General features: G+C 44.6%; 57 protein-coding genes, 1 pseudogene and 1 riboswitch. Of the genes and pseudogenes, 31 read left to right on the plus strand and 27 right to left on the minus strand.

Annotated features, from left to right (window positions below):
- Positions 1-120: 120 nt before the first annotated feature.
- From F6J94_RS04745 to aroB, 7 genes are all read left to right on the plus strand, one after another.
- Positions 121-657: a hypothetical protein gene (locus F6J94_RS04745; protein WP_293037434.1), complete on the plus strand. Its 537-nt coding sequence runs from the start codon at positions 121-123 to the stop codon at positions 655-657.
- Positions 658-848: 191 nt separating this feature from the next.
- Positions 849-1,763 carry a PEP-CTERM sorting domain-containing protein gene (locus F6J94_RS04750; RefSeq protein WP_293037436.1) on the plus strand — a complete coding sequence of 305 codons (915 nt, stop codon included), beginning with the start codon at positions 849-851 and terminating at the stop codon, positions 1,761-1,763.
- A gap of 733 nt (positions 1,764-2,496) precedes the next feature.
- Positions 2,497-3,228 carry a peptidylprolyl isomerase gene (locus F6J94_RS04755; protein WP_009149356.1) on the plus strand — a complete coding sequence of 244 codons (732 nt, stop codon included), beginning with the start codon at positions 2,497-2,499 and terminating at the stop codon, positions 3,226-3,228.
- Positions 3,229-3,689: 461 nt separating this feature from the next.
- On the plus strand, positions 3,690-6,665 hold the full coding sequence (locus F6J94_RS04760; RefSeq protein WP_293025650.1) for a peptidase domain-containing ABC transporter: 2,976 nt from the start codon (positions 3,690-3,692) through the stop codon (positions 6,663-6,665).
- A gap of 446 nt (positions 6,666-7,111) precedes the next feature.
- Positions 7,112-8,746: an HlyD family efflux transporter periplasmic adaptor subunit gene (locus F6J94_RS04765; RefSeq protein ID WP_293037442.1), complete on the plus strand. Its 1,635-nt coding sequence runs from the start codon at positions 7,112-7,114 to the stop codon at positions 8,744-8,746.
- 143 nt (positions 8,747-8,889) lie between these two features.
- Positions 8,890-11,277 carry an ATP-dependent Clp protease ATP-binding subunit gene (locus tag F6J94_RS04770; protein ID WP_293037445.1) on the plus strand — a complete coding sequence of 796 codons (2,388 nt, stop codon included), beginning with the start codon at positions 8,890-8,892 and terminating at the stop codon, positions 11,275-11,277.
- Positions 11,278-11,436: 159 nt separating this feature from the next.
- A complete protein-coding gene (aroB, locus tag F6J94_RS04775) occupies positions 11,437-12,561 on the plus strand; it encodes a 3-dehydroquinate synthase (RefSeq protein WP_293037448.1) in 1,125 nt (374 codons plus the stop codon).
- Here the strand turns inward: aroB and F6J94_RS04780 are convergent.
- On the minus strand, positions 12,510-12,653 hold the full coding sequence (locus F6J94_RS04780; protein WP_293037451.1) for a hypothetical protein: 144 nt from the start codon (positions 12,651-12,653) through the stop codon (positions 12,510-12,512). The two genes, aroB and F6J94_RS04780, sit on opposite strands and share 52 nt — an antisense overlap.
- 135 nt (positions 12,654-12,788) lie before the next feature.
- On the opposite strand from F6J94_RS04780, the gene F6J94_RS04785 reads away from it, so the two are divergent.
- Both F6J94_RS04785 and F6J94_RS04790 read left to right on the plus strand, forming a co-directional pair.
- Positions 12,789-13,004 carry a hypothetical protein gene (locus tag F6J94_RS04785; protein ID WP_293037454.1) on the plus strand — a complete coding sequence of 72 codons (216 nt, stop codon included), beginning with the start codon at positions 12,789-12,791 and terminating at the stop codon, positions 13,002-13,004.
- Positions 13,005-14,100: 1,096 nt separating this feature from the next.
- On the plus strand, positions 14,101-14,766 hold the full coding sequence (locus F6J94_RS04790) for a hypothetical protein (protein WP_293025637.1): 666 nt from the start codon (positions 14,101-14,103) through the stop codon (positions 14,764-14,766).
- Between the two features lie 11 nt (positions 14,767-14,777).
- Here F6J94_RS04790 and F6J94_RS04795 read toward each other — a convergent pair whose 3' ends face one another.
- A complete protein-coding gene (locus tag F6J94_RS04795; RefSeq protein ID WP_293025635.1) occupies positions 14,778-15,056 on the minus strand; it encodes a LapA family protein in 279 nt (92 codons plus the stop codon).
- Between the two features lie 286 nt (positions 15,057-15,342).
- Here F6J94_RS04795 and F6J94_RS04800 point away from each other — a divergent pair, with 286 nt between their 5' ends.
- On the plus strand, positions 15,343-15,921 hold the full coding sequence (locus tag F6J94_RS04800; protein WP_293037457.1) for a Uma2 family endonuclease: 579 nt from the start codon (positions 15,343-15,345) through the stop codon (positions 15,919-15,921).
- Between the two features lie 126 nt (positions 15,922-16,047).
- Here F6J94_RS04800 and F6J94_RS04805 read toward each other — a convergent pair whose 3' ends face one another.
- Positions 16,048-16,329 (minus strand): type II toxin-antitoxin system mRNA interferase toxin, RelE/StbE family, encoded by a 282-nt coding sequence (locus tag F6J94_RS04805; RefSeq protein WP_293025631.1) that lies wholly within the window; start codon positions 16,327-16,329, stop codon positions 16,048-16,050.
- Complete coding sequence (locus F6J94_RS04810; protein ID WP_293037460.1) at positions 16,326-16,544, minus strand: hypothetical protein; 219 nt, start codon at positions 16,542-16,544, stop codon at positions 16,326-16,328. Before F6J94_RS04810 ends, F6J94_RS04805 begins: the two co-directional genes overlap by 4 nt.
- Before the next feature lie 227 nt (positions 16,545-16,771).
- Between F6J94_RS04810 and F6J94_RS04815 the strand changes: the two genes are divergently transcribed.
- Positions 16,772-17,044, plus strand: a complete 273-nt coding sequence (locus F6J94_RS04815) for a hypothetical protein (protein ID WP_293025627.1) — start codon at positions 16,772-16,774, stop codon at positions 17,042-17,044.
- 768 nt (positions 17,045-17,812) lie between these two features.
- Positions 17,813-17,980: a hypothetical protein gene (locus tag F6J94_RS04820; RefSeq protein ID WP_293037463.1), complete on the plus strand. Its 168-nt coding sequence runs from the start codon at positions 17,813-17,815 to the stop codon at positions 17,978-17,980.
- Here the strand turns inward: F6J94_RS04820 and F6J94_RS04825 are convergent.
- A complete protein-coding gene (locus F6J94_RS04825) occupies positions 17,977-18,120 on the minus strand; it encodes a hypothetical protein (protein WP_293037466.1) in 144 nt (47 codons plus the stop codon). The two genes, F6J94_RS04820 and F6J94_RS04825, sit on opposite strands and share 4 nt — an antisense overlap.
- A 401-nt stretch (positions 18,121-18,521) precedes the next feature.
- Here F6J94_RS04825 and F6J94_RS04830 point away from each other — a divergent pair, with 401 nt between their 5' ends.
- On the plus strand, positions 18,522-19,073 hold the full coding sequence (locus F6J94_RS04830) for an Npun_F5560 family protein (protein WP_293025617.1): 552 nt from the start codon (positions 18,522-18,524) through the stop codon (positions 19,071-19,073).
- A gap of 370 nt (positions 19,074-19,443) precedes the next feature.
- The gene (locus F6J94_RS04835; RefSeq protein ID WP_293037469.1) at positions 19,444-21,378 is read left to right on the plus strand and encodes a WD40 repeat domain-containing serine/threonine-protein kinase; all 1,935 of its coding nucleotides are present in this window, start codon (positions 19,444-19,446) and stop codon (positions 21,376-21,378) included.
- Here F6J94_RS04835 and F6J94_RS04840 read toward each other — a convergent pair.
- Entirely contained in the window at positions 21,356-21,502 is a 147-nt protein-coding gene (locus F6J94_RS04840) for a hypothetical protein (protein ID WP_293037473.1), read from the minus strand. The genes F6J94_RS04835 and F6J94_RS04840 overlap by 23 nt on opposite strands.
- Before the next feature lie 52 nt (positions 21,503-21,554).
- Positions 21,555-22,853 (minus strand): transposase, encoded by a 1,299-nt coding sequence (locus F6J94_RS04845; protein ID WP_293037476.1) that lies wholly within the window; start codon positions 22,851-22,853, stop codon positions 21,555-21,557.
- Positions 22,854-22,969: 116 nt separating this feature from the next.
- Here F6J94_RS04845 and F6J94_RS04850 point away from each other — a divergent pair, with 116 nt between their 5' ends.
- The 3 genes from F6J94_RS04850 to F6J94_RS04860 all read left to right on the plus strand — a co-directional run bounded on the left by F6J94_RS04850 (position 22,970) and on the right by F6J94_RS04860 (position 24,943).
- Complete coding sequence (locus F6J94_RS04850; protein WP_293026347.1) at positions 22,970-23,152, plus strand: hypothetical protein; 183 nt, start codon at positions 22,970-22,972, stop codon at positions 23,150-23,152.
- Positions 23,153-23,513: 361 nt separating this feature from the next.
- Positions 23,514-23,783, plus strand: coding sequence for a UPF0175 family protein (locus F6J94_RS04855; protein ID WP_293037479.1), 270 nt, complete (start codon positions 23,514-23,516; stop codon positions 23,781-23,783).
- Positions 23,784-23,788: 5 nt separating this feature from the next.
- Entirely contained in the window at positions 23,789-24,943 is a 1,155-nt protein-coding gene (locus F6J94_RS04860) for a DUF819 family protein (protein ID WP_293037482.1), read from the plus strand.
- Here F6J94_RS04860 and F6J94_RS04865 read toward each other — a convergent pair.
- Positions 24,883-25,296 (minus strand): hypothetical protein, encoded by a 414-nt coding sequence (locus F6J94_RS04865; protein ID WP_293037485.1) that lies wholly within the window; start codon positions 25,294-25,296, stop codon positions 24,883-24,885. The two genes, F6J94_RS04860 and F6J94_RS04865, sit on opposite strands and share 61 nt — an antisense overlap.
- A gap of 549 nt (positions 25,297-25,845) precedes the next feature.
- On the opposite strand from F6J94_RS04865, the gene F6J94_RS04870 reads away from it, so the two are divergent.
- Positions 25,846-26,187 (plus strand): hypothetical protein, encoded by a 342-nt coding sequence (locus tag F6J94_RS04870; protein ID WP_293026355.1) that lies wholly within the window; start codon positions 25,846-25,848, stop codon positions 26,185-26,187.
- 125 nt (positions 26,188-26,312) lie between these two features.
- On the opposite strand, the gene F6J94_RS04875 is transcribed toward F6J94_RS04870, so the two are convergent.
- Positions 26,313-27,410: a tocopherol cyclase family protein gene (locus F6J94_RS04875; RefSeq protein ID WP_293037488.1), complete on the minus strand. Its 1,098-nt coding sequence runs from the start codon at positions 27,408-27,410 to the stop codon at positions 26,313-26,315.
- A 295-nt stretch (positions 27,411-27,705) separates the two neighbouring features.
- Here F6J94_RS04875 and F6J94_RS04880 point away from each other — a divergent pair, with 295 nt between their 5' ends.
- A complete protein-coding gene (locus F6J94_RS04880) occupies positions 27,706-28,584 on the plus strand; it encodes an MnmC family methyltransferase (protein WP_293037490.1) in 879 nt (292 codons plus the stop codon).
- Between the two features lie 111 nt (positions 28,585-28,695).
- Here F6J94_RS04880 and F6J94_RS04885 read toward each other — a convergent pair whose 3' ends face one another.
- Complete coding sequence (locus F6J94_RS04885; protein WP_293037493.1) at positions 28,696-28,998, minus strand: hypothetical protein; 303 nt, start codon at positions 28,996-28,998, stop codon at positions 28,696-28,698.
- A gap of 1 nt (position 28,999) precedes the next feature.
- Here F6J94_RS04885 and F6J94_RS04890 point away from each other — a divergent pair, with 1 nt between their 5' ends.
- The 3 genes from F6J94_RS04890 to F6J94_RS04900 all read left to right on the plus strand — a co-directional run bounded on the left by F6J94_RS04890 (position 29,000) and on the right by F6J94_RS04900 (position 33,888).
- Positions 29,000-29,185: a hypothetical protein gene (locus F6J94_RS04890; RefSeq protein ID WP_293037495.1), complete on the plus strand. Its 186-nt coding sequence runs from the start codon at positions 29,000-29,002 to the stop codon at positions 29,183-29,185.
- A gap of 195 nt (positions 29,186-29,380) precedes the next feature.
- Positions 29,381-30,748 carry a bifunctional UDP-N-acetylglucosamine diphosphorylase/glucosamine-1-phosphate N-acetyltransferase GlmU gene (glmU, locus tag F6J94_RS04895; RefSeq protein WP_293037497.1) on the plus strand — a complete coding sequence of 456 codons (1,368 nt, stop codon included), beginning with the start codon at positions 29,381-29,383 and terminating at the stop codon, positions 30,746-30,748.
- Positions 30,749-30,903: 155 nt separating this feature from the next.
- Entirely contained in the window at positions 30,904-33,888 is a 2,985-nt protein-coding gene (locus F6J94_RS04900; RefSeq protein WP_293037501.1) for an NACHT domain-containing NTPase, read from the plus strand.
- Here the strand turns inward: F6J94_RS04900 and F6J94_RS04905 are convergent.
- Positions 33,821-35,032 (minus strand): RNA-guided endonuclease TnpB family protein, encoded by a 1,212-nt coding sequence (locus tag F6J94_RS04905; protein ID WP_075904071.1) that lies wholly within the window; start codon positions 35,030-35,032, stop codon positions 33,821-33,823. The genes F6J94_RS04900 and F6J94_RS04905 overlap by 68 nt on opposite strands.
- Positions 35,033-35,143: 111 nt before the next feature.
- Here F6J94_RS04905 and F6J94_RS04910 point away from each other — a divergent pair, with 111 nt between their 5' ends.
- Entirely contained in the window at positions 35,144-35,491 is a 348-nt protein-coding gene (locus tag F6J94_RS04910; protein ID WP_293037566.1) for a HEAT repeat domain-containing protein, read from the plus strand.
- Positions 35,492-35,778: 287 nt separating this feature from the next.
- On the opposite strand, the gene F6J94_RS04915 is transcribed toward F6J94_RS04910, so the two are convergent.
- The 3 genes from F6J94_RS04915 to F6J94_RS04925 form a co-directional block, all read right to left on the minus strand.
- Entirely contained in the window at positions 35,779-36,735 is a 957-nt protein-coding gene (locus tag F6J94_RS04915; RefSeq protein WP_293037504.1) for an isoaspartyl peptidase/L-asparaginase, read from the minus strand.
- Positions 36,736-36,876: 141 nt separating this feature from the next.
- Positions 36,877-37,035 (minus strand): DUF2256 domain-containing protein, encoded by a 159-nt coding sequence (locus tag F6J94_RS04920; RefSeq protein WP_075904077.1) that lies wholly within the window; start codon positions 37,033-37,035, stop codon positions 36,877-36,879.
- A 180-nt stretch (positions 37,036-37,215) separates the two neighbouring features.
- On the minus strand, positions 37,216-37,383 hold the full coding sequence (locus F6J94_RS04925; protein WP_293037507.1) for a hypothetical protein: 168 nt from the start codon (positions 37,381-37,383) through the stop codon (positions 37,216-37,218).
- 95 nt (positions 37,384-37,478) lie between these two features.
- On the opposite strand from F6J94_RS04925, the gene F6J94_RS04930 reads away from it, so the two are divergent.
- Both F6J94_RS04930 and F6J94_RS04935 read left to right on the plus strand, forming a co-directional pair.
- Positions 37,479-37,616, plus strand: a complete 138-nt coding sequence (locus tag F6J94_RS04930) for a hypothetical protein (protein WP_293037510.1) — start codon at positions 37,479-37,481, stop codon at positions 37,614-37,616.
- Positions 37,617-37,686: 70 nt separating this feature from the next.
- A complete protein-coding gene (locus tag F6J94_RS04935) occupies positions 37,687-37,980 on the plus strand; it encodes a hypothetical protein (RefSeq protein WP_293037513.1) in 294 nt (97 codons plus the stop codon).
- On the opposite strand, the gene F6J94_RS04940 is transcribed toward F6J94_RS04935, so the two are convergent.
- The 3 genes from F6J94_RS04940 to F6J94_RS04950 all read right to left on the minus strand — a co-directional run bounded on the left by F6J94_RS04940 (position 37,977) and on the right by F6J94_RS04950 (position 40,698).
- Positions 37,977-38,111: a hypothetical protein gene (locus F6J94_RS04940; protein ID WP_293037517.1), complete on the minus strand. Its 135-nt coding sequence runs from the start codon at positions 38,109-38,111 to the stop codon at positions 37,977-37,979. The two genes, F6J94_RS04935 and F6J94_RS04940, sit on opposite strands and share 4 nt — an antisense overlap.
- Positions 38,112-38,260: 149 nt before the next feature.
- Positions 38,261-40,507: an FdhF/YdeP family oxidoreductase gene (locus F6J94_RS04945; RefSeq protein WP_293037520.1), complete on the minus strand. Its 2,247-nt coding sequence runs from the start codon at positions 40,505-40,507 to the stop codon at positions 38,261-38,263.
- A gap of 68 nt (positions 40,508-40,575) precedes the next feature.
- Complete coding sequence (locus tag F6J94_RS04950; RefSeq protein WP_293037523.1) at positions 40,576-40,698, minus strand: hypothetical protein; 123 nt, start codon at positions 40,696-40,698, stop codon at positions 40,576-40,578.
- A 406-nt stretch (positions 40,699-41,104) separates the two neighbouring features.
- On the opposite strand from F6J94_RS04950, the gene fdhD reads away from it, so the two are divergent.
- On the plus strand, positions 41,105-41,953 hold the full coding sequence (gene fdhD, locus F6J94_RS04955; RefSeq protein ID WP_293037526.1) for a formate dehydrogenase accessory sulfurtransferase FdhD: 849 nt from the start codon (positions 41,105-41,107) through the stop codon (positions 41,951-41,953).
- Between the two features lie 196 nt (positions 41,954-42,149).
- Here fdhD and F6J94_RS04960 read toward each other — a convergent pair whose 3' ends face one another.
- From F6J94_RS04960 to F6J94_RS04980, 6 genes and pseudogenes are all read right to left on the minus strand, one after another.
- Positions 42,150-42,533 (minus strand): DUF1636 domain-containing protein, encoded by a 384-nt coding sequence (locus tag F6J94_RS04960; protein ID WP_293037529.1) that lies wholly within the window; start codon positions 42,531-42,533, stop codon positions 42,150-42,152.
- A 105-nt stretch (positions 42,534-42,638) separates the two neighbouring features.
- The gene (locus tag F6J94_RS04965) at positions 42,639-43,643 is read right to left on the minus strand and encodes a methyltransferase domain-containing protein (protein ID WP_293037532.1); all 1,005 of its coding nucleotides are present in this window, start codon (positions 43,641-43,643) and stop codon (positions 42,639-42,641) included.
- 12 nt (positions 43,644-43,655) lie between these two features.
- Entirely contained in the window at positions 43,656-44,840 is a 1,185-nt protein-coding gene (locus tag F6J94_RS04970; RefSeq protein ID WP_293037535.1) for a fatty acid desaturase, read from the minus strand.
- Between the two features lie 193 nt (positions 44,841-45,033).
- Positions 45,034-45,999: a hypothetical protein gene (locus F6J94_RS04975; RefSeq protein WP_293037538.1), complete on the minus strand. Its 966-nt coding sequence runs from the start codon at positions 45,997-45,999 to the stop codon at positions 45,034-45,036.
- Between the two features lie 70 nt (positions 46,000-46,069).
- Positions 46,070-46,204: pseudogene (locus F6J94_RS34145) on the minus strand (hypothetical protein); the annotation flags it as partial.
- Between the two features lie 475 nt (positions 46,205-46,679).
- Positions 46,680-46,825, minus strand: a riboswitch (cobalamin riboswitch).
- Positions 46,826-47,081: 256 nt separating this feature from the next.
- Positions 47,082-47,660 (minus strand): hypothetical protein, encoded by a 579-nt coding sequence (locus tag F6J94_RS04980; RefSeq protein WP_293037541.1) that lies wholly within the window; start codon positions 47,658-47,660, stop codon positions 47,082-47,084.
- Positions 47,661-48,074: 414 nt separating this feature from the next.
- On the opposite strand from F6J94_RS04980, the gene F6J94_RS04985 reads away from it, so the two are divergent.
- On the plus strand, positions 48,075-48,200 hold the full coding sequence (locus F6J94_RS04985; RefSeq protein ID WP_293037544.1) for a hypothetical protein: 126 nt from the start codon (positions 48,075-48,077) through the stop codon (positions 48,198-48,200).
- 167 nt (positions 48,201-48,367) lie between these two features.
- Complete coding sequence (locus F6J94_RS04990; protein WP_293017984.1) at positions 48,368-48,574, plus strand: cyanobactin biosynthesis system PatB/AcyB/McaB family protein; 207 nt, start codon at positions 48,368-48,370, stop codon at positions 48,572-48,574.
- A gap of 60 nt (positions 48,575-48,634) precedes the next feature.
- Here the strand turns inward: F6J94_RS04990 and F6J94_RS04995 are convergent, their stop codons facing one another.
- Positions 48,635-48,847 (minus strand): hypothetical protein, encoded by a 213-nt coding sequence (locus tag F6J94_RS04995; protein ID WP_293037547.1) that lies wholly within the window; start codon positions 48,845-48,847, stop codon positions 48,635-48,637.
- A gap of 21 nt (positions 48,848-48,868) precedes the next feature.
- Between F6J94_RS04995 and F6J94_RS05000 the strand changes: the two genes are divergently transcribed.
- Both F6J94_RS05000 and F6J94_RS05005 read left to right on the plus strand, forming a co-directional pair.
- On the plus strand, positions 48,869-49,102 hold the full coding sequence (locus F6J94_RS05000) for a cyanobactin biosynthesis PatC/TenC/TruC family protein (protein ID WP_293017980.1): 234 nt from the start codon (positions 48,869-48,871) through the stop codon (positions 49,100-49,102).
- A 241-nt stretch (positions 49,103-49,343) separates the two neighbouring features.
- Positions 49,344-50,105 (plus strand): phytochelatin synthase family protein, encoded by a 762-nt coding sequence (locus tag F6J94_RS05005; protein WP_293037550.1) that lies wholly within the window; start codon positions 49,344-49,346, stop codon positions 50,103-50,105.
- Between the two features lie 61 nt (positions 50,106-50,166).
- Here the strand turns inward: F6J94_RS05005 and F6J94_RS05010 are convergent, their stop codons facing one another.
- Complete coding sequence (locus tag F6J94_RS05010) at positions 50,167-50,298, minus strand: hypothetical protein (RefSeq protein ID WP_293037553.1); 132 nt, start codon at positions 50,296-50,298, stop codon at positions 50,167-50,169.
- Between the two features lie 118 nt (positions 50,299-50,416).
- On the minus strand, positions 50,417-51,895 hold the full coding sequence (locus tag F6J94_RS05015) for a sodium-dependent transporter (protein WP_293037556.1): 1,479 nt from the start codon (positions 51,893-51,895) through the stop codon (positions 50,417-50,419).
- Between the two features lie 315 nt (positions 51,896-52,210).
- Between F6J94_RS05015 and F6J94_RS05020 the strand changes: the two genes are divergently transcribed.
- Positions 52,211-52,378 (plus strand): hypothetical protein, encoded by a 168-nt coding sequence (locus tag F6J94_RS05020; protein ID WP_293037561.1) that lies wholly within the window; start codon positions 52,211-52,213, stop codon positions 52,376-52,378.
- Here the strand turns inward: F6J94_RS05020 and F6J94_RS05025 are convergent.
- Positions 52,358-53,038 (minus strand): MATE family efflux transporter (locus F6J94_RS05025; RefSeq protein WP_293037563.1); only part of this gene is annotated, 681 nt, incomplete at its 5' end. The genes F6J94_RS05020 and F6J94_RS05025 overlap by 21 nt on opposite strands.

The following is a 53,038-nucleotide window of genomic DNA, read 5'->3' on the forward strand; positions in this document are numbered from 1 at the left end:
TAGTCATTAGCAGAGGCATAATTTTCTCGTTAATAGAGAAAATTATATTTACTGCTAATGACTTAAAATTAAATGATTAAAACAATCACAACCCACAGAGTTAGCACATACTAAACACTTATGAGCGGACGACTTATTAATCAAAAAAATGGCATAAACAGTAATCAAAGAAATGACACAGAGATTAATCAAATAAATGGCACAGAGCACGATGACGACCTCCGAGGTAGCGATGAACAAGTTGTACGAGATGAGATCTACGGCCAAGGGGGTGCTGACAGTCTATTCGGAGGTCCCGGAGGTGACTATATCAACCCTGGTATTGATAATTATGCTGATGTGATCTGGTATAAGAACTTTTCCGAGAGGACGGACATCATCGAAAACTTCGATCCCAACGATGAAGATATTGTGGTTCTAACCTCTGGTTTCTTTTGGGATCTTGTTCACAACCAAGGTTTGAATTCAGATGCAAATCTTGGAGATTGGTTGAAAATTGAGTTGGAAATTGATCAGTTTGGTTCACATGCTCTTATTAAAGTAGATCGAGATGGTCTTCAAGGCAACACCCCCTTCAGAACATTAGCTACCCTGAAAAATGTTGATACAAACGATCTAACTATAGATATAGTTGATGGCGATTTTATCATCGGATGATTAACCACAGGTGATTTAGGATTGTCAAGATCAGCTTCGAGGTTACGTTTGGAACCAATCAGGAATCCGGTCAGTCTTTAACCCAAGACTGTCAGATTGGTTTCCAGCGTCTACTCGGAAAAAATATCCAGTTTGGAACTGGGAAGCATCTACCCATGACTAATCTCTAGTTCTCAACAAAGATAATAAATATGTTTCACCTTAAAAACCACAAGTGCTTCTCTTTGAGAACAGGTATTGTCAGCCTGATCGGTGTGGCCAGTCTATTTGATACTAATCCTGCCTCAGCCATCATCATCACTAATGGTAGTTTTGAAAACAATTTTACGGGCTGGGAAACATTGGGTAGTGCTTCTGTGCGCACCGCAGGTTTTGGTAGTAAACCTACTGACGGCAGTTCCTATGCCCAGCTAGATACATTCCTTCCCCAGGAACAAGAGAACTTCATGGAGCTAGCCGATTTTCTAGAGCTGGACATTACAGCGCTGGATCAGATCGGCAATGGAAAGGGGGAGGTGTTTGAAGGATCAGCAATCAGAACTAGCTTTACAGCAGAAGCAGGAGATGTTATTAATTTTGATTACAACTTCCTCACAGATGATTTCGGTTCTGAGTATTTTAATGACTTCGCTTTTGTGGGAATTTCCGGTCAGGTGAATGGTTTGGCTGATACGTTCTCAGTATTAGCTGATTCCAAGACACCCTTTGTGAATGAAACTGGTTTTAGCACCTACTCTCAGACAATTGCTGGCTCTGGAACCTACACCCTGACCATAGGTGTGACAGATGTGGGAGATGGTGCCTTTGATTCAGGAGTACTAATCGATAATGTCAATGTAGTCAGACTCGAAGCACCTGATCCCCCCCCAGTTCCACAACCAGATCCTCCCTCAGTTCCACAACCAGATCCTCCCTCAATTCCACAACCAGATCCTCCCTCAATTCCACAACCAGATCCTCCCTCAATTCCACAACCAGATCCTCCTACCTCAGTTCCAGAACCAACCTCTGTATTGGGGTTACTAGCCCTTGGGGCAATAGGTGTGAGAAGTAAGTTGAACAAACACAAAAAAAAGTTTGAGGGAACTAGTAAAACACAGAGCTAGCTAATGGGGAAACCCGCGAACAATGGACTACAGACAACGGACCAATGAACTAGAGCGACAAGGAGCGAGTTTTGGTTGCTCAGTAATTCTAATCATGACAGAACGCCAGGTCAGATTTATATTCTGCAATAGTTTCGCTTCACGCCTATCCCAACGGCATGACAATCTCTTAACTTAGACTAATTACCAAAGACCGTCATACAAAGTTACACATGCTCTATAATCAGAGTTATGTTATTAGGAAATAATACTTATTATGCTAATCAGTGACCAACGTAAAATCAATCTCCGCAACTTGTAATAGCCTTGTAATAGCTCCGTGCTCTAGGGCTTGTGCTCCTCGTGTTATTATTAATGGTCCAATGAGCAGAACTTTCTCGCTTTCCCAAATCTTTTTAAAACTTAATATATAGTGATACCAAGTGGCGAGTAGTCAGCTATCAGCTATTAGCCGTCAGCCCAGAAGCTTAGATCTGACCCTCAACCAATAACCAAAAGCTGCTTGGGGCTTGGCACAATCAATGGCCTTACTGAACTAAGCAATGATATCAAGTAGTGTGGTATCAGTAGTCAGTTACCCAGTAACCATTACCAATTAGCTATTACCAATACCCTATTTTCGTGAATGTGGAAAAACTGTACTGTTGAAGCTTGAAAATTAGGAATTATAATATACTGTGGGTAAGATCTCCATCCTATCCACCTAGCGCTACCACATAGCACAACATTTCTTATGGGGACAACTACAGTTTTACGAATAGGCGATCGCGTTATTAGTGCAGAAGAAATTGTTCCCCTGCTAGCTGGTTACCAATTGCTGCCACCGTTAATCCGTGAGATTATCATTGACGAGGCAGTGGCTACCGCAAGCTGCACACCAGAGGAGAAGGCTCAAGCCTATCAGCAGTTCTTGGAAAAAAATCAGCTCATTGACGAGACGGCTAAACAGGCTTGGCTAAAGCAGCGTGGTATGAATCCAGCTCAATTAGAAGCCCTAGCGGTACGAAGTATTCTGATTGAGAAATACAAACAACAAACCTGGAGTCACAAACTGGAATCTTATTTTCTGGAACGGAAGGGACAATTAGACCGGGTGATTTATTCCCTGATTCGGACTAAAGACCCAGGGGTAGCCCAAGAAATCTATTTCCGGATTCAAGAAGGAGAAGAGTCTTTTGCTGACCTAGCCAGGGAATATTCCCAAGGACCAGAAGCTCAGACTGGGGGATTAATCGGTCCGGTGGAACTGAGCGTACCTCACCCCGCCTTAGCCCAAATGCTTCGCCTGAGCCAACCCGGACAACTGTTCCCACCGACACGCTTGGGAGAATGGCTGTTAATCGTGCGTTTGGAGAAGTTTATGCCAGCGCAGTTAGATGATTCGATGCGCCAGCGACTGCTGAATGAATGTTTCAGTACCTGGCTAAGTGAGCAACTGAATCAGCAATTAGCGGCGCTAGATTAACGACTTTACTTTCTTCTGAAACTAAACTCAAGAAACTAAAGAGAGGGCATTGATTCCGGATTTGGGGGAAGATAGGCGGGAATTGGCTAATAGTTTTGGCTGATCCAGGGTCAGATGGGCAAGATTCCAAAAAACTCCTCTAGCTTGGGGATATGGTAATCCTCAAGCTGTGCCGTGGCTAAATTATGAGTAGTCTATGGTGATCGGGAAAATTTTTGTTCTTTAAGGCTAGTCTCAATAGACTTTGCCTGTTCCCATCATAGCATAGCCAACTAGTTACATTTCTTGATGAAAGAAGCGCTAAGCAAGTCAATGGGTGCGTTACAGAGTCTTTACATAAAAGACATACCTACTATGCCTAGCATATCCTAATAAATACCCCATGAGAAGCTGTTATCAAATTTAATTAAGCTAACTAATCTCACCCTAAAGCTAACTAATCTCAAATCCTAAGAGGCTCAATGACCTATACAACAACAATTCAAGAGTTTCTAGCTGGTATTTCTCCGTTCAATAAATTGTCAAGGGCGGCACTGCAAAAACTGTCCACTAGTTGCCAACTGTTGCGCTACCGCATGGGTCAGACAATTGTGGTCAGGGATAAAATGCCAGGCCAAGTCTCGATTCTATTCCAAGGTAAAGCCCGTCTGATTGGCTATGACCAACGCCGTCAAACCCCCACAACCCTCAAATTACTACAACCAGGAGCGATTATTGGCTGGGTAAGTTTGGTCAGGGGAGTACCGTGTGAAACTGCGATCGCATCGGTGGAAGCCGTTTGTGTCACCATCAATGCGGCTGACTTCTTAGGGCTGCTAGATACAGAAAAATCTTTCTCAGATGCCTTCAAAGCCCGTTGTGGTCTAGTGGAAATCTTTGATCTTTTGGGAACAGAGTTGGGGCGTCGGGCTGAGGCAGAGACTGACCTCAAAGCACTTGCCATGTATGCCTGGTCAGACGCTTTAGTTTATAACCTACCTCGGGGCAAGCAAATGTCGAGCCAACTCGACCCCAATCGAGTATGGTTTGTGAGTGGGGGAGCAGCCGCCAATTTACCAGTAGGGTCTTGTCTGAGTTCAGAAGCATTGTCTAGCTTACAGGTCAATGGTCATGGCGCAACGCGCTTGGTGGGAATTCCAGAAGCTATTTTCTCTGAGCAAACCGCCACTGACTCGGAAACCCTGGCTGAGCCTACCGATACAATTCCCAGTATACAAGACGATATTCCCCAGGCTCCAGACCGACCGGATCAGGCTCCCGAGACGATTTACCCTGAGCAAACAACTCCTACAAAATTCCCCTTTATACGGGGTAAAGGAGCGGTGCAGGAATCCTTGGCTTGTTTCCAAATGCTGAGTAAGTACTTTAAAATGCCTTTCCGCAAAGATAGTATACGGAAGGTGCTAAAAAACCAGCATGCTCGCACCGGTCAAATCTCCCTTCAGCACTGTGGTGCAGTGGCAGAACTGATGGGATTAACTGCCCAACTCGCAACAATACCAGCTCACGCTATCAAACGTTTACCGACCCCAGCGATGCTGTTGTGGCACGATAGCTTAGCTATTCTCTATGAAGCCAGTGAACGGCAAATAGTGCTGGCGGTGCCACAGCTGGGAATTCAAAAGCTTAAACCCAAGGATTTTGAAGAAAACTGGGGAGAAGGCGGGCAGGTACTTCTGTTAAAACCTACCAAAGACACCCCTACCCAGCGGTTTGGTCTGAGTTGGTTTTGGCCTTCTATCGTTCGTTACCGCAAGGTATTGACGGAAGTTTTAATTGCTTCTTTCTTTGTCCAACTGTTGGGTCTAGCCTATCCCTTGATTATCCGGGTACTGATTGACAAAGTGATTTCCCAAAACAGTACCGATACCTTGCAAGTACTGGGAATTTTACTGTTGGTGGTGTCGGTTTTTGAGGGGGTTTTAATCACCCTCCGTACCTACCTGTTTGTAGATACGACCAACCGTATCGATATGGCTCTCGGTTCCGAGATTATTGATCACCTGTTGCGCTTACCCTTAAACTATTTCGAGAAACGACCCGTTGGGGAGTTGTCCACTCGCATCAATGAGCTAGAAAATATCCGCCAGTTTTTGACCGGGACAGCCCTAACCGTGGTGTTAGATTCAGTCTTTTCTGTAATCTACATCGTGGTCATGTTCATGTTTAGTTGGGTGCTGACCCTGGTGACTTTGTCAGTGATTCCTTTGTTCATGCTCCTGACCCTGATCGTTTCCCCAATTGTCCGGCAACAGCTACGCACTAAAGCAGAACGGAATGCTCAAACCCAATCCTATCTAGTGGAGGTGTTATCTGGCATTTCCACCGTTAAAGCCCAGAATATTGAATTGCGATCGCGTTGGAAATGGCAAGAGAAATATGGGCGCTATGTTAGTGAAGGCTTCAAGAATGTGCTAACCTCTACCGCTGCTAGTTCTATGAGCACCTTCTTGAACAAACTCTCTGGTTTACTTGTGCTGTGGGTAGGGGTCTATCTAGTACTAAATGGAGAATTAAGCTTAGGGGGCTTGATTGCTTTTCGGATTATTGGGGGCTACGTTACCAGTCCCTTGCTGCGTTTAGCCCAACTTTGGCAAAACTTCCAGTCTACAGCCCTATCCCTCGAACGCCTTAGTGACATTGTCGATACACCCCAAGAAGTGACTGAAGCAGACCAGGGTAATATCCCCTTGCCCTCTGTCAGGGGAGACATTCGCTATGAAAATCTCTCCTTTCGCTTTGCCAAGAGTGGACCAATGCAACTAAATAACATTAATGTGGAGATTCCAGCCGGTTCATTTGTAGGGATTGTGGGTCAAAGTGGTTCCGGTAAGAGTACCATGACCAAACTTTTGGCTAGACTCTATGCTCCAGAGTCCGGTCGCATCATTGTGGATGGTTACGATATCTCGAAAGTCGAACTCTATTCCCTGCGGCGTCAGATTGGGATTGTGCCTCAGGAAACCCTCTTGTTTGAGGGAAGCGTTCAAGAGAATATTGCTCTGACCAATCCTGATGCAGACAGTGATGAAATTATTCAGGCAGCAAAGATAGCAGTGGCCCACGATTTTATCATGGAATTGCCTTTGGGTTACAATAGCAGCGTTGGCGAAAGGGGTTCAGGTCTTTCCGGGGGACAACGACAGCGTATTGCGATCGCCAGAACGATTTTGCAATCACCCCAGTTAATGATATTAGATGAAGCCACCAGCGCCCTCGATTATGACACCGAGCGGCAAGTGTGTTTAAATCTAGCGGAAGCTTTTCAACAAAGCACGGTATTGTTCATTACCCACCGCCTAGGAACCATTCGCAACGCTGATATCATTTTGATGATGGATCGGGGTTCAATAGTAGAGCAAGGTACTCATGATGAACTGATGGCTCAGAAAGGTCGTTACTATTGCCTCTACATGCAACAAGATGCTCAAATGTAGCTATGAAGGGTGAAGCATGAAGCAATATTGGGTGAAGGATTAAGTATGAAGAATTATGAAGTGTGTATTGTCTTGGCAGTTGCTATTTGGTTTAACCCTTGGTGTCGGATAGACTAGGCTCAAGGATAAAAAAATACTAGTGGTCGGGGAGTTGGTTGTACAGAGGCTATCAATTGAAAGAAAGAAGTTTTGGCTAACTCCCCCTAAAGTAAGTGATAAAAATGAGCAATGAGTGAGGTGATTATTAGTTACTAAATATTTAATTAGTCAACCAGATAATTAGTACATTATTCGTTATTTAGATTTTATCCTTCGTTCTTTATCTTTTATCCTTCATACTTCATTCTTTAGACTTCATTCTTTAGACTTCATTCTTTAGACTTCATACTTCATACTTCATACTTCATACTTTCCCAAGTATTAACGAATAGCAGGAGCTAATAACGATGAGCCAATATAATGGCAATGGTAATGGCAATGGTAATGGCAATGGTAATGGCAATCGTTCCAAACCAAATCCAAAAATCAACATAGGTGCTGTCGGTACTATTAGCAAAACCACAGTTCCTCAAGACACCCGAGATAGACATCGTGCTTCTAATAGTCACATCGAATTCGACCAGCCAGTTATTCTAGAACAATCCTCCCATTGGTCTCATGCCATTCTCTGGGCACTGTTGAGTCTAACAACTTTTGGTATGGTGTGGGCTTACTTTGCCAAAATTGACTATGCCGTTCCCGCTCGGGGCAAGCTAGAGCCACAAGGTGCGGTTAAAGAAGTCCAAGCTCCTGTGGGTGGAGTGGTAACAAAAATTCATATTAAGGAAGGACAGCGGGTTAAAGAAGGGGATTTGCTCCTTTCCTTTGAGCCCAAAGCTACTCAGGCTCAACTCACGTCTCTCAATAAACGTCGCGCTACCTTAATCAGAGAAAACCAGTTTTATCAAGCTGCAATTAGTAATCCTAATTATCCACCTGTACCACCACCAGGTATGGATATACAACTGTCCTCACAACTGCCTTCTCTGATCGCTAGTCGAAACACGCTACTGTCAGAAATTGGACTTTATCGCGCTCAACTTAGTGGAGGTTCTTCTAGGGCTAATCTTAACCCTGAACAACGAATTCGTTTACAATATGGTACTGCTGCACTTGACGCTCGGATTGCTGAACTTGAGAGTAGAATTGGCTCCCTACAGGAACAGCTGAAACAGAATCAGATTCAACTTGCCAATGGCAGAGACATCCTAACAGTTGAGCAGGGTATTCTGACAGACCTCAGGCCCCTGTTTGAACAGGGGGGCTTTTCTAAGATTCAGTTCTTGAGGCAGCAAAATGAGGTCAAAAATCGCCAAACTGAGGTAAACGCTAGGATTGAAGAAGAACAACGCTTGCAAAAAGAAATTGCTGGGGTCAGAGCGAGTCTACTCAATACCATTGCGTCTTCTCAACGAGAACTGGCTGATTTGATGGCCCAAAATAAAGAAAGGATTGATAGCATAAACACCCAAATAGCTAGCATTATCAGTCAATTAAATCAACGCATTGTTGATAACAATAAACAGATGGCTGAAATTGATAGCCAGTTGCAGCAGGCTCAACTAACCCTAAGCTATCAAGAACTACGAGCTCCTGTTGATGGAACAGTTTTTGATTTGCAACCCTCAACTCCTGGTTTTGTTGCCAATACCAGTGAGCCAGTGCTCAAAATTGTTCCCGGTAGCTCTCTGATTGCTAAGGTATATCTGACCAACCGAGACATCGGGTTTGTGGAAGCAGGTATGAAAACCGAAGTCAGAGTTGACTCTTTTCCCTTTAGTGAGTTTGGTGATGTCAAAGGGGAGGTACTATCTATTGGTTCTGATGCCCTACCACCGGATCCTGCGCAATTGCGTCAAGACTATACTTTCCCTGCCAAAATTAAATTGGATCAACAGTACATTAAAGCTTATGGCAAAGAAGTGCCATTGCAATCGGGTATGTCTATCAGTGCCAATATCCAGGTGCGTAAGCGAACAGTGATGAGTATTTTCACCGAGATGTTTTTGGATAAGACTGAAAGCTTTACCAAAATGCGTTAGGCGGCAACCACTCCTCAAGATTACGGTTCTACCGACTGCTGAATTTAAGCACAGATGGGTACATTGATGGAAGTAAAGTACATAAAACTTTACACCAGGGTGATCTCTCACCCACTGCTTAAATTCGGTAAGGTGAACCGGCGATGTTTGAACATTTTACAGATAAAGCGATCAAATCCATCATGCTCGCTCAGGAGGAAACCCGTCGCTTGGGACACAGCCTCGTAGGAACTGAGGAACTGCTGTTGGGTTTGATTGCACAAGGAACAGCTGTGGCAGCCAGAGTGCTGAGTGATTTTGGTGTTACCCTCGAAGATGCTCGCTACTCGGTAGAAAATACTGTGGGTAGGGGTTCGAGAATGTTTAGCTCAGAACTCCCTTTCACCCCCAAAGCCAAAGAAGTTTTCCAGCAATCTTTCCAGGAAGCTAAGCAACTAGGACACAACTACATCGATACTGAACATTTGTTGCTAGCTATCATTCAAGACAGGAACAGCGTTGCCACTCAAGTACTGGTAAACCTGGGTGTAGACCTCACAGAATTACGCACCCATGTCATTAGTACGATAGCAGAATTAACAGCAGCAACAACTGCTAAGGGACAAGGTTCCTCGTTTATAGGGAATACTCAAAACCAGAAAGCTACCTTAGAAGAATTTGGAACTAATCTGACCAAGTTAGCTGCAGAGGGAAAACTGGATCCGGTGGTTGGTCGTCAGCAGGAAATCGAGCGGGTGGTCCAGATTTTAGGTCGTCGTAGCAAGAATAACCCGATCTTACTAGGGGAACCTGGAGTTGGGAAAACTGCGATCGCAGAAGGTCTAGCCCAACGGATTCTATCTCAAGATGTTCCAGACCTGTTGGCAGACAAACAAGTGATTAGCCTAGATATGGCTTTATTGGTTTCTGGTACTCGCTTCCGGGGAGACTTTGAAGAACGGCTCAAGCAGATTGTCTCTGAAGTCCAGCAATCCGGGAATATTATCCTAGTCATTGACGAAATTCACACCTTAGTCGGTGCTGGATCCTTAGAAGGGGGTATGGATGCGGCTAATTTGCTTAAGCCTGCTCTCGCTAGAGGTCAACTCCAGTGCTTGGGAGCTACTACTCTGGATGAATACCGGAAGTATATTGAGAAAGACGCAGCACTAGAACGTCGTTTCCAGCCAGTCATGGTCTCGGAACCTTCTGTAGAGGATACCATTGACATACTCCATGGTTTGCGCTCAACCTACGAGGAGTATCACAAAGTCCAGATTTCCGAGCAAGCGTTACTGGCTGCAGCTCAATTATCAGACCGCTATATCTCCGACCGTTATTTACCCGACAAAGCCATTGACCTGATTGACGAAGCTGGGAGTCGGGTTCATTTGATGCACTCAAAGCCTTCTTCAAGGGCTAGAGCAGAATCAGAGTGGGAGAGTGAGGGAATTGAAGGTAAGTTATCCCCATCTCCAACTATTCCGATTGTGGATCAAGAAGACATTGCTCAGATTGTAGCGTCTTGGACTGGGATACCGGTCAATAAACTGACGGAATCTGAATCAGCTCTGCTACTGCACTTGGAAGAAACTTTGCACGAGCGGATCATTGGTCAAGACGAAGCTGTTACTGCTGTGTCTCGGGCAATTCGTCGGGCAAGAGTTGGATTAAAGGATCCTAATCGACCGATTGCTAGCTTTATCTTCTCTGGTCCGACTGGAGTTGGTAAGACAGAACTGGCTAAATCTTTGGCTTCCTACCTGTTTGGGTCAGAAGACAAGATGATTCGCCTTGACATGTCGGAATATATGGAACCCCACACTGTTTCCAAGCTGATTGGTTCTCCTCCAGGGTTTGTGGGTTACGACGAAGGTGGTCAACTTACCGAAGCTGTCCGACGCCAGCCCTACTCGGTGGTACTATTTGACGAAATCGAGAAAGCTCACCCTGACGTTTTCAATGTACTGTTGCAACTGTTAGATGATGGTCGCTTAACCGATGCTAAAGGTCGTACTGTAGATTTCAAGAACACAATATTAATCATGACCTCCAACATTGGTTCTAAAGTGATTGAAAAAGGAGGTAGTGCTTTTGGCTTTGAGTCATCAAATAACCAAGATGAATCTAGGTACAACCAGATCCGCACTCAGGTCAATGAAAATCTCAAAGACTATTTCCGTCCTGAGTTCCTCAACCGCCTTGACGAGATAATTGTCTTCCGTCAGCTCAAGAAGAATGAAGTTAAGGAAATTGCTGACATCCTGCTCCAGGAAATCTCTAGCTCTATACAAGAGAAAGGAATTACCCTCGAAGTCACAGAGCGATTCAAAGACCACTTAGTCACAGCAGGCTACGAACCAAGCTATGGTGCTAGACCTCTACGACGGGCAATTATGAGCTTGTTAGAAGATAGCTTAGCCGAAGCCATGCTATCTGGTCAGATTCAAGAGGGTGATACAGCAATTGTTGATGTGGATGAGCACGGTCAGGTCAAGGTATTATCTGGTAATGTCCAAAAAAGGCTGCTGCAACCAGTTGGTGTTTGCTAGTGCTAAGGAGTGATGCCAAATTTCCTTCTAGGCTGGACTTTCAAGGCTGGATCTGTAGAGGGGTTGCCTGCAATCCCTCTAACATATATCTACATCTACATATTTATTTTTAGTAGATATATACAGCGCCATAGTTAACCAGGAAAAAGGCTCCTCCTCATGAAGTTAGTTATTCCCGTTGCTCTACCACAACATTCCTATGATATTGCGATCGCACAACACCTTCCTGATGGCAAGATGACCACAGGTGGCTTAGATGATATTGGGGTTTGGATGAGCCGTCTACAGTTGGGCAAAAAAGTTTTAGTGGTATCTAATCCAGCGATTTTCCGAAGATATGGGAAAAGAGCGATCGCAGCTTTGGAGTTAGTGGGATATCAGGTATCCAGCCTTACCCTGCCTGCTGGTGAACGATACAAAACTGTCAAATCTATCCAAAAGATCTATGATGTTGCCCTAGAAAACCGCCTAGAACGCTCCTCGACTCTAGTGGCATTGGGCGGTGGAGTAATTGGGGATATGACAGGATTTGCTGCTGCCACTTGGCTAAGGGGAATTAATTTCGTTCAGGTTCCCACATCTCTGTTGGCCATGGTTGATGCTTCAGTTGGTGGCAAGACCGGGGTGAATCATCCCAAGGGCAAAAACTTGATCGGTGCCTTCCATCAACCACGATTTGTCTTAATTGACCCGTCGGTATTAAAAACATTGCCAGCCAGAGAATTGCGAGCAGGGATGGCAGAAGTGATTAAGTATGGGATTATCTGGGATGAAGAGCTATTTGTGAAACTAGAGGAATCGAAGCGACTTGACCAATTGCGTTACCTGAAAAAGGATTTATTAGAAACAATTCTCTCTCGGTCTTGCCAAGCTAAAGCAGATGTGGTTAGTCAGGATGAGAAAGAAGCTGGGATCAGAGCAATTTTGAACTATGGTCACACCATTGGTCATGCCGTAGAAAGCTTAACTGGCTACAAGTTAGTGAATCATGGGGAAGCGGTAGGGATTGGAATGGTAGCAGCAGGCCAGATTGCCGTGGCACTCCAGATGTGGCACTCAGAAGATGCCGAACGCCAGGATGCTTTAATCGCAAAAGCTGGACTACCTACTAAGTTACCCAGTGGGCTAGATATTGATGCGATTATTGATACCCTGCAAACTGATAAGAAAGTAAAAGAGGGTAAGGTAAGATTTGTTTTGCCTACCAAGATTGGTGAAGTAACCTTGACAGATCAGGTGCCAACTGATGTGATTAGGGAAGTCCTTCGGCAAATGCAGCTATAGCAAAGGGAATCGGGAATCGGGAATAGGGAATAGGGAGTAGGGAGTAGGGAGTAGGGAATAGGCAGTAGCTTACAAGGGTAGGTTTTTGACAAAGGGGCGAGTAGGTAGTTTTATTGGCGTTGCGTCAGTCTTTGAATGAATAGGAGTAGAGTGGGCATCCTGCCCGCCTGAAAATAAGGAGGAAACTGGCAAGATGCCAGTTCCACCAAGATGGCCATTCCACCAAGATGGCCATTCCACCAAGATGCCAGTTCCACCAAGATGCCCATTCTACAGGTGCGACCCGTGGCGAATTAAATTCGCTACAGGTCGCACCGCTCCCGACTCCCGACTCCCGATTCCCGATTCCCGTTCCCCTCCTGGGAGGGGTTAGGGGTGGGTTCCGACTCCCGACTCCCGACTCCCGATTCCCGACTCCCAACTCAAATGTCAAGGTTTGGTAACTTGTTATTAACATCTATCGAAGATGCTATGAAACCATTGATAATCGGCTAAAGGGTTTTACCCCTCATGTCACTCAATCCCTTACTGGGTAAGACTATCCCAAGGTTACCCTAGGGGGCTGAAACGATTTGCCCACACCATTCTCCATAGCCATTAAGGAAAGTTGATCGAGAAATCGCAAAATTTTGAAAATGAGCTAGGGTAGACATTGGCCCCAATCTAGTTATGAATGCTCCCCCCAACTGCTACGGGAGGTGGGGGTGTCCGTCTTGATTACAAGGGTTTATCCCTCGCGACAGGCGGCATTCGCGCCGAAAAGCCAGGACTTTTGCTGGACTTCTCCCCCAAGTCGTTTCCGCTATGGGGCTTGTATTAGAAAATTTTACCTAGAGTCTGACGTATATAAACCGACTACACAGGATTTACAGGTTTGTTTTCCCTGGCGTTGAGAGGTCGTGCCTCTAGGTTGCTCAGAATCTTGTTCTGTCCTTTACCGTACCGCTCAAGCTAAACCAATTATACCACAATAGGCAGTTCTCAGACCCCCACCTGCGTTCTCGTGGTGGGGGAATGGGTCACTCATCTTGTTCAATTTAGGGTATGGTTGCAATTGTTACACCAAAATTCCCCAAAACTATGGGCACAGGGCTTATTGCCCAACGTTAAGGGTGAAATTAAGTGACAGCTCCTAAACTGACCTTTCAGGTTCAGTGTAGGCAACAAGCGCCAATCCGGCTATTGCTTAGGAGGCGCTGGGCTTTAAGAACGGACTGCCCTCTCTTGATGCAATAGCGAGTGGGGGAAACCCCCAAGACCGCGCTGCATCGCTGCCGCTCTGTTTTCTTGGTGTTTTTTTTAAGACTGTTGTCCTGACAAACCAGCATTTAAGGCCGTAGGCCACGCTACGCGAACGGCTTTGTTTACCAGTACATATATTATAGCAATTCCATGCATACCCTGTGAAAAATTAATCCCACACTTATTATGCTGCGCGTTAAAATGTCAGGGGCTTCTTTTGCCGTAAGCTAAAAAATATGCGACCTTAGCAGTAGTGGCAATTCGTTGTAATTCGGTTCCAGTTGAGAGGCAATATTAATGAGTGATGGTATGGCATTCCTGACGGGGGCTGCCTTTGCCGGTATGGCAGCTTTGTTTCTCCTCAAAGGAGGAGGCAATATGGTGGCGAATAACCTTCCCTCTTCCCAACCCTTCCAAATTTCCCCTAACAATCCCTATAATTCCCCTTACACAGATCAACAGCCAAACCAGGCTCTAGCTTCACCGAACTTAAATAATTTAAATAATAATTTAAATAATATGCTCAATGTTGAACAGCAGCGGCGGGACACTGAGCAGCTCAAAGCTATGGTTGAGCAACAACGAGCTGAAACTGAACAGCTCAAAGCCCAACTTCACAATCAGCAGTTACTGCTAGACAATCTAACTGCTCAGGTTGATGCCAGTGTGATCAGGGCTCCTGAGCAACTAATCCCTAATCGTAAAACCACTAATCAAACGGCAAATACCCTGATGTCAGGCATACTTTGGGGACTTGGCGGTATGGCCGTAACCATTGGTGGTGGTGCCGTTGTGATTGGGGGGTTAGCCTTGCTCTCACGACCACAGCGTCCTCCTCGTACAACTTATGTGGTCCAACACCCCTACTCTAGTGTTCCTCCTTCCCTACCAGCGAGACGGCGCTCTGAGTTTATGTCTCATCAATATGATGATAGACTTTATGACCGGATCGACTACGAATAGATTCTCCACGTCTAGTCATCGTAGTATAGGTCATCCTCAGAGTCTCGGAATTTCCAGGATTGCCCCAAAAGCTGCCACACTAGAGGTGCGATCGCTCCCCCAAGAAGACCAATACCAACGCTAACAGCCAAGACAACACCGATTGGCAGATCAATTGACTCGAAGACTAAAAACTTCACGGATACTTCCGTGATATTTTGGATCGAGAAAATAGCGATCGCACTAATCCAAATCGCAACTATCAGAGATGTCAGAAGTAAGCCAAGAATTCTGATATGGGAATAGTTCATTATGGTTACTAGTTTCTGGTGACTAGTGTGACTCTATGTATTTTTTTTTCTAGCACATTTGCCAACAGCATCCCTGATTCTGTCAACAGTAGGTGTAGTGTACGGTGGGCAAATAATCATAGTTTCACCATTTGTACAGTTATGATCTGCATTTGCCCACCCTACTGACTCTGGTGTAGGGTGGGCAAATAATCATAGTTTCTGCATTTGTACAGTTTTCATGTCCATTTGCCCACCCTACTGACTATGTCACAATTGCTGGTAAGAATAGCCCGAGGTGAGAGGGATGCCCCCACTACTCGACCAAACCACCGATCAACGCATTGTCCATGATGGCACCTGGGAACAGTTTAAGTTCATCCAGAAGGGATTTGATGGTTCTCCTGGAGTACGGCTGTTCTACTATGATGGGATAATCGAGATTCTGATGCCAGGACGGGAACACGAAATTTTTGCCAGTATCATCGGTTACTTAATCACAACCTTTCTGACGGAAAAGGGTATTTTCTTTCAGCCAACTCGCTCCATGACTCAGGAAAAAGAGGGAGTCGCCTCTGCCCAAGCTGATGAGTCTTATTGCATCGGAAGTGTTAAGCCGATTCCAGATTTGTCCATTGAAGTGGTTTTTAGCAGTGGTGGCATCAGTAAGTTAGAACGGTATCAAGCTTTAGGTGTTCCAGAGGTTTGGTTTTGGGAAGATGGATTACTAAAGCTCTATCATCTTCAAGACGGCAGTTATGTCCCAATTGAGTGTAGCTTGCTACCCGGACTGAGTGAATTGGATCTTGATTGGTTCAGACGCTGTGTTTTGATGGCGGAAACCGATGCGGGAGAAGCGGTTAGAGCGTTTCGTCGGCAGATTTAGTTATCAGCTATCAGCTTTCAGCTGTCAGCTTTCAGTTATCAGTTGGGTAGGGTGGGCAAATCTAGATAGTTTCTCCAAAAGTACAGTTATCATCGATATTTGCCCACCCTACTGACTAGGGCTTCGCTAATATACTTCATCATGAGTACCTAAATTAAGCAACAAAATAGCTTCTTCTTGATCTTCAGGATTTTCGATAAATTCAAATAAAATACGGTAGCTGTAGTCAATTGAACATGACCAGATATTGGATAAATCGCCTTTAAGTTTGTGGGTATGTAAGCTAGGATGAAAAGGATCTTCTGCTAACTGACGCACGGTTTTTTCAATTAGCGGTCTAAAATCTGGTCTTTTACGAATTATTCGTTTAAAACCTCGTAGGGATTGGGGTGTCCATGCTATTTTCATGGTTGATCGAGTTCTTCAAAGAATTGATCAACTGAACCAAATGTTACTTTTCCTTCTGCTAATTCTTGGTGAATTTCTTGGATTTCTTGGGATATTATGGCTCTACGTTGTAGATGGAATCGTTTGAGAAGAGTATCGAGTAATATCTCTTGCTCTTCTAAGGACAATTTTTCAACGGTTTCAATCGCTTGCTGAAAGGCTGAGGTTTTGAGCATACTTTCAAGATGATTTGCTGGTTCTTTCTATTTTATCTTTATCAGTCATCCCCTCAACCCAACCTAAAAGATCGGCTTACGCACTCAGTCGGCAGATTTAGCCGTAGAGTGGGCTGCGTCATGAGAGTTTCATCATTTGATCAGTTATCATCAACCTTTGCCCACCCTACTGACTATCAGCTAATGGGCTACGGGAACAGCTAGTCAGCCGTAGGGTGGGCTGCGTCATGGTATTTTCAACATTTGTAGAGTTATCATCGACCTTTGCCCATCCTACAAAAGCGATTGACCGTAGGTCACGCTACGCTCCGGAAGCGTTTCGGCAAAGCCGACGCTACGCGAACGCAAAGCGTGGCCATTCGCGTAGCGTGGCCTTTTGGCCAAGGCCTCAGCTTCCGCGCTTATGCGATCGCACTACGCGCAAGTCAGAAGTCAGAAGTCAGAAGTCTGCTATGACTTACGTTTCGGAGTTTAGGAATGTCAAAGATCTGAATGCGTAGTGCGATAACCTTCAACTAACTAACCTTCAACCAACTAACCTTCAACCTAATTTCAACTTCATAACCCCAAAAAAAATAGCCGCAGAAATACTTTCCACGGCTAGGAATTTTCGCTTATGCACTCAATTTTATCACCGATCCAATTCTGATCGGAGCCTTTGTCCAGGGGGGAAACCCCCCCAGAAATTTAAGGTCTTAACGCCAAATCCAATACCTCTTCATAATCGTAATATATTGTCCTGGGATTCCAGTGGGCTGAAGAGGACCCCACTCAGTAAGTTGAGCGTAGCCCAGGCCATTAAGGATATACACGGTATGGGTTATTTGCTCGCGAGACCCCTTCAAAATGTACGGAACAACGAATCCGTTTGAATTATCGTTTGAATTTGGCTGAGAGTTTTGAGGCATAGTCGAATAATTGTTTTTAGGTTAATATATATAATCGTAATGATTATATTTAAGTTTGTCAAGGGTTTTTATAATTTTTTTTTTGTTGAGGGGTAATTGAAAGAAAGGTGAGCGGTAAGCGGTCAGCGGTCAGCTATCAGCTATCAGCATAATGCTTAAATTTTTTTTGATCGAATGGTATAATTTAATAGGTTTAAATTTGGATATAGTATGAATATAATTTTTGAATTTTGTAGGGTGCGTTAGGCGGGTTGGTTGAGAAGATTATATGATATAACCATAGTTGAAGCCGTAACGCACCATGGTATTGGTTAAGAATGGTTTGGTTTCAATTTGTATACCGATGGTGCGTTACATTTCATGCTTCGCACCCTACAAGAGCGACCGCGCACCGGCGCACGCTACGCTCCGGAAGCGTTTCGGCAAAGCCGACGCTACGCGAACGCAAAGCGTGGCCATTCGCGTAGCGTGGCCTTTTGGCCAAGGCCTCAGCTTCCGCGCTTATGCGATCGCACCAAAATGAGTTAAGCTAGCATCAACACAAAATTTAAACCAACAATAGAGGCGATTGCGCACCGGCGCACGCTACGCTCCGGAAGCGTTTCGGCAAAGCCGACGCTACGCGAACGCAAAGCGTGGCCATTCGCGTAGCGTGGCCTTTTGGCCAAGGCCTCAGCTTCCGCGCTTATGCGATTGACCTTTGGTCACCCTACGCGTACGCACTTCAATTCAAAGTTCAAAATTAAAAATTAAAAATTAAGGAAGAAAATATTTAAGTGGGGTAGGGTGGGCAAATAATGAGACTTTGACCATAAGCGATGTGATCATGTTCATTTGCCCACCCTACAAGAGCGATCGCACTCGCACCCTATTTGTAACAATTATTAACAGCAACTGCTCTGCAAAGGGAGTCGGGAGTCGGGAGTCGGGAGACCGGATGTGCTTTGGAATGGTCAATTGCCGGGTTTCGATGGTAAATTAGCTGCAAAGGTATATTTTGTGATCAGTGATCGACACCCCCGGTCGCCATCTACTATTGGTAATTGTATTTTTGTTGGAGTGGTAAGCCATGGTGAGGCAGATTGAAACCCTATCGAGATCAGCTCTGCAAACGGAAGTATCTCGCTTGCGGGAAGAGTTGCAGCTTAGAGACCAGTTAGTGCAGCAGCTGTCTCAAGAACTATTCCGGTTGGTGAAGGGTAATGCTAACTTCAAGCCTCCCCAAGAGGTGTCTGAGCGCCATAAGGCTCAGATGGTGGTCTTGCGAGAACAGTTGCACGATGTGGAGCAGCAGGTGGAATTTTATCAACAGCAAATTGCCACCCGTGACACGGAAATTAAGCAATTGCGGGATAATGTAGAAGAATTAACCGAGCGCTCCCGTCAGCTAGAACAAGTGGTACAAGAGCTACCAAAAATTTATCACCAGAAGTTTTCGGAACGGATGGCACCAGTTAAGGAGAAGGTGACCATGTTACAGCGGGAAAACCGACAACTCCACGCTGAACTCCAGAGTGTCAGTTACCGACTAGCCGTGAGAAGCCGCAATATCACCCGCGTTGATCTACCCAGCTTCAATCGTCAGAATGGTAGTCCAATCCCAACCTTTGGTAGTGTGTAACAGCCTTTGGGTTAGGGGTGCGTCAACTGGTTTGTTGAAGGTTGAAGGTTGGTTTGTTGAAGGTTGAAGGTTGGTTTGTTGAAGGTTGAAGGTTGAAGGCGTAGGGTGCGTTAGGGGGGGCTCGCCGTAATTTTCCGCCTCAACGCCAGCCAAAAGATCGCCCCCCCGTAACGCACCACCGGGTCAAACAGCAATAATCAGATCACAGGTTTGTGGAAGGTTGTTCGCGTAGCGTGGCCGAAAGGCCAAGCTTGACGGTTGGTAGATTAGTTTCTGGGTTGATTACTTACACTTTACGATGGGGAAAACTTGGGGAAAACTTTTTTAAATCTGTCAACTTGCCAACCCTTGGACTTGACCACCCCATATCATGAGCTACTGTCTTAATCCTAAATGCCAAAATCCCCAAAATCCCGATCAGGCCAGGTTTTGTGCCTATTGTGGAACTAGATTACGATTGGGCGATCGCTTCCGTGCTCTGAGGCTGATTAGTATTGGTGGTATGGGGCGCACGTTTCTGGGGGTGGATGAGGCGGATGATAGCAATGCTAAGTGTATCATCAAACAGTTATCGTTACAACAGCAGGATACGAACAATGCTCAGAAAGCGGCTGAGTCTTTCCGCCAAGAAGCTATTAGGCTGCAAGTGCTGGGACAACATCCTCAGATTCCGGAACTTCTGGCCTATTTTGAGGCGGATCATCAATTAGGTATTGCAGGAGAACCTGCTCTAGTCCACAAGTATATCGAGGGGGAAAGCTTAGCCACAGAACTGGAAACGGAAGGGACGTTTAGGGAAAACCAGGTTCGGCAAGTCCTGATTGAATTGCTGCCAGTGCTGCGCTTTATCCATAGTCATCAGGTAATTCATCGGGATATCAATCCCCACAATATCATTCGTCGCCCTCCTCCTGAGTCCTCTTTGTCCCAGTTACCAACACAAAAAACCAGGAAGAGGTTTTATTCTTGGGGGGGAAGGGGGAGCGAACTGTTTCTGGTGGATTTCAGCGCTGCTAAGCTGACTACAAAATCTGTGCTAGCACGAACGGGAACTATGATTGGCTCTGCGGCTTACACGGCTTCGGAACAGTTGATGGGGAAAGCGATCGCAACCAGCGATTTGTACAGTTTAGGGGTGACCTGTATTCATCTGCTTACCAACGTTCACCCCTTTGATATGTTTAATAGTCTAGAAGGGAAGTGGGTTTGGATCGATTACCTCAGGCAACCTGTCAGTGATCAGCTTATTCGCATTCTGAACAAAATGGTAGAGAATTTACCAAACCAACGCTACCAATCAGCCACTCAAGTCCTCGGAGCACTGGGTTTACCAGAGAATTTCGCTGCTATACCAGTAACGTCTTTATCTACAACAGTTACCCCTAAGTTTGAGACTCCTACTTGGAAATGTGTACATACCTTTTCTGAAGAATCTAGTGGAATTAATTCTATCGCCTTTAGCCCGAATGGAGAAACTATAGTTAGTGGTAGTACAGATAAAACTATCACGCTTTTTAACTGGCAAGCTAAAACAGTTGTCGCCAAACTTTCAGGACATTTAAATGTGATTGAAGCAGTTGGGTTTAGTCCAGATGGAGAAATTATCGCTAGTAGCAGTTGGGATAATACCATTAAACTATGGCATGAGTATACGGGAAATTTAATTCATACCCTTTCTGGACATTCAGGTTGGGTAAAGTGTCTGGCAATTAGTCACAATGGGCAACTTCTAGCTAGCGGTAGTGCTGATCAAACCATTAAGCTTTGGATGCTGAAGAAGGCATCATTACAGACAACTTTCTTTGGCCATTTAGGAACAGTTAATGCTGTAGCTATTAGTAAAGATGGACAACTGCTAGCTAGTGGTAGTGCTGACAAAACCATTAAGCTTTGGAATTTAGTAACTGGTAAGCTCAGCGCAACGATTACTGGACATTCGGCATCGGTAGAGTCACTCACCTTTAGCCCTAGTGGTCAAATCTTAATTAGTGGCAGTGCTGATAAAACGATTAAGATTTGGTTGCTCAAGAGGGATCGGTATTTACAAATACCAAAGAAACCGTTGCTTACTCTCACAGGACATGGGCATGCTGTTAAATCTATTGCCATTAGCCCTCAAGGTAATACATTAATTAGTGGTAGTGCCGATAAGACTGTCAAAATCTGGCATCCTGGTAGTGGTGAATTGCTCTATACTCTTACTGATCATTTAAGCGCTGTTACTACCGTTGCTATTAGCCATGATGGTGGTACCATTGCTAGTAGTTCTCAAGATAATACTATTAAGATTTGGCAGTTTGAGTGATTGGGAGAAAGGGAATAGGGAATAGGGAATAGGGAGTAGGGAATAGGGAATAGGGAGCAGGGAGTAGGGAGCAGGGAGTAGGAAAGAGCTCGAAAGAGTTTTTAATGTTGTGATAAATTAGCACTATTGTTCTTGAACCTCCCCATCCTAAGAGGATGGGGATTCCCAGGCACAACCTAAATGGCTGTTAACTCCGTGGGCGTAACTTTCCCTCGAACCGAAGGTAGCTGGGTAGGGTCAATACCCAGTTTTTTAAGACCTCGCATTTTAATGTTTACTGCACCATTTACATCAGCATCATCGTGATACCCACACTCAGTGCAAACGAATTTTTCTTTTTTTCGATTACTCCCACTAGTGTGGTGACACTTTGGACATCGCTGAGACGTATGTTTTGGGTTGATTTTAATTACTGGAATGCCTGACTTTGCAGCCACAACTTCAACCTTTTTAACTAGCTCGCCCCAAGCAGCATTAGATATTGCACGGTTTAATCCTCTTTTGGCCGATTGCCCATTGCGTTCGTAGCCGCCATTTTCATTGGGTTTAGGTTTGCAACGGGACTTCATACCTTTGATATTCAAGTCCTCAAATATCAGGGCATCGGCTTCATTTGTTAGGGTTTTAGCAGTTTCCCAGTGATATGCACGACGTTTATCAGTGATTCGATCATGCAATGAAGCCACTCTAGAGAAGGATTTTTTGCGGTTTTTTGAGCCTTTCTTTTTCCTACTCGCAGATCTTTGCCTTAATCTCAGACGTCTCGCTTGACGTTTTGATTTTTTGTCGTTAGCTGGATTGCTGATTATCTCTCCATTAGAAATACTAACGAGCTTTTTAATACCCAGGTCGCAACCTTTGACACGAGATGCATCAATTTCGCCTTTAGTTTTTACAGATGGATCTGGTACCGATTTGTCCTCAATCTGGAGACTTACAAACCATCCCCGTGCTTTTCGACGAACGGTTACGGACTTCACTGTAAATCCATCAGGGATAGGGCGAGACTTGTGGAAACGCATCCATCCTATCCCTGGTAGATAGATTTGATTGCCATCCAGCTTTACCTGTCCTGGAGCATATTTGAAGCTTCTAAATCGCGAACGTCTCTTAGGTTTAGGGTGTTCTGTCTCTCCTTTGAAAAACTTTGAAAAAGCCACATCTAACTGCCTTAACGTCTGTTGCAAGACAGTTGAATTGATAGTTTTGTACCAAGGTCGCTCTTTTTTGAGAGTTGGGAGACTTGAGCTCTGAGCTTCGTAAGCATTCCTACGAGGGTTCTTTTGACTTTTTTTCCAAGGATATCCGATAGAATGTGACTTGTTCACGGAACAGGTCAATGGACACGCTTCTCCCTTACTTTTAAAATCACAGTAATTACCTAGTCTTGGAGATCTAACTTGATCATAAGACTCATTTCTGTCTCTCAATAAGTAATTGTACTGCGCTAACAGCATATCTAGCCATCGGTTCATTGTGGCTTGTTGCTGATGATTGGGTCTTAGTTTATAGACGTATCCAAGCTGCATGGCTCGACCTCTCCATCCGTGCTATCTTAATTATATATTTCCGAAATTATATTGACAAGAGGATGCCTAAACAAAAATCAAAAAAAGTAGGAAGACCCCGACTTTATGACGAACCTAAAACAACCCATAGCATCAAGGCCACACAAACGGCTTGGAATGGATTGAAATACCTAGCAGCTTCTTCGGAGTTAAGTCTATCGGAGTATCTGGAATTTTTGGGAAAGACTGGTGTGCTACCTGAGTGATCGGTATTTGAAGGGAAAATTCATCCCTGGAGACGAAACCTTAGGAGAGTGGAGCCTTTATGGTTGGCAGGCTATGCATAAAAAGGTTAAAACTTATTGATTAAGGCTCCACTCTCCTTACGGTAACTTTAAGACCTAAGAGGACGGGGTATTCTTTTCCCCTGGCCTTTGGCCACGCTACGCGAACAAACTCCCCTATTCGATAACCTATTTATATAGCGCTTCTTATAGCTATGAGGTACACAGGATTTTTTTCCTGATCTGAAGTTTCCTATTCTGTCTTCCCTACTCCCTACTCCCTGCTCCCTGCTCCCTAACTTTGGAGTTACACTGCATCTATGGACAGACTCGGATCACCCCTATGGAAATTACCATCCAACTCCCCGATGAAATCGCTAGTCAACTCCAAGTAGGTGACCTCTCCCGCAGAATCCTTGAACTGATCGTGGCTGATCACTATCGTCAAGGTCACCTTGGTGCTGCTCAAGTCCGCAGAATCCTTAACTTTTCTTCTCGCTGGGAAACCTACCAATTCCTCAAGGAGGAAAAAGCTTACCTTCCCTACACCGAAGCTGACCTAGACGAAGATCGCAAAATCCTTGACAATCTATTTTCAAAAGCTTTTAGATAAGCAAAATGGCAACCTCTCTAATAAATCCTGATCAAGATTTCGCTTTATGGGCTGTGCTGCTGTCAGCAGCAACAATTGGATTGTGGGCAGAACGTACTCCTTGGGGAGCTAAACTATCTGGGGCTGTTGTGACCATTTTGGTAACCTTCATCCTATCTAATCTTAGGATTATCCCACCGGATGCTCCCACCTATGGGGTGGTCTGGTCTTACTTAGTTCCTTTAGCGATTCCTTTGCTACTATTCCAAGCTGACTTGTTTCGGATTGTGTGGGAGGCTGGGTCTACCTTAATTGCCTATGTCATTGGTGCAGTGGGAACAATCCTAGGAACAGTAGTGGCTTACTATCTCATTCCTTTAGGAGAAGAAGGTTGGAAGTTGGCAGCAATTTTTTGTGCTACTTATATTGGTGGTTCTGTTAATTTTGCGGCAACCGCTGAAAGCACTGGGTTACGAGCAGGAGATTTACTCAGTGCCGGGGTAGCAGCAGATAATTTAGTTATGACCTTGTACTTTTTACTGTTGTTTGCTTTACCTTCAATGAAGTGGCTACGGGGAATTTTCCCTAACCAACGTTCCCATGAGAATACTAATTCTAGCCAGTTTAGTGTCTTTGATTCCCAGTCTCGACAAGGACTCTCTGTTATCGATATCACTTTGGCATTAGCCATTAGTATGACCACTTGTGCTGTAGGTTATGGTCTCGCTAGCTGGTTGGGCTTCAACAAAGGGGGAATTCTGGTGGTAACGGTTTTAATTGTGATGCTAGCGACAGTATTTCCAAGTTATTTAGGTAGGATAACCGCAGCAGAAAAAATTGGCTATCTGCTGATGCAGGTATTTTTTGCTGTAATTGGAGCCAGCGCTAATGTGGAAATAGTGCTACGAGTCGGATCAGTTCTGTTTATCTTTGCTGGATTAATTCTCGCCATCCATTTGTTAGTGCTACTGGGAGTTGGTCGATTGCTGGGTTTGGATTTAGCTGAATTGCTGATTGCGTCCAATGCTAATATGGGTGGGCCAACTACAGCAGCGGCTATGGCGACAGCACGGCAGTGGGATAAACTTGTTACTCCTGCTATTCTTTGCGGTACTCTGGGTTATGCAGTAGCTACGTTTATTGGTGTAGGATTAGGTAATTTTCTGCGGTCTTTGGGTTGATGTAGTATTTTGAAATTGGGTGAGGTACTTACGCCGGTGGATTTTAGGGAGCAGGGAGCAGGGAGCAGGGAGCAGGGAAGTCGGAAGTGGGAAAAAATACTGTTTACCTCATAGCTATGAAAAACGCTATATCGCATTTTCCTAGGTTTTGGAAATATTTCCGGATATAGGTAGAACTCCCTTGGATTCAGAAATAGTAGATGCACCCTGACTAATCCCTCAGCTACCCGCTGGGGTTTTTTTTTGATCTTGAACAATGGTATCTGGGGTGACGTTTCTGGGGATTTTGGTTTTTGCGATCGCGTAGCGGCTCCATTCGCGTAGCGTGGCCCAAAGGCCAAGGAGCATCGCATTTCCCTATGTTTTGCCAATGTTTCCGCCCACCTTATGCACTTCAAACTGTAGTATTTTGAAACTCCCCCGGCTTATAGCCTTGAGGAGTTTCAATCGGGAGCAGGTCAAAGTTGATGAACTATCTAGTATTAGAGCAAGCTAAAACCCATGAGGGGGCTATAGCTTTAGTACAAATGCTCTGCATAAGTGACATGCTCCCTGTCAATCTCTTATATAGCGTTTTCCATACTTATGATTTAGACAGGATTTTTTACCAATTCCGAAGTTCCCAATTGCGAAGTTCCCTGTTCCCTAAAATCCCAAAATTGTCTACCTCACCGAATTTAAAACCGCTATATTATTACTAAGGCTGATAAGCATTAAGTAATTTACTGTGAGGCTGTACAAATGGTTAAGATTGATACTCAATCGGTGTAAATCGCTCAAAAATGGGCTTTTGAGATACTGTATTAGGGGTAATACCAAGTATCCTACCAAAGCCCTGTTGACTAATTGCAATTTTTCATATCCTAGATTGGCGAAGGTATTGTTAAAAACTAAATGATGCTATGACACTAGTTTATAACGATAAAACAAAGAAGCTTGAATTTAAATTTACATGGGAAACCTTTATCGATATATTTTTCACTTATAAAATTGAATGGGCACTTATTAGATATGTAGTAGATCTAGTGAAATCACCAGGTAATCTTTCTCAAGATGATAGTGCAATCATAAGGTCAGTCATTGAGGAGGGGCGCAAGCAAAACGTTGATGAAATGGAGATTCAGATGAGCCGTGATGTTGCTTTGGGAATTAATGTAGATGGTATAAAAGGTGTCGATGTGACATTCGGAAGCAAAGGTAAAACAAATTATGTTATGAAGATCAAATATAAGTCTGATGACTAATCAAGCTGTCTAGTTATTATCAAGAATTCCTGTTTAATAACATAAAAGCCAATGAAGATAAAATCTGAAAAGCTGTGGTAGTAAACTTTAGCATGCATGCCTCTTGCCTTAGGCGTAGAACTATATCACAAAACCCAAGGCAATTTAGCAGAAGAATTCCAGGGTTTCTCCCAAGGAATACCACCAACTTCTAATCCACATAACTTACTTTCAGCTATCAAAATCGGTTCAACGTTATCCCCACGTCGTTGTTTAAGTTCCAACCTCAGGTGACCTTGCATAGTATCCCGGCAAATGAAATCTAACCCCTGTTCCGTCGGAGCTCGTAGAGGTGTACCAGGATAGTCAGTTGTACCAGTTAACTCTACTTCATACTCCCCATTGCGCCCTTGCATCTGCCAATTTCCCCAAGGCTCAATCTGCCAGCTTACTTCTGAATTCCACGGCACGAATTCATAAAATTTACCTTCGTAGTGAATGCCAATCAATGCAGCTGCTTCTGCCAACCCCATTACTTCCCGTCTACCACCACCAGCAGTTAGAGCCAGGTCTGGTTGATCGGTAAAACTGTTGCAATTAAGCCAAAACCACTTCTTAGGAAAAGCACGACCCCAATTTTTTTCCCCATAGGCCGGGACATTGGTAAAGTCATATAGCCTACCATTCCAATCAATCCAGCCAGTGGCTAAACCGTGGGCCATCAAGATTTGCCATCCTGGTTCAAATATCTGTAAAAACGAAAGCCAGCCAGCGGTTGATTGCTGGGGTTTTCCCTGATCTCCCCAGCCATAAATCGGTTTAATTTCATAGCGCCAATCACAATAGTTTCCGCTGGCTGGGTCCCGAATAAACCCTTGATTCAAGGTAGCTGTAGCCTGATATCCTTCCTTGATTTGATACTCAAATTTATCCGGGTCAAGGTATTGAGGAGTAATTTGTAATTTAGTTTTACCCCAATGTCCTAGACCTAAGGATTCCGATGACCCCCAAAACTGTTCCGGATGGGGGAAGGTACGACACAGATACTGATCATCAGGGCCTAGAATTTGGGCTGAACCCCCACTATAGGGTTGACCACCAATGGGGTCTTCAATGGAATACATAAACGCAAACGTCTGACCACAACTGGGTAACGTCACCCGATAGTACCAACCTTCAAAAAAGCGATCGCTCTTACCGTCCCAGTGATATCCGCTGTGGGGTGTTTGAAAAGGATGTGTCATAGACTAGGGTTTTGGTAGCTTGGGGGATTTTGCCATTAATTATTATAAATTCCAGCATCAACTCTTCCCCTAGAAGGGTTGAAAGTTAGCAGGTTACATGTTGCATGTTGGGCAAATAACCTACCCCACGGGAACGCCAAAGGCGAACAACCACATAACCTTCTATGGTGGGCAGATGGTGGGCAGTGCCGAGTAACCCTATAACCAGCTTGGTGAATCTGTCTGATGCACTGCCCACCCTACATTAACTGTTCCCTGTTACCCCTACTCCCTACTCCCTACTCCCTACTCCCTAATGCCCGATAAAAAGGTATTCACACCCGAAATGACTGCTGATGGCTCATTCACCTTCTTTTGTTCAGAAATTGGTGAATCCTATCACAGCCGACAAGGTGCCATAGAAGAAGCCCAGCTGAAGTTTGTCAAACCCTGCCAAATAGCTGAAAAAGCCCAACAGCCAGTGCTACGGTTATTAGATATCTGTTATGGTCTAGGTTACAACAGCGCTGCTGCCCTAGCGGAAATTTGGACACACAATCCCCACTGCCATGTCCAACTAGTTGCCCTAGAATTACACTCTACCGTACCACAAGCTGCGATCGCTCAGGGTTGGCTTAATCACTTTCCCAATCCTATCCCCCAACTATTAGAGGCTCTGGCAACTACTGGACTGGTTGAAACCCAGCAATTGCAAGCTCAACTCTATCTCGGTGATGCCAGAAAAACTATCCAACAGGTGCAACAAGCTAACTTCCAAGCTGATGCTATCTTTCTTGACCCCTTTTCCCCACCCAACTGTCCCCAATTATGGACTCTCGAATTTATTCAACACTTAGCCCAATGTTGCTCAGACACCGGTAGACTAGCCACCTACTCTTGTGCCGCAGCAGTGAGAATTGCCCTGATCACAGCTGGGTTTACTATTGGCTCTACCATTGAAGTGGGAAATCGGCAACCCGGTACTGTCGCTAGCTTTACTGAAGCTGATTTACCTAGCTTATCAATCCGAGAACAAGAACATTTGCAAACTCGTGCCGCTGTGCCTTACCGAGACCCGAATTTATCAGACTCAGCCTCAGACATTCTACACCGACGCCGCCATGAGCAGCAAAACTCTTTACTTGAAGCAACTTCCCATTGGAAAAAGCGTTGGTTGAGAGAGCAAAGGGAATAGGGAACAGGGAATAGGGAACAGGGAGTAGGGAGTAGGGAGTAGGGAGTAGGGAGTAGGGAGTAGGGAGTAGGGAGTAGGGAGTAGGGAGTAGCAAAAGGCAAAAGGTGTTGCTTAATAATTGAATGATTTTAAGAGTGAGGTGGAATGGGCATCTTGTGTGGAACTGGCATCTTGTGTAGAACTGGCATCTTGCCAGTTTCCTGGAATGGGCATCTTGTGTGGAACTGGCATCTTGTGTAGAACTGGCATCTTGCCAGTTTCCTGGAATGGGCATCTTGTGTGGAACTGGCATCTTGTGTAGAACTGGCATCTTGCCAGTTTCCTGGAATGGGCATCTTGTGTGGAACTGGCATCTTGCCAGTTTCCTGGAATGGGCATCTTGTGTGGAACTGGCATCTTGTGTAGAACTGGCATCTTGCCAGTTTCATGCTTATTTTCGCGCGGGCAGGATGCCCACTCTACTCCTATTCATTCAAAGACTGACGCAACGCCAGGCAAAAGGCAAAAGGCAAAAGGCAAGACAGGTTTAAGCGATGGAGTCCCGATTCCCGATTCCCGATTCCCGATTCCCGATTCCCCTTTTATAGTAATAATACGGTAATTATTGACTTAATTAGCAATTAATCAAATTAAATAGGGAATAACACTATTTATTCTCCCAATATAGTAATCATGCTTCTCCGGAATTATTAATTCTCTCTCGTGCATCTTTAACAAAACTGCCAATTTATGACATCAAACTGAGGTCAAGTGTGAGTATGATAGGGATGCAAAGATGGAAGCAAAAAGCTAATCTATGGTTGCAGTAGCAATTCTAGCGGCAGGACGCGGAACTCGCATGAAATCTGACCTGCCCAAAGTCTGTCACCGTTTGGGTTCACAAACTCTAGTGGAGCGAGTGCTCAACAGTTGTGTTTCTATTAACCCCTCCAGAGTGATGGTGATTTGTGGCTATCAGAGTGAACGGGTAAAAGAAAGTCTGAGCGCCTACACCAATGTAGAATTCGTTGAACAGAAAGAGCAATTGGGTACTGGTCATGCCGTCCAGCAACTGTTGCCCCACTTGGCAGACGATACCGGAGACTTACTGGTCTTAAATGGTGATGTTCCCTTGTTGCGTCCCGACACCATTAAACAACTATTAGAAAGCCATCAAGCCCATAACAATGGCGCTACGATCCTAACTGCCCATGTGCCCAATCCCACCGGTTATGGACGGGTTTTCTGTGATAGTAACAATCAGCTGCAACAGATTGTGGAACACCGGGATTGCACTGATGCTCAAAAGCAAAATAACCGCATCAATGCTGGTGTCTATTGCTTCAACTGGTCTCAATTGGCTTTGGTCTTACCAAAACTCTCTGCGGATAATGACCAAAATGAGTATTACCTAACGGATACGGTTACCATGGTTAATCCAGTAATGGCAGTGGATGTGGAAGATTACCACGAAATTCTAGGGATTAATGACCGTAAACAGCTGGCCATGGCTGAGCAGATTTTGCAAGAGCGGATTAAGGATAGCTGGATGAAGGCAGGGGTGACATTAATTAACCCAAACAGTATCACCATTGATGACACTGTCCAATTGCAACCTGATGTCATCATTGAGCCCCAAACTCATTTGCGGGGTAAGACCGTGATTGGTGCTGGTAGCAGGATTGGCCCAGGGAGTCTGATTGAAAATAGCCAGTTGGGTGAGAAGGTGACCGTGCTATATTCAGTGGTCAGTGATTCTGTGGTTCAAGATGGCACCCGTATTGGTCCCTATTCCCATCTTCGGGGTAATGCCCAAGTAGGAGAATCCTGCCGTATCGGAAATTTTGTGGAACTGAAAAATACTCAGATTGGCGATCGCACTAATGCCTCTCATCTATCTTATTTAGGAGATGCTACCCTAGGGTCCCGAGTGAATATTGGCGCAGGTACGATTACTGCCAATTACGATGGTGTTAAAAAGCATAAAACCCAGATAGGCGATCGCACTAAGACTGGCTCGAATAGTGTTTTGGTGGCACCACTCACCTTAGGAGAAGATGTCACTGTGGCCGCTGGTTCTGTGGTTACCAAGGATGTTCCAAACGATAGCTTGGTAATAGCTCGTGGAAATCAGGTAGTTAAACCCGGTTGGCGATTAAAGACCACTGAAGATTCCAACAGCTGAGCAAGTATAGGGATGGCTGTAAGTTGATCAGGTTGTTGCTAAATTCCCTAAATTGGGTGTTTCAAGAGGGGCAATAGGGGTAACAGAAGTAAGAAGGGGAAGCAAATGACTAAAGACTGCGATAATAATTGTTGAGGTAAAATTTAGCTAGCCTGATGACCTGGGAAATTGCTTCTGTTGTTGCTAAATCTGTTACCCCTATTTTAGGGAGAAAAATTCAAACTAGGCTAACTCCTGCCGACATCCACAAAGCAGTAGAGCAAGGACTCAAAGCTGCCCTAGTGCGAGAAGAACCCTTGGCACCAGAGCAGCGCCTTTTCTATTACTCTGCTCCTGATGCGATCGCGTTTTTTCTGGAAGACTTTTTCCAAGATAGGGAAGTACAGGAGGAATTACACAAACCCCTCCAAGAGGAGCACAAAGCACCATTAACCTCTTTGCTTGTGGAGAAATTTAAGCAGGTAGCCTCAAACTATGCCCCCACTCAACCACAAGATAGTTTTATCCTTCCCTGGATGGAAACCTTTGTCAAGACTTATACTGAGAAAACCAGCACTTATTTACAATTTCAACTAACTAAGGAAAACTATTTCCAGCAAATTTCCAACAAGATTGATCATGTTAAGTTTGCTGGGATGTTGGTAGCGACCCAGCATGGAAACCATTCCCTTAAGCTTGACCAAATTTTTGTCATGCCTGAGGTGGAAGTGTTACATCCTCCCAGTAGTCAGCGACCGGTAGAGTCGCGGGCTTTTCACCCTCAGGTAGCATTACCCGGTAAGCAATGGCAACCATTGCCCATGCAAACGGTTAAAAAAACTCTTGCCCAATATTTATTAGCGGTAAAAACCTGGCAGGTTACCTCTGCTAAATCCCGAAACGTCATGTTACTGGGTGCGCCTGGTTCAGGTAAAACCACCTTAATGAATTATGTTGCTGTCATGTTAGCCCAGAAGCAACCAGAAGCAATGGGGTTAGCGCCAGATCTTGACTGGCTGCCGATTTTAATTGATATTCGGGATTGGGTCGAGTATTCAGATATCAGTATTCTAGACTATGCACGGCAGTTTGCTGAAAAAAACCTATTGCTGAAATCCCTGCCTAAAGGTTTCTTTGAACATTGGCTGGAAGATGGACGAACATTGATTTTGCTCGATGGGCTTGATCAAGTTACAGAACCAGCCAAAGGTGAGGAAGTCGTAGGGCAAATTAAGGATTTTATCCAGCAATTTCCTAATAATTGGGTAATTATTACCTCCGATAACGACCGTTACCTTAACTCAAATATCCCCTGGGAGTTTTTCTGGAACCAAGATTTTTATCACTATCAACTTCAGTTATTTGATGACAGTCAAATAGAGGAATTTATTCAGCGCTGGTACTATAGTCAGATTCAATACAAAGCAGAAGCACAACGACTTAAAGAAAGCCTGAGCAAAGTGCTATATGAGCATCAGCAGATTAGACGCCTGGCACGAAACCCCCTATTGTTGACAATTATTACCCTAATTCACCGCTATCATTTCCGATTGCCTTTGGAGCGCTATCAGCTTTATGACCAGGCAGTAGACCTGTTATTAACCTCCTGGGATAATAAACCTGATAGTAGTCCAGATATTAGTAATAATCAGAAGCTGAAATATCTGGGATTGAATGATTGTAGACGATTGATGGAACGTCTCGGGTATTGGATGAATATCCAGGAGAGTAAAACGGAGAAAGAAGGTAGGATAGTAATTAATCGAGATGAACTGATCGCTTGGTTTGGTAGAGAAATTAAAAACCTGAAACAGATTCAGTTAGACGAGGCCAAGGCAGAGGCAAAACGGTTGGTTAATTTAATTAGCGTTCGCGTAGCGGCTCCAAAGGAGCATCGCACTGGCATTTTAACACAACAAGGATTGGATGGTTACGCCTTTATCCATAAAATCTTTCAAGACTATCTGTGTGCTCAAGAAATTAACTATCAAGCCGATAATGAAGAAAATTTTGAGATTATCCTTAATCATATCCAAGACTATCTCCATGACTCCCACTGGCAAGACGTGTTGCTGCTACTAATTGCTCAGCTTAAACCAAAAAAAGCCGCTAAAGCAATTCAGGAAATTTTAAATCATGGCAGTGAGTATGAGTCTTGGTTACATCGGGATTTATTATTTGCTGCCACTTGCCTTGCAGAAAATCCTCAACCCTTGAAAATAGCAGATAATTCCCTACTGCAAGAAATTTTAGCAGCATTAGTTACCCTAGCAGCCAGTGATTCACGGCGAGTTGGTTACCAAATTCATCAGCAAGTCTTTCAAATCCTATCCGACTTGAATCAGACTGAGATTAAACTTGACCTTTTACAACTATTGAAAGATAGAGCAAACTCTCAGAAAGATACACAATCCCAGGAAACCCAAGTCAAGTTAGAGCAAAACCAGTTAGGGCAAAACCAATTATGGCAAAACCCGACAGTCCTCAAAACCTTTTTGGCAGGGCTAGAGGATAATAATAATACCGTGCGTCACCAGGCCAGTGAGATATTAACTAGTGATAGATTAACTAGTGATAGTTTAAATAAATTAGACTCTCCTGACTATTATCTCACTACTCTAGATAACACTAGTCTTCCAAAAAATCCTCAGAACTTATCACTAAGCGCTATTGTCAGATTAGACAATACTTCAGAAAGCTTAGTAAATACATTGCTGAGCTGGCTAAAAGATGACGATGCTACGGTTCGTTCTGAAGCAGCTTTAGCATTAGGTGAATTAGCTCAGGTTTCTGAGCCAGTCGTGAATAGCTTGTTGATGCGGTTAAACGATAAAAATTCTCGTGTTCGTTACTCCAGTATCTGGGCATTGGGCAAATTGAAGCAGCGTGGTAAAACCGTTGTGAGTGCGTTATTGACAAGGCTAAACGATCAAAATTCTCGTGTTCGTTGCTTGAGTGCTTCAGTGTTGGGTAAATTAGACCAGCGTAGTGAAACCGTAGTCAGTGCTTTAATCACATCCCTCAAAGATCAAGATTCTGATCTCCGTTGTGCCGCCGCTACTGCTTTAGGTCAGTTAGTTGACACTCCCCGGTCTAAAGACGCGGGGATTCTTTGTTCACAGACTCGACTTGCTCAACCAGGCCAGAGCCAGGAAGAGTAGAGGCCAAATCTCCCAAAGCGTTCGGATCTAGGATCCAAGTTCCTGTGTGCCCCACAGTACTTAAGGCTCTTTTTAGGATGTTGATTGCAGCATTATAATCTCTATCAAGCCTGCAACCACACTTACATACATGGGTTCTAGTCGATAAAGACTTTTTCACTACTTCACCGCACCTAGAACAATTTTGGCTAGTATAAGCAGGATTAACTGCAACAGTTACCTTCCCGAACTTAATACCAAACTGTTCCATCCATTTCCGAAACTGATACCAACCTGCATCATTAATTGACTTGGCAAGACAATGGTTTTTGACCAGATTTTTGACCCTCAAATCTTCATAAGCGACCAGATCGTTAGACCGGATTACGCAACGTGCCAGTCTCTTGGCATGTTCCTCACGCTGCCTACTTATTTTGAGGTGTGTTCTACCTAGTTTATTAATAGCTTTCTTACGGTTAGCAGAGCCTTTCTTTTTTCTGGAAACCCGACGTTGATAAAATTTTAGACGCTTTTCTCCAGTCCGATAAAACCGGGGGTTAGGTTCAGCGTTCCCAACGGAATCAGTATAGAAGTCCTTTAGTCCGACGTCTAATCCAATAGCGCTCCCAGTTGGCTCCAGTTCTTCCGCTATGTCAACTGAAACACAGAACTGGACATAGTATCCATCGGCTCGACGGACTATCCTAACCCTCTTGATTTGCTTCGCGGTCTCGCGCCACAAGTCCCATGTACCTTTGAGCTTGAGTTTCCCAATTCCTTTCTTGTCAGTGAAGGTGATTGACTTTTTATCAGGGGATAATTTCCAGCCTGATTGTTTGTATTCGACTGACCTGCCACGTTTTTGGAATTTAGGAAAACCCTTTTTACCAGGTACCTTCTTCTTGCAGTTGTCATAGAAACGGCCAATCGATGACCATGCTCTTTCAGCAGCAGCTTGTCGAGCGGTAGAGTTTAATTCATTAGCAAATGGGAACTGTTTAGCTAATATTTTGCAATATTTGCTAAGGTCGTATTTTCCCGTCCCTTTATTATCCATCCATAGACGAATGCAAGAGTTTCGGATAAATCTAACTGTCCGGATAGCTTCATCAATGGCTTGATACTGGGACTTTTTGCCTTTAGCTTTAAACTCTAATATGATCATCGGATATCGACCCTTTCCGTTACTCTTTTAGAGTACCACATTTAGCGAAAACTATCAGGACATATCTCAGAAAAGCCGTCCTAGAAGGACGGGGCTTTAAACCCATACATAATTTTTGGTAATGGTCAGTTAGGGAACCTTTCTGAAACAGTTGTCAGTGCCCTACTACCCCAGCTAGAAGATGAAGATTCTGATGTACGTTGTGCCACTATTAATGCCTTAAGCCAGTTGGGTAATTCTTCACAAGTTGTGATCACTGCTTTGCTGGGGTGCCTCAAAGATGAAGAGTCTGGTGTACGGGCCTCAGCAGCTGAGACCTTAGCTGAGTTAGGTAAACCATCTAGTTATGTGTCTAGTGCTCTTGCACAATGGATTGAGCTGCACCAAGCCTCAGACTATGTGGGTAGTGGGATTGATGCTCTATGGAATTTGGAAATCCCACAAGGGAGTAGGGAGTAGGGAGTAGGGAGTAGGGAGTAGGGAGTAGGGAGTAGGAGCTGAGGGGTTGACCACAAGGCTAATTCTCAGAAAAAATGGCTAAAAGTATTGCTAGGCAACGCTTTTAGCCATTGAGATACTATTTAGTATAAAAAATCAATTATCAAAATATCAAAGCTATACACAATAGCAGTTTGAGGCCACTAAAGTTAACAGCTTAGTCTAACAGGTACCGAAAAGCCATTACTAATGACTATCAAGATTTCAGCATCCTGTATGCGTAATTGTTCAGATACATTTAAATCGACTTAAATCGACAAAAATTCCACATCCTTAGTCATATTCAAGGTATCCACAATCTTTTCGCCAGTATGATAAGCCGCTAGCAGAACTTCGCTAGTTTTGCCCCATGCGATCGCACCATTAGCATCTAGAGCGATAGCGGCAAAATCTCGCTGATTCTTCCGAGCTTCCTTAAATGAACGCTCCATGGCATTCACCAGGGATAAACCATCAGTGACTCGCACCACAATCCGTGCTGCTAGACACTCTTCCATAATGTCTTCCCCGATACCGGTGCAGCTCACTGCTGCATCACCAGTAGCGTAATTTCCTGCTGGCATTGCCGAGTCACTGACGCGACCAATCCGTTCAAAACCCTTACCACCAGTAGAGGTCCCTGCTGCCAGATGACCCCGGCTATCTAGTACAACCACACCAATGGTTCCCCTTCGAGCTTCAGAGCTGGTCACCAATTCGTCCTCAGCAATCACTCCCGCCATCTTATGGCTAAAATTGGCCTGCCTTTCTTTGAGCCACTCTTGTAACCGCAGCTGCGTCATAGGATTGTAAACCGGGAGTTGCATGTCTCGTAACAATTCTGCCGCTCCATAGTCCGACAGCACGCGGTCATCGGAGCCTTGCAACGCTTCTGCCAGCTGAATCGGATGCTGCACTCGCGACACATTAATCACACCGCTGAAGCGCTGAGATTGACCTTCCATCAGGGACGCACTCATCCGGATTTGCCCATCTGATTGCAACACTGAACCGGTTCCAGCATTAAAGCGCGGGTCATCTTCTAACAGTTGGCAGCCTCGGACCACAGCATCAGTCGCACTACTACCGTTCACTAACAAGGCATAAATCTCCTCAATAATTGAGTGGAGGGACTTGCGAATCGCATCAGCCCCTCCTTTGCCTTTTATAGAACTACCAGCACCACCGTGGATAATGACTTTGGGACACACCGTCTTCACAAACATACACAAGAATGAAGAAAAGATTAAGGATTAGAACACATAGTGTGAATTATGAGAGTCTGCTGTGTCAAGTATGAAAATATACAAAACACAAAAAGTTCACTGACGAAACCTTTGGAACTAGCCCTGGTTATCCTTGATACCTCATCTCTGCTTCACGCCAGATTTCCGTCTGCGACAGCGCTCTGAGCAATATTTGACTTCCTCCCAACAATCTTGCCATTTTTTGCGCCATGTAAAGGAACGTTGACAAACAGGGCAAATTTTTGTTGGCAGGTTCGATTTCAATTGCTGGCGTGTCATATTAGTTCTATTATAGATAATGAGTATCTTTTATTGTAACAAATTATTAATTTCTATCAAGTTTAATAAAAAAAAATTACAAAATTTAATTATATAGCGGTTAATCGTTAATTGTTTATTGTTAATTGAAAACTTTTGAGTTTTGATTGTCTATAGCAATTATAAATAGGTTGTGAAATTTCACGGGGGCAGGATACCCGTACTCACAATGATTTTGGGTTTCGGAATTTTCACAACTCGTTTATAAAACCTATAATTTTTCATACTTATCAAGTACTTTGTCCTAGGTTTTAGGCAATAGGGAGTACGCAATAGGGAGTAGGCATAAGCCAATTGACTGTACATCATTACTAGGATAAATGCTATAGTAAGGGGAAAAAGAACCCTTATTATCAAGTCAGGTTGAATACCCATCTTTCTAGAGAGCGAGGGGAGGGTGGGAAGTGTGGGGAGATAGGGAGATAGGGAGATGGGGAGATGGGGAGATGGGGAGATGGGGAGATGGGGAGATGGGGGAGATTTTTATTAAGGGTAATTATCCCGACATGATATATGACCTTTCCCAACTAATCGATAACTAGATAACAATTAATCAAACTAACAATTAATCAAACTAACAACTAATCAAACTAACAACTAATCAAAGAACCTATGCAACCTATTCGACAAGGGGACGTTATTTTACTTCCTGTAGAGCAAATCAATGGACAACAGTTACCTCACCTAACCCTAGCAGAAGGAGAGGTAACTGGACATTCCCATCGCATCAGTGATGGTGTTGCTCAGTTATACGAAAAAAATGGCATCCTTTATCTACAAGTTCTCTCAGAAATAGCAACCTTAACTCACGAAGAGCATCAGCCCATAGAGCTTCCACAAGGTAGCTGGATGGTGCGAATTCAACGGGAATATGAACCTCAAGGATGGCGATATGTTGCTGACTAATGATGCCTAATCTCAGGTCTGAGGGAACAGGGAGTAGGGAGTAGGGAGTAGGGAGTAGGGAGTAGGGAGTAGGGAGTAGGGAACAGGGAGTAGGGAGTAGGGAGTAGGGCACAAAAATTATCACAATTCATTGAGGTGCCCTATAAAACTTATAACTTGTAACTTGTCACCTGTAACTTGTAACTTGTAACTTGTAACTTAAAAAGTATAAATTACAAATTACCTGAATACAAAGTAATTAACCGAACTCGATACTATCTGTTCACACAAGTTCTGATCGTTAAACCTTCTCCAGTCGAACCAAAGCATTGTAGTCTGGAATATCTACTTCAGGCGATCGCTTGCCTTTATCCAATAGCACATTTCCTTCAGGCCAATGTACCTGTAAATTTCCTGGTGTAATCGGTGCGATATGGATGTGTCCTTGGAATTGACCCTGTTGATTCCTCAGAATTACGGCATCGCCATGGTTTAATCTCAGTTTTTTAGCATCCACCTGACTAATCAGCACGGCCTTTCGCTTTGCCCCAGTAATGGCATCTTTCTGTTCTTGCACCATGCTGTTAAATTGTTTACCTCGCCTGGTGGCTACCAAGAAATGACCTTCTGGCAGTTCTAGCTTAGGTGGAGATAAAGGGGAAAAATGGGCTAAACCATCCGGTGTGGGGAAATTCCAACCAAAGCAAAGATGGGAACCGCCATACTGGAACTGATCACCGGCTTCCTTAAGATGTTGGATACCAGCATACTGGGGGATAACCTGGGCAATTTCTGCCCGAATCGCGGCTGTGCTATCAAAGTGTAATTTATCTGCCAAATCGGGACGCACTCGCCGTGCTAGCTCCATAAAGACTTCCCACTCCGGACGGGCTTCCCCAATCCGAGGGCCAGGAATTTCTGGACTGAAAATCACCCTTCTCTCGGTACTGGTTTCAGTGACTCCCCCTGGAATTTCGTAGCGAGTCGTGGCGGGTAACAAGAGTACGGTTTCTCCAGGTTCTACTAACATTTGACTGGAGAGGACAATATCCATATGGACTCTCAGAGGGATTCGCTGTAGTGCCTCTTTGATATAATCCGGTTCTGGCAACACCTCCAGGAAATTGCCTCCGACGGAAAATACTATATCCAACTCCCCTGAATGGGCAGCATCAATCATTTCCGCTGCTGTTAATCCTTTGGTGGTGGGTACTTCAAACTGCCATTGTTGGCTGAGCTTAGCAGCATTTTCTGGAGTAATGGGCTTGCCACCAGGAAAAACCGTGGCATAGCATCCCATTTCTGCTCCTCCTTGCACCCCAGAGTGACCCCGAATCGGCATTAACCCACAGCCTTCTCGACCAACAAACCCTTTTGCTAAGGCTACGTTAATGATGGCTCGCACATTATCTTCGCCACACTGATGTTGGGTAATACCCATGCTCCAGACAAACACAGCTTTATCAGCTTCAGCTAGCATCTTGGCAAAGGCGTACATCTGTTCACGGGAAGTACCGGAAAGCTGTTCTAGTTCTTCCCAGGATTGGTTAGCTAGGGTTGCTTTTAATTGCTCAAAATTAGTCGTATGATTTTTGATGAAGGATAAGTCTACCCAATGGTTGGCAATCATCTCCTTGAGGGTGCCATTGAGGAATGCCATATCCCCACCCATGTTGATTAAAAAGAAGTCTTCGGCAAATTTAGTACCAAATAAGGCACTTTCGGGAATCGAAGGCACCCAATAGCGTTCCATACCTGGTTCTTGGTAAGTGTTAATTACCACGATTTTGGTACCAGCCTTCTTAGCCCAGTGGAGATACTTAACTGTAACTGGTTGATTGTTGGCAACGTTAGAGCCAATGAATACTAATAAATCTGTGCCAATCCAATCTTTATAAGAACAAGTAGTAGCTGCTACTCCTAATCCGGCTTTAAGTCCAGCAGTACTGGGAGAATGGCAGATGCGAGCAGCATTATCTATATTATTAGTCCCTATCGCTCGCACTGCTTTTTGGGCAGCATAGTAGGTTTCATTTACTGTACCTCTACTGGTTAGATAAACGCTAAATCGGTTAGTGCTGCTATCAATGGGTGAAGGTAAACTATTCCTTAGGGAATCACTGATTAATTCCAGTGCTTTATCCCAACTAATTCGACGAAATCCTTGCTCCCCTCGTTGCCGCATCATGGGGTAAGCAAGCCGTCCTAAATCCCGCAGTTGGATACTTTTTTTCCTCTGAAGCTGAGAGACATCTGCTAAGATTTCGGGGTCAAATGCTGCCATGGTATTCATCCGCAACAGCCGCAGCCGGACATTACAGACATGGACGCCATCAAGAGTCCAGTCTTTCATACCAGTAGTGCCAAGGGCGCAACCGTCGCACACTCCCTGATTTAAGATATCCCAAGCATAGGATAACTGGTCTCGGTTTTCCCAAGCTGCTCTGAAGACTTCCCAATAATTGTTCGGGTATTGTTCACCAATACCGAATGGTTTCCAGTTTGCCCAGTGGGAAGGAGTCCAGCGTTTTTTTGGTTGACGCAGCATGAGTTTGGAGTAACGTTAAAATCTGGGGACTTGATCACGTTACCATAAACTTATAGCAATTATCATAGCTATGAGGTAAACAATTTCTGGATTTTAGGGAGCAGGGAGCAGGGAGCAGGGAATAGGGAATAGGGAATAGGGAATAGGGAATAGGGAACAGGGAACAGGGAACAGGGAACAAAAATTCTCACAATTACTCTACGGATTACTATCTAATAAATTACTTAATTTCAGTTAATGCTGATGATGAAATGTTGGAGGGAATATAACGGTTTATTGGTGTCAATAAAACTGAGGTTTAAAGGGTTGGTTGCTAGGAATTATTGTGTTTGTTGATAGCAGAGCGATCGCTTAATTTAGGAATACCATAAAAAGTTAGATAAATCTATAGTATTTATAAAATAAGTGAGGTATATTTATAATTTTAAGGAATAGGTAATAGTAATCCAGTTCTACTCCCAGGGCGTGCGCTTTCCGTAGGCGAATTAAATTCGCCACGGGTCGCACCGCTCCCTACTCCCTACTCCCTACTCCCTACTCCCTACTCCCTGCCTTTACAGATAATTTTAAACTTGGTGCAAGCTCTGAGTATAAAGTATGAATCAGCACCGTAGCAAAACTAAATCCCAAGTCTGGGTAGTGGAAAACAGCCAAGTGCGATCGCGTTTAGATCAACTGGCAACAGAAGAACCCTTGGAAATTCGCCTGACCTCCCCCCAGAAAACCGTTGCGGTGACGATGCGCACCCCAGGGGCAGATTTTGAACTAGCAGCAGGGTTCCTCTATAGTGAAGGAATTGTGAAAGATCGGGATGATATTCAACGGATTAGCTACTGTGTGGATTCTAATCGAGATGGTGAGCAGCGCTATAACATTGTGAATGTGGCTCTGAGGGAAGAACTTACTCCAGATTTGCAGCCCCTGGAACGCCACTTTTTTACCACCAGCGCCTGTGGAATTTGTGGAAAAGCTAGTCTTGAGGCACTACGGTTGCGAGGGTGTCCAGTGATGTCTGATGCTATGGAAGTTAGCACTGAGGTGATTTACAGCCTCTCGGAACAGCTGCGTTCAGCTCAATCAGTGTTTTCCACAACTGGGGGAATCCATGCTGCTGGGTTGTTTAATTCCCAAGGAGAGTTACTCTGTTTACAAGAGGATGTAGGACGTCACAATGCTGTGGATAAATTGGTGGGTTCAGCGTTATTAACTAATCAACTGCCCTTAAGCGATCGCATTGTCATGGTCAGTGGGCGCTCTAGTTTTGAGATTTTACAGAAATGTCTGATGGCTAGGGTACCAATTGTTTGCGCTGTATCTGCGCCCAGCAGTCTAGCGGTAACCCTAGCCAGAGAGTTTGGGATTACTCTAGTGGGATTTCTGCGGGGAAAACGGTTTAATGTTTACTCTGGGAAAGAGCGTATTTCTAGTTTGTGTGATCGTAGTTGATATGTCAGCATTCAGCCGTTAGCTTAAAGCTCAGGCTGCATCGCTGATTCAGAAGCTGTTAAGTGTAACTTACCCTATTCAAATAGTATGCCCATAGCCCATAAGCTGATAGCTGAATGCCTGCTTGACTGACAAAACTATTCAACAGCGTAGTGGTACGTTTGTATTTTGAATGGATTAGTCAGTAAATTAATACCTAGTTTGGTGCGGGTAAGGCAGGCAGGATAAAAGCCGAAGCGGCTCGAATGACAGCGGAACGTTCTTTGAAAGGAACGCGACCCCCTGGATAGGTTGTATATTGCTGACAAAATTCTACTAATTCTGTCGCTGATTCAGTCGTTGATAATCCACTTAGAATAAAAGTGAGTCGGTCAGGAGCACCTAAAGTCACATTGCAAGGGCGACTACAGGCAGCCATACAGCGAACCGGCTGAAGATGAACGGTATCTTGTAAATTTCGGGCAGCTAGTTCAGTTTGGAGTTGGTTGATAAAGTATTGGCCTCCTGACAAACCGCCTCGGCTTTTTTCTGTCGCAGAAAATCGACAAAGAGAACAGACGAATAAAGTTGCTGGAATCATTTTGAATAGAAGTGAAATCAATCAGTCAGTTCAACTTGAGCAAGGCTGAATCTTTGAGGCCGGGGATACCGCCCCCAACGATGATTAAGTCATAGGTGAATCCACTCATGAACGCACCAAATTATCGTTGTTTTGCTCAGAAGCCATGTTTTGGGCGGACACCCCAGGGGATGCGGCCCGCACAGCCCGGAACATGCCAAAGCGACACAATCCCGCCCCAAAGGCTAGTCGCATCAGCAAGAAGGTGGGCACTTCCCGCAGGGACTTGATGAACCCGACAAAACCAAATTTGAGTAATCCGCCTGGGCGGACAAGGCCCTGCCAGATAGAATCCAGCCAGGCGGGGAGGGTTTCCTGAGTCCAATCAGCAGTGGCCACCTGGCCTGCGACCAGCCCCGTCGCCTCCAACTGTTCTGAAAAGCCTTCAATGCTGGAAAAGGCCGGGTGAGACCATTGATCCAGCAGTTGTCGCATCACCGGACGCTCCCACCAGTTCAGGGGTTTGCGTCGGTCGTCCCGCTGATTCCAGTCGGCAATGACCAGAATTCCACCCGGTTTCAGAACGCGCAATAGCTCTCTGGCAAACTGCGCCTTGTCAGGTATATGTGGGCCTACCTCGATCGACCAGACCACATCAAAACTGGCATCGGGGAATGAAAGAGCCAGGGCATCATCGACCTGAAAGTGGGCATTCACCCCAGGCGGTGTCAGTTCTTGAGCACGTCTGACTTGCTGAGGGCTGATGGTGATTCCCGTGACGGCAAAACCACAGTCCCGCGCCAGAATGCGACTGCTGCCGCCAATGCCACAGCCCACATCTAAGACCGTAGTACCGGCAGAAAGCTTGTCTAACCCACCCCAAAGCACCATTTCATGCACAAAATCTGACTTGGCTTGGAGAAAATCCTTTTTGCGGGACGGAGAGCCGTAGTGCCCCAGGTGGATATGTTCGCCCCAGTAGAACTCTAAAATGCCATCATTCGTCCAATCGTCATAGGAATTGGCAACAGAATCAGGAGATTGATAGCGACGAGGCGTGAGGAGATAAAGCGTAATCCCGACTATCAGGAGTGCCAGTAAAATTCCCAGAGTAGTACCCAACACATTCATTTAGATTAAACCTCAACCTTCAATACTTCTATCTTCAATATCTTTAATCGAAACCAAACGTTCTGAGGCAGCATCCCACAGAAGGAATTGGGAGCAGTCCAGGAGATTTGTGATTCGCAGAGTCTTTACATCCGAGAGCAGATGGCAATTTTCACGATGACAAGCTGCAAGATGGTAATTTGGAATTCTTTCGGAGAGATGATGAATAGTGTGATAGCTGATGTCTGCCGTAAACCATCTGAGAACGGCGGGTAATTCTAAATAACTGCTACCCTGAACTGCACCGAGAACATAGTTCCACCCTGCTGTTTTGTGAGCATACGCACCCTCAAAAATATGCTGCACAAAAAAGATCCAGATGAAAATCGTTGCAGAACAACTGAGTGTAATGGAGTAAATGCTCCAAAACAGCCCAAATCCCCATAAGTTACTCAGGAAAATCCAAACACCAACTACACAAATGTTGTTAAACAGTAGATCCCAAAATTCAGCAGCGGACTGCCAATGTTTCGACTGATGAGCAGAGACGGTTTGCCCTAAGTTAAACCCTGAACCCTGCTTCAAATCCGTGAATACATGATGGATGAAATCATAAACTCCCATGATTAAAACTAACCTGGGCTTGATGACCAGATAGAAAAAGCCCCCTGGAATCGCCATCAATGGATGTCGCAGGACTTCATACAGTCTTTGCTTGAACGGATCGAGCTTAGAAAACTCCTCAGTGGATAAGAAATCGGCAACGCCCCGATATCGCTCCCAGTCGCCATTAGTTTTGTGATGGTAGGCATGATCTCTCGACCAGGCATATTGGGGAATCGCGTTGATCACACCCAGCAGAAACCCCATGATTCGGTTCATTGATTTTGACCGAAACAGAGAATAGTGTCCGCAATCATGCATCAATGAAAAACAGCGCAGGGAGAAAAGAATTAGCAGCGCAATAATCGGGGGTAGAAGCCACAGCGAAATCGATGCTGCTTTCACAGCCAAGAGCCATAAAAGAACATAAGGGACAAGGGTATTGAGAATTTGATAGGTTGCCCGCAGGTTGCTGCTCTTGATGTATGGCATCAAAACAAAGTCAGTTTTTCTGAGCGGATGCGGTGGTTTTAGTTGCCGGGAAAATTCACGTTTTACAAAGGGATGAACCGATGTAGAGATCTGTCCAGTATGATACAGATAATACTTGAGCATAATGGGTCTCAATTCACTGATACATTGGGATTAGTTGTGCTAGGCAATTCTCGTTCCGAGACGCTACGGGATTATTCCGAGACAGGCTTCGCGATCGCCCGTCAAGGTTACTGCTCACGATTGTGCAGGGCCAATGCTCAAAGTGCCTTCAGAGGCAAACGTCATATCCTTACCTCACTTGGTGCTGGGATAATTACCGTTGAGAGCGTGAATGATGTTGAGATCGATTCAGACAAATCCCAGAGAGAGCGAAGATGACAAGTCCGAAGACTGTACCGGGTTCTGGAATAGCATGAGTGTTCAAGACCCCAACTGCTTCGAGATCAAAACCACCCGATCCAGGAATTGGGGTTTGCCAGGGATCATAAATCGGATTCCCTTCTGCATCCGTAAACGCCCCATTACCGGGAATATCAATAATTCGCACAAAATTGATATTGTTGAGATCAATCAAGTCGGGTTGGGCTATGGCGCTCAGCACATCCAGGTCAAACGGGGTTCCCCAAGAAGTCTGTACAAACTCATCCTCAGAGATCACCACCCCATTGTTAACGTGCTTACCCGCCAGGTTATACACTTGAGTCGGATCAATTTGTCCAATCGGATCAAGGGGATTGGGTGTTCGGGAAATGCTGGGAAAGCGCACAAAGTTTACCCCGTCGGTTGACACTTCAACGTAAGCGAGTTCAGCAAACAACAAACCTGTATCCGCAAAGCCGAACCCATTCTCAAATACAGCAAAATCTGCCCCGTCTCCATTACGAATGGCTCGATCAAAGGTTAATGTAATCTCACCAGGGTTTACACCAGAATTAATTTGCTCTGCGGTGAGTTCTCCTAACGATACAATACCGTCAAAAGCCCCTGTTACCTCGCCCAGCGCTCGTTCAGGAGTTTGCCACTGTTCTAAAACCCCCTCAGCAGGCAAATAGTTGATGTATCCGCTAGCCCAATCAACAAAAACAGGATTGACTGTATTATTCGGGGTAACATTGCCCAGTCCATCGTCACCAACAAATCCGGGAATTCCAGAATCAATCTTGCCAGGGTCAAAGGTAGAACCGGAAAAATCCGCTGCCAGTGCTTCTCCGCTAGCCAGGGTGAGCAGACAAGTAATTCCAGTGAGTGTAATGTTCTGAAGTGTTTTTAGGGATTGCATTTCTTGTTCTGATTGTGGGTTGAATTTCGGTCAGAATTTTTGGTCAAAATTTTTAAGCGGGATCAGCCAGTTAACCAACCGATTGAGAAGAAATTTCCTGACGTAATAAACGGGCGGCTGCCACTCTGTTTTTAACGAGGGAACCACCTCTCCAAAAGACTTCTAATGCCTTCTTCACTTCCCGCTTGTTGCCAATGCGAGGATAACCTAAAGTTGCGGTTTAAACCGTCATGGTTGAAATGTCCTTAATTCAAGTTGCAAAATTCTAAAAACCTAACCACTTTGTAGAATTCAAAGCAGCGAAAACTGACATCATTAACTGCACGATGCAGCATCATGAAGATTCATTAGTCTGAGTCGTGAACTGAGATGGGTCGAAATCACAGTTGATAGGGAAGCCTCTGCAATTTTGGTTTGATTCTATACAGAAACAAGACCAATTACCCGATTGCAAATTAACTGCGTTGGCGAAGCCTGTCCGAAGGACATCGCTATCTAAAAACTGCTGCTCTTTTTTTTTAAATGCAGGCAGTCACCCCTCTATCCAAGGGACTCAGTTCAAATTTGTTGTTCAAATTCAGTTACAATCGCAATCGCTTCCGAGCTTCAGGAAAGCTTCCCTCAGAATTGAATTGAAAAAATACTGGATTGACCATCATCCGTACCTCGCAGATGTTGCAGAACATGGACTTTTTATCGGCGGGCATCCTGACTGAGAGCGATAACGTCTCCTTCACAGTTGCGGTACAGCGTGGGATTCTCACCCAACTTTCCCCGTTTCTTTTAGCGGCTGATCCCCACTAGAACCGATAAGTTATTTTATAGTATACTACATTTTCTTGCTTAGAAACATGTATAGCCATTTTCAATCGCCTGAGGTACAGATTTGAGAGGTGGCGGCGCACCGCACCGCCACCTCTTGCCAGCGTTCCTGAAATAGTGTTTGGAGTAAAGGCTCGACTAAATCAACGGTAGAGGAAAAATCCTTCTATTCAATATTTTGATTGCCATAGAGGGGTTCAACAGCGCGGTGATTCAGTGGAGTTACCCAGCCATAAAAGTCAGTCATGGAGTGTTAACGATTAAATGACAGACTGGCGACGGTTCACGATGCGCCAAAGCAATAGGCTATGGAAAATTGTAATTCTTCCAGACCAAATCAAATGTTTAACAAACAACTTACCCACAATCTCCCAACCCATTCGATGCCCATCTGCTAAGACTGGATAAGCAAACAGAATTAATCCTTGATACAGTGCAAATCCCAAAAGTGAGGCGATCGCCATCCATGTCAAATATCTACTAAAGGAATCCCGACACCAACCTGGCCACCAACTTGCCGCAACAGCAGCCAACAGGGTACCGATTCCCATCAATGCTCCCCAGGTGAAAGCGGTGGATGTTAGGGGATAGCCCCGCAATCCAAATCCAATAGCTTGATTGACCAACCAAACTAGCAACGCTACACCCACAGCCCGTTGTCGAGACAAGGTCGCTCCACTCATGCAAGCAAAGGCAGCTAGAGGCGCGTGGGCATAAACCCCATTACTCGCAACTCCCACTACAAGTAAGGTGAAAGGCCAAAACCGTCCATTTGCTATGAGTCTCCAAGCTTGAGCTGTAATGTTTGGGTTAGATGTACTACTTTGATAAGTTTTCATGGGAAAGGCCCTGTAATTATTTCTATAGTAAACATAAGCCTGTGGTTACAGAAACTAGGCAAGGAGATGAGATGGCCTTAAGCCACAGCGGGTTATTCACGAATGTATATCCTAAAGACCTCTCCAAAAACTTTAAAGTATCTCAGTAACTGATTTTCAGCACCCAAATTGACCAATTCAATTTTACGTTTAGTTAACGCTACAATGGGCTTTATGACACTATTGATGTTAATTTAGCGCCAAAACTATGAATAGAATATTTTTGCTGATTATAATCTGTTCGCGTAGCTTGGCCTACTGCCAAAGGTCTTGCTCTGACTTGTTCAGCACTATCTACTATTAACTCATCCTCAGTCAAAGCTTCCCGAATTATTTCCGACTCTTATTCGCACTTTTTTACTTGTTCTAATAGCGATGCAGCGCGGTCTTGGGGGTCTCCCCCAAGACCGCGCTGCATCGCTTTCTTATAGCCTACTCCCTACTCCCAGTAAGGCTAACAAGGCTGCTTGTCACCCCGTCGAGCCTAGCTTAAAGTATTGATTAACCTGAAAAATCCCAAAAAAAGTGCTTCAACCTCTCACAGGAGATAATCTTCACCGAGAGGAAAGCATACACTTAGGAAAAACCCAAATGGAAATAAAAAATAACTTGCTACCTAAGCAATAATCTTCGTATTATAGCACTACTGACCAGAAAAGGAGTGTTTGATGAGATTACCCAAACAAGTAGCACCAGTCAAAAGACCGGATCTGATTCAACCCTATCGGGCAGTGGATGTGGTTCATGGTAGAGGCGAAGACTTGGTGACTATTCGCATGGACTTGACCCATGGTGCCAATTACAATGACCCAGCACCCTTTGCTTACCCTAGTTATCAGCAACTCAAAACCTCTGGCTGGGGCGGATGGTATTGATGTGGTCGTGCCCCTAGGTCAAGGGTCAGCATTCAGCCGTCAGCATTCAGGCGTCAGCATTCAGCCGTCAGCTTTTGGCTCACGCTGCGCGAACAGTACCGTGGCACAGGCTTCGACCCTGTGACCCATAGGCTGATAGCTGATAGCTGATAGCTGATAGCTGATAGCTGATAGCTGATAGCTGATAGCTGATAGCTGATAGCTGATAGCTGATAGCTGATAGCTGATAGCTGATAGCTGAATGCTTACGGTTAAATAGATGTCGTAAACCATAAGAAACAATAAGAAACAATTATGCCAGAAGAAGAAACTAAAACTCCCAGACGCGGTCGTCGCAGAAAAACCCAGGCCAAGCCAAAAGCAGAACCTGCTGCTGCTTCTCCATCTGTTCAACCAGAGGTTAATGAAGAAAAGAAATCAGTGTTACTTGCTACTGGTCTAGAAGATTATGCACGGTGGAAGGTTATGTTTAAAGACCAGAAGCCAGACAATGACCCCCCTTTCCGTCGGGGACGCATTTGGGCTTAATCAGGGGATGAGTGGATAAGGATAGCAGGGCTGTTTCTTGCGTCCGACTAAAATTTCACGGGTAGGGAGATAGGGAAATGGGGGAAATTTTTATTATATTAATGGTAATTATCCTGAGATGATAATAGCCTTCAATGGTCGTATTTTGACAAAAGCGATCCATCCCTACTCCCTACTCCCTACTCCCTACTCCCTAAAACCACCCGAGTAAAGTCCCTCATCCAATTGAGAAATAGTATATATGATTAATAAAAACAATGCTAAAAAATATGCTCAAAAAAGTAGCCTAAAACTATTCCGTATACCCCTACAAGCTACTTTAATTGGGTTTTTCCTTATCAATGGAGGATGCTTAGCCCAGACAATTCCACTGACCGAAAATCTGATTAACCTCGATTCCGATCACGGAGAAAGGTTACTGATGGCAAGCCAAGCCCGAGAAGACTATTTGCCCCTAAGTATTCAGTTTGTCACTCAGGAAAACCTGGCTTACTGTGGAGTAGCTAGTATGGTCATGGTGCTAAATGCTTTATCAATTCAAGCTCCAGAAGCACCGGAATTTAGGACTAACCGCTTCACCCAGAAGAATGTTTTTAATGCCAAAACTGAGCAAGTGCGGATGGCTGAGGTGATTGCTCGTCGGGGCATGACTTTGGAACAATTAGCAGGATTATTGGAAACTTATCCAGTTAAAGCAGAGGTTTACCATGGTGGTGATTTGACCCTGGATCAGTTTCGCAACATAGTTGTAAAGAATTTGCAAGAAGCGGAAAATTTTGTCTTAGTCAATTACTTACGCAAAGCCATTGCTCAGAAAACTGGGGGACATATTTCTCCTTTAGCTGCCTACAACCACGAAGCAGACCGTTTTCTGATCCTAGATGTCTCTCGTTACAAGTATCCTCCAGTCTGGGTCAAGGCTGAAGAATTGTGGCAAGCAATGGCGACTAAGGATTCAGAGTCTAAAAAGACACGGGGGTTTGTGCTGGTGAGTCCCCGTTGATTGTCAAATTGATTGTCAAATTGATTGCATTCTCATTAATCTATCAATATTGATGTTTATATCATGTCAGGATAATTACCCTGTCTTGATGCAGTCGCTCATGGGGGAAACCCCCAAGACCGCGCTGCATCGCTTTATAAAAATCTCCCCCATCTCCCCATCTCCCCATCTCCCCATCTCCCCATCTCCCCATCTCCCCACACGCCCCACCCTCCCCATACTTTTATGATGGGTATTCAAGCGGACTTGATATTATTTTAAGCTGACAGCTGACAGCTGACAGCTGACGGCTTACAAACTAATCATTAAAACTAATCTGTTCTCCCATTGATCAATGTTTTGTCTGTGACCAGCAAAGACAGGAAAATAAGTAATGGCAAAAACACGATTGCCCAGCCAATTCCTAAAGCCCAGGCTGGGTATCCTTCATAGGGAGTCCTAATATCTTTTGAAAACTGGGTTGCTAGCAAAGCGACTAAAGCCATAGGAATCAGGTATTTTATAGAAAAATTCCACCATTTCCCAACCGTCCAATCACTAACTTGGTTGATGTATCGTCGCAACTTTTCCACACCATATACCCATCCCACTAGGATGGATTGGAAAATAGCTACCAACATCAAGTTATAGTTAGTAACAAAATGATCTACAATATCTAAAATGTATAATCCAGCTCTGGTAGTGTAAATAATTCCAGCAATAAATCCCCCTAGACAAACCCCAATTGAAACCTTAGCAACATTTCCCTGTTGTTGTTTGTCAAGGATAGTCGCATTCAAAGCTTCTACTAGGGAAAAGGCGCTGTCGATGCCTAGGGAAAGCAGCATCACAAAAAACAGCAGACTGAACAGCCAAGGCAAGGGCATCAAGCTTAAAGCTTCCGGAAAAACCACAAACGCTAGACCTGGATCAGAAGCAGCCAGCTCTGCCAAGGGGGTGTTAGTTTCTCCTGCCATATATCCTAAGATTCCGAACACTACAAAACCGGCAAATAAGCTGATACCACTGTTGATCAAGGCAGTTAACCAGGTATCTTTAGCAATGTCATCCCCTGAGTTTTTGTAGCTAGCATAAGTCACCATAATTCCAAATCCCAGAGATAAGGTAAAGAAAATCTGTGAGAATGCAGCTGTCCAAACTTCCGGGTCAACTAATGCACTCCAAACTGGAGTAAGATACAGTCTCCAGCCATTGAGAAAACCTGGTAAAGTTACTGCTCGTAATAGCAATACTCCCAGTAAAATAATTGGAAGTGGCACGCTGTAGACAACGACTTTGCCCACACTGGTCGTGCCTTTCCAAATACAGAAATAAATCAAGACCCAGACTACAAGTAGAGACCATAAGATTGGCCAGTTGATACCACCTAATACGTTAACCCCATCGCTGATTTGCAGAACACTATCAAAGAAGTAGCTTTTAGCATCACTCGACCACTTGACCCCAAAGGATGCCAGAAAGTATATCAAGCTCCAGCCCATGACAACTGCATAATAGGAGACAATGATAAAGGCTGACATCAGGGCAAACAGACCGAGACTGCCGAAATTGGGGTGTAATTTCCTAAATGAGCCTATGGCTCCCCGTTGCATTTTTTGTCCTACCGCAAATTCCAGCATCAACAGTGGAACCCCAATTAGGACTAAAGCGATCAGGTAAGGGACTAAAAATGCTCCCCCACCGTATTTCCCAGCTAGGTAAGGAAAGCGCCACACATTCCCTAAGCCAACTGCAGAACCTACTGCTGCGAGGAGAAATACTGTTCTTGAAGCCCAACGTTGACGAGCCATCTACAATTCCCTCTATCTTGATAGTTCATGCTTCATACTTCATCCTTGATACTTCATCCTTTACAATTAATCCTTGATACTTCATACTTCTTTAAATTCTTGCCATAGGTTTGCTTATTCCATCACAGGTTTTAGGGAGTAGGGAGTAGGGAGTAGGGAGTAGGGAGTAGGGAGTAGGGAGTAGGGAGTAGGGAGTAGGGAAAAAATTCTGTGTATCTCATTTATGTTTACATCCTAAGCATTCAGCCATTGGCTGATAGTTGAATGCTTACGTTACATCTAAAATACAAACCCTATATAGCGGTTTTTAACCTAATGAGATACACAGGATTTTTTACGTGTTCCCTCTTTTCTCTTCCCTGTTCCCTGTTCCCTGTTCCCTGTTCCCTAAAATCCATAAAATTTTACCTCATAGCTATGATAATTGCTATAGGTTTACATCTCAAATACAAACCCTATATTTCACTTCAAGGTGCTTGGTAACTTTACGCCCAGTAATATCGCTCTTCCTGCCATAAACAAGGATAAAGCTAACCAAAGAAGATGAACACTTTGAAACTGCCAAGACGCCACAGCCATAGGTGCAAATCCCACCACCAAGGCGATTACGGTAGAATTACGTAAGGTCTGTCCTGCGGCTAAGCCCAGAAAATAACCATCCAGCATAAACGCAATGGAACCAAACCCTAACACTAGCAGTAACCAAGGAACATAGACAGTAATCGATTCGATCACCTCAGTGTGGTTTGTTAACAGCCCAAAGAGTGTCTGGGGAAACAGCATAAACAGGAAAGCAAGGTTAATTCCTAATAGCAAACAGCTTCCTCCAGCCATTCTCAATAAAGGGACTAACTGCTCTTTTGCTCCCTTACCTTGTAAATTACCTGTCAGAGTTTCCGTAGCAAATGCCAATCCATCAATAAAATAAACAGCGATGCTGAACACCTCTAGTATCAAAGCATTTTCCGCCAAGATGGTGGTACCAAGAGCTGAGCTCAAATTGGTAAACATAGACAAGGTAAAAAGAATCGCTAAGCTTCTGATAAAAATATCACTATTTAGGGTAAAAGTAGCTTTTATTTCCGACAAGTACCAAATTCGCATCGCTACTGATATTAGCTCTTGCCACTGGATTTCTCGCGT

It is taken from the genome of Moorena sp. SIO1F2 (assembly GCF_010672755.1).
Lineage (GTDB): Bacteria > Cyanobacteriota > Cyanobacteriia > Cyanobacteriales > Coleofasciculaceae > Moorena.

Bases quoted from the DNA above. Each gene is read 5' to 3' on its own strand.
- F6J94_RS04815 (WP_293025627.1), top strand. From the start codon at position 16,772: ATGGTATTTTCAACATTTGTAGAGTTATCATCGACCTTTGCCCATCCT.
- F6J94_RS04925 (WP_293037507.1), bottom strand. From the start codon at position 37,383: ATGATGTACAGTCAATTGGCTTATGCCTACTCCCTATTGCGTACTCCC.
- F6J94_RS04875 (WP_293037488.1), bottom strand. From the start codon at position 27,410: ATGACACATCCTTTTCAAACACCCCACAGCGGATATCACTGGGACGGT.
- F6J94_RS04960 (WP_293037529.1), bottom strand. From the start codon at position 42,533: ATGATTCCAGCAACTTTATTCGTCTGTTCTCTTTGTCGATTTTCTGCG.
- F6J94_RS04935 (WP_293037513.1), top strand. From the start codon at position 37,687: ATGCAACCTATTCGACAAGGGGACGTTATTTTACTTCCTGTAGAGCAA.
- fdhD (WP_293037526.1), top strand. From the start codon at position 41,105: ATGAATCAGCACCGTAGCAAAACTAAATCCCAAGTCTGGGTAGTGGAA.
- F6J94_RS04865 (WP_293037485.1), bottom strand. From the start codon at position 25,296: ATGCGATGCTCCTTGGCCTTTGGGCCACGCTACGCGAATGGAGCCGCT.
- aroB (WP_293037448.1), top strand. From the start codon at position 11,437: ATGAAGTTAGTTATTCCCGTTGCTCTACCACAACATTCCTATGATATT.
- F6J94_RS04995 (WP_293037547.1), bottom strand. From the start codon at position 48,847: ATGGTTTACGACATCTATTTAACCGTAAGCATTCAGCTATCAGCTATC.
- F6J94_RS04915 (WP_293037504.1), bottom strand. From the start codon at position 36,735: ATGTTTGTGAAGACGGTGTGTCCCAAAGTCATTATCCACGGTGGTGCT.
- F6J94_RS04770 (WP_293037445.1), top strand. From the start codon at position 8,890: ATGTTTGAACATTTTACAGATAAAGCGATCAAATCCATCATGCTCGCT.
- F6J94_RS04985 (WP_293037544.1), top strand. From the start codon at position 48,075: ATGCAGCGCGGTCTTGGGGGTCTCCCCCAAGACCGCGCTGCATCGCTT.
- F6J94_RS04905 (WP_075904071.1), bottom strand. From the start codon at position 35,032: ATGATCATATTAGAGTTTAAAGCTAAAGGCAAAAAGTCCCAGTATCAA.
- F6J94_RS04900 (WP_293037501.1), top strand. From the start codon at position 30,904: ATGACCTGGGAAATTGCTTCTGTTGTTGCTAAATCTGTTACCCCTATT.
- glmU (WP_293037497.1), top strand. From the start codon at position 29,381: ATGGTTGCAGTAGCAATTCTAGCGGCAGGACGCGGAACTCGCATGAAA.
- F6J94_RS04785 (WP_293037454.1), top strand. From the start codon at position 12,789: ATGGCCATTCCACCAAGATGCCAGTTCCACCAAGATGCCCATTCTACA.
- F6J94_RS04880 (WP_293037490.1), top strand. From the start codon at position 27,706: ATGCCCGATAAAAAGGTATTCACACCCGAAATGACTGCTGATGGCTCA.
- F6J94_RS04805 (WP_293025631.1), bottom strand. From the start codon at position 16,329: ATGAAAATAGCATGGACACCCCAATCCCTACGAGGTTTTAAACGAATA.
- F6J94_RS04940 (WP_293037517.1), bottom strand. From the start codon at position 38,111: ATGAATTGTGATAATTTTTGTGCCCTACTCCCTACTCCCTACTCCCTG.
- F6J94_RS04760 (WP_293025650.1), top strand. From the start codon at position 3,690: ATGACCTATACAACAACAATTCAAGAGTTTCTAGCTGGTATTTCTCCG.
- F6J94_RS04800 (WP_293037457.1), top strand. From the start codon at position 15,343: ATGCCCCCACTACTCGACCAAACCACCGATCAACGCATTGTCCATGAT.
- F6J94_RS04765 (WP_293037442.1), top strand. From the start codon at position 7,112: ATGAGCCAATATAATGGCAATGGTAATGGCAATGGTAATGGCAATGGT.
- F6J94_RS04745 (WP_293037434.1), top strand. From the start codon at position 121: ATGAGCGGACGACTTATTAATCAAAAAAATGGCATAAACAGTAATCAA.
- F6J94_RS04965 (WP_293037532.1), bottom strand. From the start codon at position 43,643: ATGAATGTGTTGGGTACTACTCTGGGAATTTTACTGGCACTCCTGATA.
- F6J94_RS04885 (WP_293037493.1), bottom strand. From the start codon at position 28,998: ATGCCAGTTCTACACAAGATGCCAGTTCCACACAAGATGCCCATTCCA.
- F6J94_RS05010 (WP_293037553.1), bottom strand. From the start codon at position 50,298: ATGGGGAGATGGGGAGATGGGGAGATGGGGAGATGGGGAGATGGGGGA.
- F6J94_RS04830 (WP_293025617.1), top strand. From the start codon at position 18,522: ATGGTGAGGCAGATTGAAACCCTATCGAGATCAGCTCTGCAAACGGAA.
- F6J94_RS04820 (WP_293037463.1), top strand. From the start codon at position 17,813: ATGCTTCGCACCCTACAAGAGCGACCGCGCACCGGCGCACGCTACGCT.
- F6J94_RS04845 (WP_293037476.1), bottom strand. From the start codon at position 22,853: ATGAACCGATGGCTAGATATGCTGTTAGCGCAGTACAATTACTTATTG.
- F6J94_RS05000 (WP_293017980.1), top strand. From the start codon at position 48,869: ATGCCAGAAGAAGAAACTAAAACTCCCAGACGCGGTCGTCGCAGAAAA.
- F6J94_RS04810 (WP_293037460.1), bottom strand. From the start codon at position 16,544: ATGCTCAAAACCTCAGCCTTTCAGCAAGCGATTGAAACCGTTGAAAAA.
- F6J94_RS05015 (WP_293037556.1), bottom strand. From the start codon at position 51,895: ATGGCTCGTCAACGTTGGGCTTCAAGAACAGTATTTCTCCTCGCAGCA.
- F6J94_RS04980 (WP_293037541.1), bottom strand. From the start codon at position 47,660: ATGAAAACTTATCAAAGTAGTACATCTAACCCAAACATTACAGCTCAA.
- F6J94_RS04860 (WP_293037482.1), top strand. From the start codon at position 23,789: ATGGCAACCTCTCTAATAAATCCTGATCAAGATTTCGCTTTATGGGCT.
- F6J94_RS04835 (WP_293037469.1), top strand. From the start codon at position 19,444: ATGAGCTACTGTCTTAATCCTAAATGCCAAAATCCCCAAAATCCCGAT.
- F6J94_RS04750 (WP_293037436.1), top strand. From the start codon at position 849: ATGTTTCACCTTAAAAACCACAAGTGCTTCTCTTTGAGAACAGGTATT.
- F6J94_RS05005 (WP_293037550.1), top strand. From the start codon at position 49,344: ATGATTAATAAAAACAATGCTAAAAAATATGCTCAAAAAAGTAGCCTA.
- F6J94_RS04850 (WP_293026347.1), top strand. From the start codon at position 22,970: ATGCCTAAACAAAAATCAAAAAAAGTAGGAAGACCCCGACTTTATGAC.
- F6J94_RS04990 (WP_293017984.1), top strand. From the start codon at position 48,368: ATGAGATTACCCAAACAAGTAGCACCAGTCAAAAGACCGGATCTGATT.
- F6J94_RS05020 (WP_293037561.1), top strand. From the start codon at position 52,211: ATGAGATACACAGGATTTTTTACGTGTTCCCTCTTTTCTCTTCCCTGT.
- F6J94_RS04755 (WP_009149356.1), top strand. From the start codon at position 2,497: ATGGGGACAACTACAGTTTTACGAATAGGCGATCGCGTTATTAGTGCA.
- F6J94_RS04870 (WP_293026355.1), top strand. From the start codon at position 25,846: ATGACACTAGTTTATAACGATAAAACAAAGAAGCTTGAATTTAAATTT.
- F6J94_RS04795 (WP_293025635.1), bottom strand. From the start codon at position 15,056: ATGAACTATTCCCATATCAGAATTCTTGGCTTACTTCTGACATCTCTG.
- F6J94_RS04975 (WP_293037538.1), bottom strand. From the start codon at position 45,999: ATGCAATCCCTAAAAACACTTCAGAACATTACACTCACTGGAATTACT.
- F6J94_RS04945 (WP_293037520.1), bottom strand. From the start codon at position 40,507: ATGCTGCGTCAACCAAAAAAACGCTGGACTCCTTCCCACTGGGCAAAC.
- F6J94_RS04790 (WP_293025637.1), top strand. From the start codon at position 14,101: ATGAGTGATGGTATGGCATTCCTGACGGGGGCTGCCTTTGCCGGTATG.
- F6J94_RS04855 (WP_293037479.1), top strand. From the start codon at position 23,514: ATGGAAATTACCATCCAACTCCCCGATGAAATCGCTAGTCAACTCCAA.
- F6J94_RS04970 (WP_293037535.1), bottom strand. From the start codon at position 44,840: ATGCTCAAGTATTATCTGTATCATACTGGACAGATCTCTACATCGGTT.
- F6J94_RS04920 (WP_075904077.1), bottom strand. From the start codon at position 37,035: ATGACACGCCAGCAATTGAAATCGAACCTGCCAACAAAAATTTGCCCT.